General features: G+C 75.3%; 51 protein-coding genes and 1 tRNA gene (2 of these 52 running past the window's edge). 30 read left to right on the top strand and 22 right to left on the bottom strand.

Features of this window, described 5'->3' with window-relative positions; translation table 11 throughout:
- A protein-coding gene (locus ACI79F_RS03860; RefSeq protein ID WP_456544207.1) for a DNA polymerase III subunit gamma and tau crosses the window boundary here: on the top strand, positions 1–1,949 show its 3' portion. It extends 451 nt beyond the left edge of the window; only the last 1,949 of its 2,400 coding nucleotides appear in the window; the start codon falls outside the window, past its left edge; the stop codon is at positions 1,947–1,949.
- A 70-nt stretch (positions 1,950–2,019) separates the two neighbouring features.
- On the opposite strand, the gene ACI79F_RS03855 is transcribed toward ACI79F_RS03860, so the two are convergent.
- A complete protein-coding gene (locus ACI79F_RS03855) occupies positions 2,020–2,859 on the bottom strand; it encodes an N-acetylmuramoyl-L-alanine amidase (protein ID WP_456544208.1) in 840 nt (279 codons plus the stop codon).
- 48 nt (positions 2,860–2,907) lie between these two features.
- Here ACI79F_RS03855 and ACI79F_RS03850 point away from each other — a divergent pair, with 48 nt between their 5' ends.
- The 6 genes from ACI79F_RS03850 to ACI79F_RS03825 all read left to right on the top strand — a co-directional run bounded on the left by ACI79F_RS03850 (position 2,908) and on the right by ACI79F_RS03825 (position 9,647).
- Positions 2,908–3,243 (top strand): YbaB/EbfC family nucleoid-associated protein, encoded by a 336-nt coding sequence (locus tag ACI79F_RS03850; RefSeq protein ID WP_456544209.1) that lies wholly within the window; start codon positions 2,908–2,910, stop codon positions 3,241–3,243.
- A gap of 39 nt (positions 3,244–3,282) precedes the next feature.
- The gene (gene recR, locus ACI79F_RS03845) at positions 3,283–3,882 is read left to right on the top strand and encodes a recombination mediator RecR (protein WP_409331215.1); all 600 of its coding nucleotides are present in this window, start codon (positions 3,283–3,285) and stop codon (positions 3,880–3,882) included.
- A gap of 192 nt (positions 3,883–4,074) precedes the next feature.
- A complete protein-coding gene (locus ACI79F_RS03840) occupies positions 4,075–5,691 on the top strand; it encodes an ABC transporter substrate-binding protein (protein WP_456544210.1) in 1,617 nt (538 codons plus the stop codon).
- Between the two features lie 103 nt (positions 5,692–5,794).
- Positions 5,795–6,901 (top strand): ABC transporter permease, encoded by a 1,107-nt coding sequence (locus tag ACI79F_RS03835; protein ID WP_456544211.1) that lies wholly within the window; start codon positions 5,795–5,797, stop codon positions 6,899–6,901.
- On the top strand, positions 6,901–7,947 hold the full coding sequence (locus tag ACI79F_RS03830; RefSeq protein WP_456544212.1) for an ABC transporter permease: 1,047 nt from the start codon (positions 6,901–6,903) through the stop codon (positions 7,945–7,947). The genes ACI79F_RS03835 and ACI79F_RS03830 overlap by 1 nt, the downstream gene beginning before the upstream one ends.
- Positions 7,944–9,647: an ABC transporter ATP-binding protein gene (locus ACI79F_RS03825; protein ID WP_456544213.1), complete on the top strand. Its 1,704-nt coding sequence runs from the start codon at positions 7,944–7,946 to the stop codon at positions 9,645–9,647. Before ACI79F_RS03830 ends, ACI79F_RS03825 begins: the two co-directional genes overlap by 4 nt.
- A 41-nt stretch (positions 9,648–9,688) precedes the next feature.
- On the opposite strand, the gene ACI79F_RS03820 is transcribed toward ACI79F_RS03825, so the two are convergent.
- Entirely contained in the window at positions 9,689–10,048 is a 360-nt protein-coding gene (locus ACI79F_RS03820; protein WP_456544214.1) for a Rieske (2Fe-2S) protein, read from the bottom strand.
- Between the two features lie 117 nt (positions 10,049–10,165).
- Between ACI79F_RS03820 and ACI79F_RS03815 the strand changes: the two genes are divergently transcribed.
- Positions 10,166–12,190 carry a TPM domain-containing protein gene (locus ACI79F_RS03815; protein WP_456544215.1) on the top strand — a complete coding sequence of 675 codons (2,025 nt, stop codon included), beginning with the start codon at positions 10,166–10,168 and terminating at the stop codon, positions 12,188–12,190.
- A gap of 140 nt (positions 12,191–12,330) precedes the next feature.
- On the opposite strand, the gene ACI79F_RS03810 is transcribed toward ACI79F_RS03815, so the two are convergent.
- The 4 genes from ACI79F_RS03810 to ACI79F_RS03795 form a co-directional block, all read right to left on the bottom strand.
- Positions 12,331–13,203: a TauD/TfdA dioxygenase family protein gene (locus ACI79F_RS03810; protein WP_456544216.1), complete on the bottom strand. Its 873-nt coding sequence runs from the start codon at positions 13,201–13,203 to the stop codon at positions 12,331–12,333.
- A gap of 20 nt (positions 13,204–13,223) precedes the next feature.
- Positions 13,224–14,039 carry an ABC transporter ATP-binding protein gene (locus ACI79F_RS03805; RefSeq protein ID WP_456544217.1) on the bottom strand — a complete coding sequence of 272 codons (816 nt, stop codon included), beginning with the start codon at positions 14,037–14,039 and terminating at the stop codon, positions 13,224–13,226.
- A complete protein-coding gene (locus tag ACI79F_RS03800) occupies positions 14,032–15,090 on the bottom strand; it encodes a taurine ABC transporter substrate-binding protein (RefSeq protein ID WP_456544218.1) in 1,059 nt (352 codons plus the stop codon). The genes ACI79F_RS03805 and ACI79F_RS03800 overlap by 8 nt, the downstream gene beginning before the upstream one ends.
- A gap of 73 nt (positions 15,091–15,163) precedes the next feature.
- Positions 15,164–16,027 carry an ABC transporter permease gene (locus tag ACI79F_RS03795; RefSeq protein WP_456544219.1) on the bottom strand — a complete coding sequence of 288 codons (864 nt, stop codon included), beginning with the start codon at positions 16,025–16,027 and terminating at the stop codon, positions 15,164–15,166.
- A 412-nt stretch (positions 16,028–16,439) separates the two neighbouring features.
- On the opposite strand from ACI79F_RS03795, the gene ACI79F_RS03790 reads away from it, so the two are divergent.
- Entirely contained in the window at positions 16,440–17,201 is a 762-nt protein-coding gene (locus ACI79F_RS03790) for a VOC family protein (protein ID WP_456544220.1), read from the top strand.
- Positions 17,202–17,241: 40 nt separating this feature from the next.
- Here ACI79F_RS03790 and ACI79F_RS03785 read toward each other — a convergent pair whose 3' ends face one another.
- Genes ACI79F_RS03785 through ACI79F_RS03775 form a run of 3 tightly spaced genes read right to left on the bottom strand, consistent with a single transcriptional unit; the run spans position 17,242 to position 19,670 of the window.
- On the bottom strand, positions 17,242–17,667 hold the full coding sequence (locus tag ACI79F_RS03785; RefSeq protein ID WP_456544221.1) for a PPOX class F420-dependent oxidoreductase: 426 nt from the start codon (positions 17,665–17,667) through the stop codon (positions 17,242–17,244).
- Between the two features lie 4 nt (positions 17,668–17,671).
- Positions 17,672–18,640, bottom strand: coding sequence for a pirin family protein (locus tag ACI79F_RS03780; RefSeq protein WP_456544222.1), 969 nt, complete (start codon positions 18,638–18,640; stop codon positions 17,672–17,674).
- 28 nt (positions 18,641–18,668) lie between these two features.
- Positions 18,669–19,670 (bottom strand): pirin family protein, encoded by a 1,002-nt coding sequence (locus tag ACI79F_RS03775; protein ID WP_456544223.1) that lies wholly within the window; start codon positions 19,668–19,670, stop codon positions 18,669–18,671.
- Between the two features lie 165 nt (positions 19,671–19,835).
- On the opposite strand from ACI79F_RS03775, the gene ACI79F_RS03770 reads away from it, so the two are divergent.
- From ACI79F_RS03770 to ACI79F_RS03750, 5 genes are all read left to right on the top strand, one after another.
- A complete protein-coding gene (locus tag ACI79F_RS03770) occupies positions 19,836–20,876 on the top strand; it encodes a methylenetetrahydrofolate reductase C-terminal domain-containing protein (RefSeq protein WP_456544224.1) in 1,041 nt (346 codons plus the stop codon).
- Positions 20,869–21,633 (top strand): class I SAM-dependent methyltransferase, encoded by a 765-nt coding sequence (locus tag ACI79F_RS03765; RefSeq protein ID WP_456544225.1) that lies wholly within the window; start codon positions 20,869–20,871, stop codon positions 21,631–21,633. The genes ACI79F_RS03770 and ACI79F_RS03765 overlap by 8 nt, the downstream gene beginning before the upstream one ends.
- 126 nt (positions 21,634–21,759) lie before the next feature.
- Positions 21,760–23,361, top strand: a complete 1,602-nt coding sequence (locus ACI79F_RS03760) for a circularly permuted type 2 ATP-grasp protein (protein ID WP_456544226.1) — start codon at positions 21,760–21,762, stop codon at positions 23,359–23,361.
- On the top strand, positions 23,355–24,305 hold the full coding sequence (locus tag ACI79F_RS03755) for an alpha-E domain-containing protein (RefSeq protein ID WP_456544227.1): 951 nt from the start codon (positions 23,355–23,357) through the stop codon (positions 24,303–24,305). The genes ACI79F_RS03760 and ACI79F_RS03755 overlap by 7 nt, the downstream gene beginning before the upstream one ends.
- Positions 24,305–25,225 carry a transglutaminase family protein gene (locus tag ACI79F_RS03750; RefSeq protein ID WP_456544228.1) on the top strand — a complete coding sequence of 307 codons (921 nt, stop codon included), beginning with the start codon at positions 24,305–24,307 and terminating at the stop codon, positions 25,223–25,225. Before ACI79F_RS03755 ends, ACI79F_RS03750 begins: the two co-directional genes overlap by 1 nt.
- Positions 25,226–25,284: 59 nt before the next feature.
- Here ACI79F_RS03750 and ACI79F_RS03745 read toward each other — a convergent pair whose 3' ends face one another.
- On the bottom strand, positions 25,285–26,061 hold the full coding sequence (locus tag ACI79F_RS03745) for a hypothetical protein (RefSeq protein WP_456544229.1): 777 nt from the start codon (positions 26,059–26,061) through the stop codon (positions 25,285–25,287).
- Positions 26,062–26,324: 263 nt separating this feature from the next.
- Between ACI79F_RS03745 and ACI79F_RS03740 the strand changes: the two genes are divergently transcribed.
- Positions 26,325–28,136, top strand: a complete 1,812-nt coding sequence (locus ACI79F_RS03740; protein ID WP_456544230.1) for an ABC-F family ATP-binding cassette domain-containing protein — start codon at positions 26,325–26,327, stop codon at positions 28,134–28,136.
- A 15-nt stretch (positions 28,137–28,151) separates the two neighbouring features.
- A complete protein-coding gene (locus ACI79F_RS03735; RefSeq protein WP_456544231.1) occupies positions 28,152–28,607 on the top strand; it encodes an SRPBCC family protein in 456 nt (151 codons plus the stop codon).
- An 84-nt stretch (positions 28,608–28,691) separates the two neighbouring features.
- On the opposite strand, the gene ACI79F_RS03730 is transcribed toward ACI79F_RS03735, so the two are convergent.
- Positions 28,692–29,405: a hypothetical protein gene (locus tag ACI79F_RS03730; protein WP_456544232.1), complete on the bottom strand. Its 714-nt coding sequence runs from the start codon at positions 29,403–29,405 to the stop codon at positions 28,692–28,694.
- Positions 29,406–29,550: 145 nt separating this feature from the next.
- On the opposite strand from ACI79F_RS03730, the gene ACI79F_RS03725 reads away from it, so the two are divergent.
- The 8 genes from ACI79F_RS03725 to mnhG all read left to right on the top strand — a co-directional run bounded on the left by ACI79F_RS03725 (position 29,551) and on the right by mnhG (position 37,818).
- Positions 29,551–30,732, top strand: coding sequence for a sensor histidine kinase (locus ACI79F_RS03725; RefSeq protein WP_456544233.1), 1,182 nt, complete (start codon positions 29,551–29,553; stop codon positions 30,730–30,732).
- Entirely contained in the window at positions 30,729–31,388 is a 660-nt protein-coding gene (locus tag ACI79F_RS03720) for a response regulator (protein WP_456544234.1), read from the top strand. Before ACI79F_RS03725 ends, ACI79F_RS03720 begins: the two co-directional genes overlap by 4 nt.
- Before the next feature lie 72 nt (positions 31,389–31,460).
- Entirely contained in the window at positions 31,461–34,319 is a 2,859-nt protein-coding gene (locus ACI79F_RS03715; RefSeq protein ID WP_456544235.1) for a Na+/H+ antiporter subunit A, read from the top strand.
- On the top strand, positions 34,316–34,819 hold the full coding sequence (locus tag ACI79F_RS03710; RefSeq protein WP_456544236.1) for a Na(+)/H(+) antiporter subunit C: 504 nt from the start codon (positions 34,316–34,318) through the stop codon (positions 34,817–34,819). Before ACI79F_RS03715 ends, ACI79F_RS03710 begins: the two co-directional genes overlap by 4 nt.
- Complete coding sequence (locus ACI79F_RS03705; RefSeq protein ID WP_456544237.1) at positions 34,816–36,498, top strand: Na+/H+ antiporter subunit D; 1,683 nt, start codon at positions 34,816–34,818, stop codon at positions 36,496–36,498. Before ACI79F_RS03710 ends, ACI79F_RS03705 begins: the two co-directional genes overlap by 4 nt.
- Positions 36,495–37,082: a Na+/H+ antiporter subunit E gene (locus ACI79F_RS03700; RefSeq protein WP_456544238.1), complete on the top strand. Its 588-nt coding sequence runs from the start codon at positions 36,495–36,497 to the stop codon at positions 37,080–37,082. Before ACI79F_RS03705 ends, ACI79F_RS03700 begins: the two co-directional genes overlap by 4 nt.
- Positions 37,079–37,408: a monovalent cation/H+ antiporter complex subunit F gene (locus tag ACI79F_RS03695; protein ID WP_456544239.1), complete on the top strand. Its 330-nt coding sequence runs from the start codon at positions 37,079–37,081 to the stop codon at positions 37,406–37,408. Before ACI79F_RS03700 ends, ACI79F_RS03695 begins: the two co-directional genes overlap by 4 nt.
- Complete coding sequence (gene mnhG, locus ACI79F_RS03690) at positions 37,405–37,818, top strand: monovalent cation/H(+) antiporter subunit G (RefSeq protein ID WP_456544240.1); 414 nt, start codon at positions 37,405–37,407, stop codon at positions 37,816–37,818. The genes ACI79F_RS03695 and mnhG overlap by 4 nt, the downstream gene beginning before the upstream one ends.
- A gap of 3 nt (positions 37,819–37,821) precedes the next feature.
- Here the strand turns inward: mnhG and leuA are convergent, their stop codons facing one another.
- From leuA to ACI79F_RS03675, 3 genes are all read right to left on the bottom strand, one after another.
- Positions 37,822–39,555 carry a 2-isopropylmalate synthase gene (gene leuA / locus ACI79F_RS03685; protein ID WP_456544241.1) on the bottom strand — a complete coding sequence of 578 codons (1,734 nt, stop codon included), beginning with the start codon at positions 39,553–39,555 and terminating at the stop codon, positions 37,822–37,824.
- Positions 39,556–39,728: 173 nt separating this feature from the next.
- The gene (locus ACI79F_RS03680; RefSeq protein WP_456544242.1) at positions 39,729–40,355 is read right to left on the bottom strand and encodes a helix-turn-helix domain-containing protein; all 627 of its coding nucleotides are present in this window, start codon (positions 40,353–40,355) and stop codon (positions 39,729–39,731) included.
- Positions 40,356–40,644: 289 nt separating this feature from the next.
- The gene (locus ACI79F_RS03675) at positions 40,645–42,264 is read right to left on the bottom strand and encodes a phospholipase D family protein (RefSeq protein ID WP_456544243.1); all 1,620 of its coding nucleotides are present in this window, start codon (positions 42,262–42,264) and stop codon (positions 40,645–40,647) included.
- Between the two features lie 74 nt (positions 42,265–42,338).
- Here ACI79F_RS03675 and ACI79F_RS03670 point away from each other — a divergent pair, with 74 nt between their 5' ends.
- Positions 42,339–43,604 carry an aspartate kinase gene (locus ACI79F_RS03670; RefSeq protein WP_456544244.1) on the top strand — a complete coding sequence of 422 codons (1,266 nt, stop codon included), beginning with the start codon at positions 42,339–42,341 and terminating at the stop codon, positions 43,602–43,604.
- On the top strand, positions 43,601–44,644 hold the full coding sequence (locus tag ACI79F_RS03665) for an aspartate-semialdehyde dehydrogenase (protein ID WP_456544245.1): 1,044 nt from the start codon (positions 43,601–43,603) through the stop codon (positions 44,642–44,644). Before ACI79F_RS03670 ends, ACI79F_RS03665 begins: the two co-directional genes overlap by 4 nt.
- 6 nt (positions 44,645–44,650) lie before the next feature.
- Here the strand turns inward: ACI79F_RS03665 and ACI79F_RS03660 are convergent, their stop codons facing one another.
- The 5 genes from ACI79F_RS03660 to ACI79F_RS03640 all read right to left on the bottom strand — a co-directional run bounded on the left by ACI79F_RS03660 (position 44,651) and on the right by ACI79F_RS03640 (position 50,004).
- Complete coding sequence (locus ACI79F_RS03660) at positions 44,651–46,459, bottom strand: prolyl oligopeptidase family serine peptidase (RefSeq protein ID WP_456544246.1); 1,809 nt, start codon at positions 46,457–46,459, stop codon at positions 44,651–44,653.
- Positions 46,460–46,463: 4 nt separating this feature from the next.
- Positions 46,464–47,558, bottom strand: coding sequence for a hemolysin family protein (locus ACI79F_RS03655; protein WP_456544247.1), 1,095 nt, complete (start codon positions 47,556–47,558; stop codon positions 46,464–46,466).
- Positions 47,555–48,877 (bottom strand): hemolysin family protein, encoded by a 1,323-nt coding sequence (locus ACI79F_RS03650; protein WP_456544248.1) that lies wholly within the window; start codon positions 48,875–48,877, stop codon positions 47,555–47,557. Before ACI79F_RS03650 ends, ACI79F_RS03655 begins: the two co-directional genes overlap by 4 nt.
- 86 nt (positions 48,878–48,963) lie before the next feature.
- Positions 48,964–49,040, bottom strand: a tRNA-Pro gene (locus ACI79F_RS03645).
- A gap of 52 nt (positions 49,041–49,092) precedes the next feature.
- Positions 49,093–50,004, bottom strand: a complete 912-nt coding sequence (locus tag ACI79F_RS03640; protein WP_456544249.1) for a metallophosphoesterase — start codon at positions 50,002–50,004, stop codon at positions 49,093–49,095.
- 53 nt (positions 50,005–50,057) lie between these two features.
- Here ACI79F_RS03640 and ACI79F_RS03635 point away from each other — a divergent pair, with 53 nt between their 5' ends.
- Complete coding sequence (locus ACI79F_RS03635; protein ID WP_456544250.1) at positions 50,058–50,522, top strand: GatB/YqeY domain-containing protein; 465 nt, start codon at positions 50,058–50,060, stop codon at positions 50,520–50,522.
- Between the two features lie 15 nt (positions 50,523–50,537).
- On the opposite strand, the gene ACI79F_RS03630 is transcribed toward ACI79F_RS03635, so the two are convergent.
- From ACI79F_RS03630 to ACI79F_RS03620, 3 genes are all read right to left on the bottom strand, one after another.
- Entirely contained in the window at positions 50,538–52,943 is a 2,406-nt protein-coding gene (locus tag ACI79F_RS03630) for a transglycosylase domain-containing protein (RefSeq protein WP_456544251.1), read from the bottom strand.
- Between the two features lie 41 nt (positions 52,944–52,984).
- A complete protein-coding gene (locus tag ACI79F_RS03625; RefSeq protein WP_456578875.1) occupies positions 52,985–54,244 on the bottom strand; it encodes an ArsA family ATPase in 1,260 nt (419 codons plus the stop codon).
- Between the two features lie 73 nt (positions 54,245–54,317).
- Entirely contained in the window at positions 54,318–55,310 is a 993-nt protein-coding gene (locus tag ACI79F_RS03620; RefSeq protein ID WP_456544253.1) for an ArsA family ATPase, read from the bottom strand.
- Between the two features lie 71 nt (positions 55,311–55,381).
- Here ACI79F_RS03620 and ACI79F_RS03615 point away from each other — a divergent pair, with 71 nt between their 5' ends.
- The 3 genes in view from ACI79F_RS03615 to ACI79F_RS03605 are tightly spaced (at most 7 nt apart) and all read left to right on the top strand, a layout consistent with a single transcriptional unit that may run on beyond the window.
- The gene (locus ACI79F_RS03615) at positions 55,382–55,555 is read left to right on the top strand and encodes a hypothetical protein (RefSeq protein ID WP_456544254.1); all 174 of its coding nucleotides are present in this window, start codon (positions 55,382–55,384) and stop codon (positions 55,553–55,555) included.
- Between the two features lie 7 nt (positions 55,556–55,562).
- Complete coding sequence (locus tag ACI79F_RS03610; RefSeq protein WP_456544255.1) at positions 55,563–56,036, top strand: RidA family protein; 474 nt, start codon at positions 55,563–55,565, stop codon at positions 56,034–56,036.
- Positions 56,033–56,514, top strand: partial view of an NUDIX hydrolase gene (locus ACI79F_RS03605; protein WP_456544256.1) — the 5' portion only. It continues 319 nt past the right edge of the window; the window shows 482 of its 801 coding nt (coding positions 1–482); the start codon lies at positions 56,033–56,035; its stop codon lies off the right edge, out of view. The genes ACI79F_RS03610 and ACI79F_RS03605 overlap by 4 nt, the downstream gene beginning before the upstream one ends.

The following is a 56,514-nucleotide window of genomic DNA, read 5'->3' as shown; positions in this document are numbered from 1 at the left end:
TCGTCTTCGTCTTCGCCACCACCGAGCCGGACAAGGTGCTGCCCACCATCCGCTCGCGCACCCACCACTACCCGTTCCGGCTGGTGCCGCCGTCCACCCTGCGCGGCCTGCTGGAGCGGACCTGCGCCGCCGAGGGCGTCACGGTCGAGCCCACGGTGTTCCCGCTGGTCGTGCGGGCCGGCGGCGGCTCGGTGCGCGACTCGCTGTCGATCCTCGACCAGCTGCTCGCCGGCGCCGGCCCGGAGGGCGTCACCTACGCGTCGGCGGTCGGCCTGCTCGGGGTGACCGACGACGCGCTGCTCGACGAGACGATCGACGCGCTGGCCGCCTCCGACGCGCCCGGCGTGTTCCGCGCGGTGGACCGCGTGGTCGAGGCCGGCCACGACCCGCGCCGGTTCGCCACCGACCTGCTCGACCGGCTGCGCGACCTGATCGTGCTCGACGCCGTGCCCGAGGCCGGCGGGAACGGGCTGCTGGACTGCCCGCCCGACCGGCTGGACCTGATGAGCTCGCAGGCCCGCGCGCTGGGCTCGGCGACGCTGTCGCGGATGGCCGACACCGTGCACGCCGGCCTCACCGAGATGCGCGGGACGACGGCGCCGCGGCTGCTCCTCGAGCTGGTCTGCGCGCGCATGCTGCTGCCCGCCACCGACGACGCGGCCGCCGCGACCCTGCAGCGCCTCGAGCGGTTGGAGCGGCGGCTGTCGATCGCCGGCGAGCACGCCGGCCGGCCGGCGGCCGAGGCGCCGGCCCCGGTCCGCGACACGCCGGTCCCCGAGGCGCCCGCCCGGCCCGCCGCCGAGGCCCCCGCCCGCCCCGCCGCCGAGGCCCCCGCCCGGCCGGCGGCCGAGGCGCCGACGCGCGAGCAGGCCGGTCCGCGCCGGGAGTTCGTCCGCAAGTCGCAGGTCGGCGCCGCACCGGCGGCCGCGGCCCCCGCCGCCCGGCCCGAGCCCGCCCCGGCGGCGCCGCCCGCCGCGCCCGCCCCGGCCCCCGACCAGCCGCCCCCGGCGGCCTCCGACGAGCCGCCTGCGGCGCAGGAACCGCCTGCCTCCGAGCCGGCGCGCGAGACTCCGGTGGCGCCCGACGCCGCGGCTCCGTCGCCGGCCGACGACGACTGGCCGGAGACCGCCCGCCCGGGCTCCGGCGCGCGGAAGCCGGCGAGCCCGCCCGCGCCCGCCGCCGCACCCGCCCCGCCGGCCGCGCCGCCCGCCGTCCAGCCCGAGGCGCCGCGGCGCCGGGTGGCCACCGACGAGCCCGACATCCCGCTGCCGCCCGAGCCCACCGACGACGAGGACTGGCCGCACCCGGCCGAGCCGGCCGCCGCCCGCGCCGCCGCGGCCCGGGTGGGGGCGCCGCGCGACACCGCCCCACCCCGCGCCGCCGCGGAGTCCGCGCCCGCGCCGCGCGGCGGTGAGCCGACCCCGGTCGTCACGGCGAACCCCGAGCCGGCCGCCGCCGGGGACGCGTCCTCGGGCAGCGACCTGACCACCGCCGACGTCCGTCGGGTGTGGCCGGAGCTCCTCGCCGTCGTCCGCAAGCACAAGCGCACGACCGAGGCGCTGCTGAAGTCGGCGCAGGTGCACGACCTGGCCGGCGGCACGCTGCACCTGGCGATGACCTCGCCGGCGCTGGCCAAGATGCTCGGCGACGAGCTGAACCAGGAGATCGTGCGCACGGCCCTGCACGAGCTCCTCGGCGTGCGCTGGAAGGTGCAGGCGGTCGTCGAGGGCGCCGGCCGCGCGCCGGCCGCCGGCCGGGTCGCCGCCGCGGACCGCGAGGCCGCCCAGGAGGCGCAGCGCGCCGCCGAGGCCGCCGAGGCGCGCGAGCTCATGGCCGAGCGGGAGGCGGAGGCGTCCGACGACCGGGAGCCCGCGCCCGCCGTCGACCCGGAGCAGGCCGCGCTCTCGCTGCTGCGCGCCCAGCTCGGCGCCCGCCCGATCGACGAGTGAAGGACCTGACTCCTCCCCACGACGCGCTCCGCGCGCCGCGGGACCCGGGAGCCAGGCCCGTTCCAGCACGTCACCTGCCGAGGAAGGTCAGCACCCCGGCCGCGAGCCGCTCGGCGATCGCGTGGCGGCCGGCCGCGTCGCTCATCAGCGCGGCGTCGGTGGCGTTGCGCATGTTCCCGCACTCGACGTAGACCGCCGGCGTCGCCGCCAGGTTGAGCGCGGCCAGGTCGCTGCGGTCGTCCAGCCCGCCGGCGCCGATGTAGTCGGCCGGGGGCACGACGGGGGAGAGCGCGTCGCGCAGGGCGACGGCGAGCGCGTCGGTGCGGGCGGCGACCTCCGGGCCGGCCGGGTCCCGCGACGAGGTGATGACGTGGAAGCCGCGGGCCCCGGCCGCCGCGCCGTCCCCGTGGATGCCGACGAACGCCGCCGCGCCCACCCGGCCCGGCAGCGCCCCGCGGGCGTCGACGCACGGCCCGACCCCGGTGTCGTCGGCGCGGGTGAGCACGACCTCGACGCCGCCCGCGGTCAGCAGGTCCCGGGTGCGCAGCGCGACGTCCCAGGTGAAGGCGTGCTCCGGGTAGCCGGCGTCGGTCGAGGTGCCGGTGGTGTTGCACGGCTTGGTGCCGCCCGCCCCGTCGGGCACCGGCGCGCCGACCACGCCGGGCGCGGCGGCGTTGCCGCCGTTGTGGCCCGGGTCGAGCACGACGACCGGCGCCGGGACCGGTGCCGGCGGGACCAGCGACGGGGACGGCGGCGCCTCCGGCCGGTCCGTGCCGGAGGGGATCGGCACGAGCGACGCCGACGCGGTGACCGGCGGCGGAGCGGACGACGCGGCACCGGCGCCCGGGGAGCCGCCGCAGCCGGCCAGCGACAGCGTGAGCAGCACCACCCCGACCCCGCCGCGCCGCACGGTCGCGAGCCTGCCACGGACGTCGTCCCCCGGGCCTACGCTCGACGCATGTTCCCCGGAGGCGCGCCCGACCTGCAGCAGCTGATGCAGCAGGCCCAGCAGATGCAGCAGCAGTTGGTCGCCGCGCAGGAGCAGCTGGCCAGGGAGGAGGTCACCGGCTCGGCCGGGGGCGGCCTGGTCACCGCGACCATGACCGGCGGCGGCGAGCTGACCGCGGTCACGATCTCGCCCGGCGCCGTCGACCCCGACGACCTGGAGACGCTGCAGGACCTCGTCGTCGCCGCCGTCCGCGACGCCGGGCGCGCCGCCAACGAACTGGCCGCCAGCCGGATGGGCCCCCTCGCCGGGGGTCTCGGCGGCGGGCTCGGGCTGCCCGGCGCCTGAGCCGGGCGCCCACCGCACCGAACCGACAGGAGTCCACCCGTGTACGAGGGGGCCGTCCAGGACCTCATCGACGAGCTCGGCCGGCTGCCCGGCGTCGGGCCCAAGAGCGCGCAGCGCATCGCCTTCCACCTGCTGGCGGCCGAGTCCGCCGACGTCGGCCGGCTCGTCGCCGCGCTGCAGCGGGTCCAGGCCGAGGTGCGCTTCTGCGCGACGTGCTTCAACGTCGCCGAGGGCGAGCAGTGCCGCATCTGCCGCGACCCCCGGCGCACCGAGGACGTCATCTGCGTCGTCGAGGAGCCCAAGGACGTCGTCGCGATCGAGCGCACCCGCGAGTTCCGCGGCCGCTACCACGTGCTCGGCGGCGCGATCAGCCCGATCGAGGGCGTCGGGCCCGACGACCTGCGGGTCAAGGAGCTCATGACCCGGCTGATGAACGGCCAGGTCACCGAGCTGATCATCGCCACCGACCCCAACCTGGAGGGCGAGGCGACGGCGGCCTACCTGGCCCGGCTGGTCGCCCCGATGGGGCTCGCGGTCTCGCGGCTGGCCAGCGGCCTGCCGGTGGGCGGGGACCTGGAGTACGCCGACGAGGTCACGCTCGGGCGGGCCTTCGAGGGCCGCCGCCGGATCGACGCCTGACCCGGACCGGTGCGGCGGGGGCGCTTGCTCACGGTCGGGTAACCATCCGCCACACTCCTTCCCAGGGAGTGGGACGAGTGCTACTCCTGGGTAGGTACTGTTTCCGTGGCGTTCGCCGAGGAGTCCGAACGGCGGGCCGCCACATCTGAGAACGAGGTTTGGATGACCCCCCTGGCAAGCAGTGGCCGCCGCATGCGCGCAGCCACGGCAGGCATCGCGGTGACGGCGCTGGCCCTCTCCGCGTGCGGCGGTTCCGATGACGACGGCGGCTCGGGCGGCGGTGGCGGCGGCGGCGACGCGCTGATCATCGGCACGACCGACAAGATCACGACCATCGACCCGGCCGGTTCGTACGACAACGGCTCGTTCGCCGTGATGAACCAGGTGTACCCGTTCCTGCTCAACACCCCGCTGGGCAGCCCCGAGGTCGAGCCGGACATCGCCGAGTCGGCCGAGTTCACCTCGCCGACGCAGTACACGGTCACCCTGAAGCCGGGCCTGACCTTCGCCAACGGCCACGAGCTGACCTCGTCGGACGTCAAGTTCTCGTTCGACCGCCAGGTCGCCATCGCCGACGAGAACGGCCCGTCCTCGCTGCTGGCCAACCTCGCCAGCGTCGACGCGCCGGACGACACCACCGTCGTGTTCAACCTCGAGCAGGCCGACGACCAGACCTTCCCCCAGGTCCTGTCGAGCCCGGTCGGCCCGATCGTCGACGAGGAGGTCTTCTCGGCCGACTCGCTGACCCCCGACGACGAGATCGTCGCGGGCAACGCCTTCGCCGGCCCGTACGTCATCACCAGCTACGAGATCAACGACCTGATCTCCTACGAGGCCAACCCCGACTACCAGGGGCTGCTGGGCGCGCCGAAGACGGACACGGTCAACGTCCGCTACTACGCCGAGTCCTCGAACCTGAAGCTGGACATCGAGGAGGGCGCGGTCGACGTCGCCTTCCGCAGCCTGACGGCGACCGACGTCGAGGACCTGCGCGGCAACGACGACGTCGAGGTCGTGGACGGCCCCGGCGGCGAGATCCGCTACATCGTCTTCAACTTCAACACCCAGCCCTACGGCGCGACGACCCCCGAGGCCGACCCGGCCAAGGCGCTCGCCGTCCGCCAGGCGATGGCCCACCTGATCGACCGGCAGGAGATCGCCGACCAGGTCTACAAGGGCACCTACACCCCGCTGTACTCCTACGTCGCCGACGGCCTGACCGGCGCCACCGAGTCCCTGCGCGGGCTCTACGGCGACGGCCAGGGCGGGCCGGACGCCGACCGCGCCGCCGAGGTGCTCCAGGCCGCCGGCGTGCAGACCCCGGTGCAGCTGTCGCTGCAGTACTCCAACGACCACTACGGCCCGTCCTCGGGTGACGAGTACGCGCTGATCAAGGACCAGCTGGAGTCGACCGGCCTGTTCACCGTCGACCTGCAGACCACGGAGTGGACGCAGTACTCCGAGCAGCGGGTCGCCGACACCTACCCGGCCTACCAGCTGGGCTGGTTCCCGGACTACTCGGACGCCGACAACTACCTGACGCCGTTCTTCCTCACGGAGAACTTCCTCAGCAACCACTACGACAACCAGCAGGTCAACGACCTGATCCTGCAGCAGCTGGCCACGCCCGACGAGGCCCAGCGGACCGCCCTGATCGAGCAGATCCAGGACACGGTCGCCCAGGACCTGTCGACACTGCCCTACCTGCAGGGCGCGCAGATCGCCGTCGTCCGCACGGGCGTGACCGGTGCGTCGGACACCCTCGACGCGTCGTTCAAGTTCCGCTACGGGGCCCTCGAGCGGGCCTGACGGCACCACGGCAGCACCCGGCCCCGGGTGGTCTCCCCGACGGGAGCCACCCGGGGCCTCCCCATGTGCGACCGGAGGCCGCACGCCCGGACGAGCTGGAGACATGACCACCACGAGCACCGAGGTGACCGGCGAGCCGGCCGCCGTCCCCGAGGCCGCACCTCCGCCGCGCCGGCGCCGCACCGGCGGCGGGCTGGGCAGCTACATCGCGGTCCGCTTCCTGCTGATCTTCCCGACCATCTTCATCCTGGTGACGACGGTCTTCTTCCTCATGCGCACGACCGGTGACCCGATCACCGCGGCGCTGGGCGGCCGGCTGGGCCCCGAGGAGCTGGCCCAGCGGGTCGCCGAGGCCGGCTACGACCGGCCGCTCCTCGAGCAGTACTGGGAGTACCTCACCCAGCTCGTGCGCCTGGACTTCGGCACCACGCTGTCGACCAACCAGCCGGTCACCGAGATCCTCGCCGACTTCGGCGCCGCGACCCTCGAGCTCGCCTTCTACGCGCTGATCGTCGCCTTCGTCATCGGCATCCCGCTGGGCCGCTTCGCCGCCTACGCCCGCGACCGCTGGCCCGACGCGGTGCTGCGCGTCTTCGCGATCCTCTGCTACGCCACCCCGGTCTTCTTCGCCGGCATGATCCTCAAGCTGGTCTTCAGCAGCGGGCTGGGCTGGCTGCCGGCCAACGGCCGCGCCTCCACCCGCACCGAGATCCTCATCCAGACCTCGGTCGACAACCCGACCGGCATCTACCTGATCGACGCGATCAAGACCGGCAGCGGCGAGGCGGTGCAGGACGTGCTGGAGCACGCCGTCCTCCCGGCGGTCGCCCTCGGCCTGCTCACCGCCGGAGTCTTCCTGCGGCTGGTCCGCACCAACGTCATCGGCACGCTGAACATGGGCTACGTCGAGGCGGCGCGCTCCCGTGGCGTCAGCGAGCGCCGGCTGCTGCGCAAGCACGCCTACCGGCCGGCGCTCATCCCGATCGTCACCGTCATCGGCCTGCAGGTGGCGCTGCTGCTCGGCGGCGCGGTGCTCACCGAGACCACCTTCGAGTGGCGCGGCCTGGGCTTCCAGCTGTCGGAGTTCCTGCAGGCCCGCGACTTCGTCGCCGTCCAGGGGATGGTGGTGCTGCTGGCGGTCGTCGTGGCGGTCACCAACTTCATCGTGGACGTCATCGCGGCGCTCATCGACCCCCGGGTGAGGTACTGATGGCCACCACCGCCCCCGCCACCCCCGACGTCCCCGCCGCGCCGGTCCGCCGCCGGCGCGGGCTGCCCGTCGTCCGGCAGCTGAAGCAGTCCGTCGGCCTCCAGCGCGGCATGCTCGTCGCCGGCCTGGTCCTCACCGGGCTGTTCCTGCTGACCGCGGCGTTCGCCGACCTGCTCGCGCCCTACGGCTACAACCAGCTGCGCGACGCCGACGGCCCCTTCGGCGCCCAGCAGTCGCCGTCGGGAGAGCACTGGCTCGGCACCACCGTCGGCGGCTACGACGTCCTGTCGCGGACCATCTACGGCACCCGCACCGCCCTGGGCGTGATCGTCGTCGGCATCGTGCTGTCGATCTTCATCGGCGTGCTGCTCGGCCTGGTCTCCGGCTACTTCGGCGGCTGGCTCGACCGCGTCCTGGTCGTCGTCTCCGACGCGGTCTACGCGTTCCCCCCGCTGCTGCTGGCCATCGTCACCGCGATCGTGATCAGCGGCGGTCAGTCCAGCCTGTGGGGCGGCATCATGGCGGCGGCGATCGCCATCACCGTCATCTACATCCCGCAGTACTTCCGCGTCATCCGGGCGGAGACGGTCCGGATCAAGGCGGAGGCCTACGTGGAGTCGGCCAAGGTCATCGGCGCGGGCCACTGGCGGATCATGAGCCGGCACGTGCTGCGCAACGCCACCCGCACGCTGCCGCTGATCCTCACGCTCAACGCGTCCGAGGCGATCCTCACGCTCGCGGGCCTCGGCTTCCTCGGCTTCGGCATCGAGCCGACCTCGGGCGCCGAGTGGGGCTTCGACCTCAACCGGGCGCTGTCCGACGTCACCAGCGGCATCTGGTGGACGTCGATCTTCCCCGGCATCGCGATCGTGTGGGTGGTCCTCGGCCTGACGCTGGTCGGGGAGAGCCTCAACGACCTGGCCGACCCGCGGCTGCGCAGCCGGCGGGCGGCGGAGGCCGGCGAGACCGGTGAGGTCACCGTGGTGCCCGGCGGCACCCTGGGGGCCGGCCCGGGCGGGCTGGCCGGGATCGAGTCGGCGTCATGAGCGAGGAGCGGATGAGCAGCGTCGGGCCCGTCGTCGACATCCAGGACCTCTCGGTCACCTTCGCCACCGACGCCGGCCGGGTGGTCGCCGTCCAGGACGTCTCGCTCCAGGTGGCCCCGGGCGAGGTGCTGGCCATCGTCGGGGAGAGCGGCAGCGGCAAGACCGTGACCGCGCGCAGCATCCTCGGCCTGCTGCCGGAGACCGCGACCACCCGCGGGGCGGTGCTGCTCACCCGCAAGGACGGCAGCAGCAGCGCCGACGTCGTCACCCTCAAGCGGTCCGACCTCGGCGAGGTCCGGGGCCGCGACGCGGCGATGGTCTTCCAGGAGCCGTCGACGGCGCTGAACCCGGTCTACAAGGTCGGCTGGCAGATCGTCGAGGGGCTGCGCGCGCACGGCGGGTACTCCCGCGCCGAGGCCCGCGCGAAGGCGATCGACGTCCTGCGGCGGGTCGGCATCCCCGAGCCCGAGAAGAGGATCGACCACTACCCGCACCAGTTCTCCGGCGGGCAGAAGCAGCGCATCGTCATCGCCCAGGCGCTCGTGCTCGACCCCGGCGTGATCATCGCCGACGAGCCGACCACGGCCCTCGACGTCACCGTCCAGGCCGAGATCCTCGACCTGCTGCGCCGCTGCCGCGACGAGTTCGGCACCGCGATCGTGCTGATCACGCACAACATGGGCGTCGTCGCCGACCTCGCCGACCGGGTGGCGGTCATGTACCAGGGCGAGCTGGTCGAGCAGGCCGACGTCCGCACCCTCTTCGCCGCCCCGCGGGAGGAGTACACGAGGCAGCTGCTCGGCTCCGTGCCCCGGCTCGGGCAGGGCCGGGCCCGCACCCGGGAGCGCGCCACGACCCGGCCCCCGGGCTGGGCGTCGGCCACCCCGGTGGTCGAGGCGCGGGACCTGCGGATCGTCTACCCGGGCCGGCTTCGCAAGCCGGACTTCACCGCCGTCGACGGGGTCAGCTTCACGATCCGGCCCGGCGAGGTGCTCGGGCTGGTCGGCGAGAGCGGCAGCGGCAAGACGACGATCGGTCGGGCCATCGCCGGGCTGACCAGGGTCACCGGCGGCTCGCTGGCGGTGCTCGGCACCGAGATGAACGGCGTCAAGGAGCGGCGGTTCCGCCCCGTGCGGGAGCGGATCGGCTTCGTCTTCCAGGACCCGGCGTCGAGCTTCAACCCGCTGCTGACGATCGCGCAGGCGGTCGCCGAGCCGCTGGTGGTGCACGGCCGGGCCGGGGACGCGCACGAGGCCCGCGGCCGGGTCGACGAGCTGCTGGAGGCGGTGCAGCTGCCGCGGTCCTTCGGCGACCGGTTCCCGCACGAGCTGTCCGGCGGGCAGCGGCAGCGGGCCAGCCTGGCGCGGTCGCTGGCGCTCGGCCCGGAGCTGCTCATCGCCGACGAGCCGACCTCGGCCCTCGACGTCTCGGTGCAGGCGCGGGTGCTGGAGCTGTTCGACGAGCTGCAGCGCGAGCTCGGCTTCGCCTGCCTGTTCATCAGCCACGACCTGGCGGTGGTCGACCTGCTGGCCGACCGGATCGCGGTGCTCCACCGCGGCCGGCTGGTCGAGGAGGGCACCGGCGAGGACGTGCTCGGCGCGCCGCAGCACCCCTACACGCAGCGGCTGCTCGCGTCGCTGCCGGTGCCGGACCCCGACGAGCAGGCCGCCCGCCGCGCCGCCTGGCAGTCCCTGGTCTGAGCGGGGTCGCTGGGGAACGGGATCCGTCCCCAGCGACTCCACTACTCGAGGACGACGTCGTCGCCGCGGCGCAGGGCCCGGCGGACCCGCAGCCTCAGGTGCTTCGCGTAGCCGCGGACGAACTGCGTGTAGCCCGGCGTCGGGCCGTGGTAGCCGAGGAAGCCGCGCGGCCCGGACACCATCTCGCCGGTCCGGACGTCGTAGCGGCTCTGGTGCCACGGGCAGACGAGGCAGCCCTCGGCGTCCACCTCGCCCTCGGACAGGTCGGCCAGCTGGTGCCGGCAGCGGCGGGAGACGGCGAAGTAGGCCCCGCCGCGGTTGCCCACCGCCCAGTCGCCGACGCGGCGCACCGTCCCCGGGGGCAGGTCGGCGGCGGGGATGCGGTCGGGCTGGTCGGCCATGTCGTCTCCAACTCGGTCGTGGGGCACGGGTTCCGTCGCGCACTACCCGGGCGTGCGGCCGCCGACGCTCCCCGGGGAACCGTCCCGGCCCCGTTCCGCCTGGGTAGGGTCGCCGTCGTGGTCGTCCGCCGCCTGTCCGCCGTCCTCGTCGTGACCGGAGCGGTGGTCCTGACCGGGCCGGCCGCGCTCGCCGAGGAGCCCGTCGACGTCGTGGGGCAGGTCGACGACCGGGCCGACGTCCTCAGCGACGGGCAGCAGTCCGACGTCGAGGACGCCGCCGCCCAGCTGGAGACCGACGAGGGCATCGAGCTGCGCGTCGTCTTCGTCGACACCTTCGGCGGCCTGGACCGCCAGGAGTGGGCCGACCAGTCGGCGTCGCTGTCGGGGCTGGACGCCACCGACGTGCTGTTCGCCGTGGCCGTCGACGACCGCGAGTACTCCTACGCGCTCGGAGCGGACGTCGACGTCTCCGTGGCGGAGATCGAGGACTTCTCCGCCTCCGAGGTCGACCCGCAGTTCCGCGACGGCGACTGGGCCGCGGGCGCCGAGGCCTTTGCCGACGGCCTGCGGGACGCCGCCGGCGGGGGCGGCGGGGGCCTGGGGGCCGTGGCCATAGTCGGCAGCCTGCTCGCCCTCGGCGGCGGCGCCTACCTCGTCTCGCGGGTGCGCCGCAGGAAGCCGGCCGCCCCGCCGGTGAAGCGGCTGGAGCGCCCCGACCCGCACGCCGGCGTGCCGACCGAGCAGCTGCAGGCGCAGGCCAGCACCGCGCTGCTCGAGCTCGACGAGGCGGTGAAGACCTCGCAGCTGGACCTCGACTTCGCCCGGCTGCAGTACGGCGAGGACGCCGTCACCGGCTTCGCCGAGGCGCTGGCGCAGTCGCGGCAGGAGCTCTCGCGGGCGTTCACCCTGCGCCAGCAGCTGGACGACGAGATCCCGGAGGACGAGCCGACGACGCGGGCCATGCTCGCCGAGATGCTGCAGCTGACCGCGGCCGCCGACACCCGGCTCGACGCCCAGGCTGAGGCCTTCGACCAGCTCCGCGCGCTCGAGCGGAACGCCCCGCAGGCGCTGGAGGCCCTGGGCCCGCGGATCACCGCGCTGCACGGCCGGCTGCCGGCCGACGCCCAGCGGATGGCCGAGCTGCAGCGCCGCTACGCCCCCGCCGCGATCGCGCCCGTCGAGGACAACCTCGAGCAGGCCCGCGCCCGGCTGGCCGCGGCCGAGCGGGAGGTCACCGAGGCGCGGGCGGCGCTGGACGGCGGCGCGGCCGGCGCGGCGGTCGGGGACATCCGCGCGGCCGAGGACGCCGTCGTCCAGACCGGGCAGCTGCTGGACGCGATCGGCCGGCTGGCGACCGACCTGGAGTCGGCGGTGCAGCGCATCCCGGCCGCCCGGGCGGAGACCGAGCAGGACCTCGCCGAGGCGCGGGCGCTGGTTGCCTCCGGCGACCGCAGCGGGCTGCAGCCGCAGATCGCGCGCGCGGAGGCGGGCATCGCCGCGGCCGAGGCGGCGATGGCCACGACCGGCGGGGCGCTGCCGGACCCGTTCACCGCGCTGCGCCGGCTGGAGGAGGCCGACATCGCCCTGGAGCAGGCGCTCTCGGTGGCCCGGGACGCGCAGACCCGCGCCCGGCGGGCGGCCGCGGCCCTGGACCAGGCCCTGCTGAACGCCCGGTCGGGCATCGCCGCGGCCGGCGACTTCATCGCCACCCGCCGCGGCGCGGTCGGCCCGGAGGCCCGCACGCGGCTGGCCGAGGCGCAGCGGCACCTGGAGGCCGCGACCGGGCTGGCCGCGACCGACCCCGTGTCCGCGCTGCGGGAGGCCCAGCAGGCCGACGCGCTGGCCGCGCAGGCGCTGCAGCGGGCCCAGTCCGACGTGTCGTCGTGGAACTCCGGCTACGGCGGGGGCGGGTACGGCGGGGGCGGCTACGGCGGCGGGTACGGGCCGGGCGGGTTCGCGGGCCCCGGCTACGGGCGCGGGCCGGACATCGGCAGCCTGGTGCTCGGCGGCATCCTCTTCGGGGGCGGCGGTGGCGGCGGGTTCGGCGGCGGCCGCTCGTACGGCGGCGGGCACCGGCGCAGCTCGGGCAGCTTCGGCGGGTCCCGCAGCCGCGGCCGGCGCACCGGCGGCGGCAGCTTCTGACCCCGCGGCCCCGACCCGGCGTCCCTCCTCCCGTGCGCCGTCCTCCCTCGCCCTAGCGCGTCCTCCCTCACGGCAGCGCGTCCTCCCTCACCGTCGGCGGTGAGGGAGGACGCCGCACGATCAGGTCACCTGATCGTCGCTCAGGCGGCGGCGGAGGCGGGGCCGACCGGGACGTCGCCGCGCAGCGTGACGCGGTGCATGATCCGGCGGAAGTCGCCGTAGTCGCGGTTGGCGTAGTGCAGCGTCGAGCGGTTGTCCCACATGGCGACGTCCCCGGCCGACCAGCGGTGCCGCACGACGTGCTCGGGCTTGGTCAGGTGCGCGTAGAAGGCGTCGAGCAGGCCGCGGCTCTCGGCCTCGGACACCCCGGCGACGTGCGAGGTGAAGCCGGGGTTGACGAACAGGCTGCGCCGCCCGGTCTCGGGGTGGACCCGCACCACCGGGTGCTCCACCGGCTCCAGCCGGGTGTACTCGCCGTCCTCCCAGCGGTTCCCGCCGCGCTGGGCCAGGTGGTAGCCCCACTCCCGGTTGCCGTCGTGCACCGCGGTCAGCCGGTCGGCCAGCGCGCGCACCGGCGCGGACAGCGAGGCGTAGGCGGCCTCGGCGTCCGCCCACGAGGTGTCGCCGCCGACCGGCGGCAGCTGCACGGCGCGCAGGATCGAGCCCAGCGGGGGGCGCCGGACGAAGGTGACGTCGGTGTGCCAGGTGTCGGCGAAGCCGTTGTCCGCCGCGTCCAGCGAGTAGATCTCCGGGTGCTCGTCGTCCAGGCCGCGGACGACGGGGTGGGACGGCGTCAGCTCGCCGAGCCGCCGGCCGAGCAGCACCTGGCTGTCCGGGTCCAGCCGCTGGGCCGGGAAGAACAGCACCTTGTGCTCGACCAGCGCGGCGCGGACGGCCGCCAGGGTCTCGTCGGAGGCGGTGGCCAGGTCGACGCCGGGGATGCGGGCGCCGTGGAACGCGCCGAGGCGCTCGACGGTGAGCAGGTCGGTCGGGACGGGGGCGGCGAGGGTCATGGCGATCTCCTTCGATCGGGTCAGCTGGCGACGGAACGGACGGCGGCCCCGATCTCGGCGCGCAGCGCGGCGTAGCCGGGCAGGCCGCGGAGCTCGTCGGGGGAGAGGCCGGAACGGGGCAGGTCCACGGGCACGTCGAGGGCGACGGTGCCGGGGGCCCGGGTGAGGACGACGACGCGGGTGGCGAGGAAGACCGCCTCGTCGACGCTGTGGGTGACGAACACCGACGTCGTGCCGACCTCGGCCGACACCCGCCGCAGGTCCTCCTGCAGCCGCTCGCGGGTGAGCGCGTCCAGGGCGGCGAACGGCTCGTCGAGCAGCAGCAGCGGCGCCGAGCCGGCCAGCGCGCGGGCGATGGCGACCCGCTGCTGCTGACCGCCGGAGACCTCCCAGGTGCGCCGCCGCTCGGTGCCGGCCAGGCCGACCCGGTCGAGCAGCTCGGCCACCCGGGCCGGGCGCCGGTCGCGGGGCACGCCGGCCAGCCGCAGCGCCAGGTCGACGTTGCCGCCCACGGTCCGCCACGGCAGCAGGCGGGACTGCTGGAACACGACGCCGGCCTGCCGGCCGGGTTCGGGGACCTCGCCGCCGACGAGCACGGAGCCGGAGGTGGGCTCCTCGAACCCGGCGATCAGCCGCAGCAGCGTGCTCTTGCCGCAGCCCGAGGGCCCCACCAGCACGAGGAACTCGCCGGCCGGCACCTCCAGCGACACCGGCCCGAGCGCGGGGACGGCCGACGGGCCGTGCCCGTAGGTGTGCGCGACCGCGCGGACGGACAGCGGGGCACCCCCGGCCGGGGCGGGGGCCCTGGCCGGGGAGCCGGTGAGCGCACTACTCACCGGCGACGTCCTCCTCGAGGCCGTCGGTGTAGACGGCGGCCTGCAGGTCCTCCAGTGACGGCGCCTCGGGGATCTGCTGCTGCTCGACGAGGAACTCCGCGGCGTCCTGCAGGTTGGTGGCCAGGTTGCCGGGCGCGTCCGGCGTGCCCAGCCACTCGGAGGTGGTCAGGTCGGCCGGGTCGAGGAACACGCCCTGGGAGAGCTGCTCGGCGGCGTCCTCGGGGCTGATGCCCAGCTGGCGGGCGACCGCCTCGGCCGCGGCGTCGGGGTCCTCGGCGATGAGCCGCAGCGCGCGGGCCTGCACCTGCCGCCAGGCCGAGATCGCCTCCGGGTCCGCCTCGATGAACTCGGTGGCGGCCACCCCGAGGTCCAGGGTCGGCTTGCCGTCGCCGGCCAGCTCCCGGCTGGTCACCAGCGTGGTGCCGGTCTGCTGGATCTCCGACAGCGACGGCAGCCAGGTGTAGGCGGCGTCGATGTCGCCGCGGCTCCACGCCGAGACGATGTCCTGCGGCTGCAGGTCGACCAGCGTCACCTGCGAGGAGTCGACGCCGGCCCGGTCGAGGGCGGCCAGCAGGCTGTAGTGCGCGGTCGAGCTGAACGGCGTCGCCACCGTGTGGCCGACGAGGTCCTCGACCGACTCGATGCCGGTGCCCTCGCGGGCGACCAGCGCCTCGTTGTCGCCGGCGACGTCCAGGATCCAGGTGACCTGGTACGGGATGTCCAGCGGCGAGGAGAGGCCGCGGGCGACCGGGCTGGAGCCGATCGCGGCGATGTCCACGGCCCCGCCGACGAAGGCGGTGTTGATGCTGGCGCCGGAGTCGAACCTGGTCCACTCGACGTCGTACTCGGGCAGCGCCTCCTCCAGCCAGCCCTGGTCCTTGACGATCAGGTCGCCGCTGGGGAAGGCCTGGTAGGCGATGCGGATGATGCCCGCGCCGTCGCCGTCCCCCTCGGCGGAGTTGGCGTCGTCGCCGCACGCGGCCAGGCCGGTGACGAGGGCGGTCAGGGACAGGGCTGCGGCCAGGCGGCGCCGGCCGCGGGGCGTGCTCATGAGGGTTCCTTCTCCGTGGGCGACGTGCCGGTGCCCGGGTGGCACCGGGGGAGCGGGGGGACGGCGGCGCGTCTCAGACGCGGCCGCGCCAGGGCACGAGGCGGCGCTCGATCGCGCGCAGCACCCCGTCGATGGCCAGGCCGGACAGGCCGATGGCGAAGAGCCCGAGGATGACGACGTCGGACTGCAGGTAGGTCTGGGCGTCGCGGATCATCCCGCCGATGCCGGGCATGCCGTTGACCGTCTCGGCCGCGACCAGCGACGAGTACGCGATGCCCACCGCCAGCCGGACGCCGGTGACGATCTCCGGCAGCGCCGAGGGCAGCACGACGGTGGTGGTGACCCGCCGGCCCCGGGCGCCCATGGCCCGCGCCGCCTCGACCAGCGCGGTCGGCGCCCCGACCACGGCGGCGGCGGTGGCGACCGCGACCGGCGGCATCGCCGCGATGGCCAGCAGCCAGATCTTCGGCGACTCGTCGATGCCGAACCAGATGATCAGCAGGCTGAAGTAGGCCAGCGGCGGGAGTGCCCGCACGAACGTCACCCAGGGCTCGATCACGACGCGGACCCACGGCAGCGTGCCCATGAGCAGCCCGACGGCCAGGCCGGCGGCGATGCCCAGCAGCGACCCGAGCGCGATGCGCTGCAGGCTGATGCCGAGGTGCTCGACCAGCAGGTGCCCCTGGTAGCCGACCGTGCCGTCGTGCGTCGTCGACGTGCGGATCAGCGCGTCCCACACCGCCCCGGGCGAGGGGAGCAGCACCGGGCTCCAGATCCGCAGCGCGTGGAGCAGCTGCCACAGGCCGAGAAGGGCCGCGGTGGCCAGGACGCGGACGCCCACGCGGTGCCAGCGGCGGGAACTGCGGCGGCGCCGGGCGGTGGGCGCCGGCTCGGCGGGTGCGGTCTCGGCGGCAGGGGCGGACAGCAGGGCGGACACGGGAGCTCCTGGGGCAGGCGGCGGCCAGAGGGCCGCGCGTCAGGGGAGGCGTCCGCGCAGGAGCGGACGCCCGGGGGCCGGCGTCAGGAGCGGCGACAGAGCGCGCTGGACACGCGCGCGTGGTCGACCGTGCGGCGGGAGGTGAGCGGGCTGCGTGTCATGCGCGCACTCCTCCTCCGGCTGGCGGGACGGCGTCCCGGGGTCGACGACCGGCGGAACGCTAGGCCGCCGCGGGCCATCCCGTCAATCCCGATCGGATTGATATGGTTTTCTGCACGCGCCGGCCCCTGCTCCTGGGAGGGCCGTCCGCGATGGCGCGGCGGCCGAGGGGTCCCGCCTCGTGGCGTGCCGAGCCCTGGGAACTGTCGGACGGCGGTGGCAGCGTGACCTCCCCCACACCGGAGGAGGAGCGATGCCCACTCGCGACACCGCCTGGCCGGCCGGCACGCCGTGCTGGGTCGACTACGGCGCCAAGGACGTGGCCGCGGCCCGGGAGTTCTACGGGTCGGTGTTCGGCTGGTCGTTCACCGGCGGCGACGCCGAGTACGGCGGCTATCTGAACGCCGAGCGCGACGCCCGCCCCGCGGCCGGGATGGGGCCGCTGACCAACGACGTGGACCCGCCCGGCTGGACGGTCTACTTCGCCACCGACGACGCGGCCGCGACCGCCGCCGCGATCCGCGAGGCGGGGGGTGCCGTGGTCGTCGAGCCGATGGAGGTCGGGCCGCTGGGCCGCATGGTTATCGCGGCCGACCCGCAGGGGCACGCCTTCGGGCTGTGGCAGTCGGGCCAGCACACCGGCGTCCGCGTGTTCAACGAGCACGGGTCGCTGACCTGGGAGGAGGCCGCGGTCGACGACCTGCCGGCGGCGCAGGCCTTCTACTCGCGGGTGTTCGGGTTCCGCTTCGACGAGATCCCCGACATGGGCGGCTACGCGACCTTCGCCACCGGGGAGCGGCCGCTGGGTGGCCTCGGGCCGGCGCAGCCCGGCCTGCCGACCGGCTGGTCGGTGTGCTTCGCGGTGGACTCCACCGACCGGGCGGTGGCGGCGGTCGAGGCCCGCGGCGGCAAGGTGCTGCACCCCGCGGAGGACACCGAGTTCGGCCGGTTCGCCGTGGTCGCCGACCCGTGGGGCGCGGCGTTCTCCGTGATGGAGGTCGAGCCGGAGGCGTGAGGACGACGGGGCCGGCGCCGGGGGCGGCGCCGGCCCGCGGTCACCTCAGCTGGCCGTAGGCGTGCTCGGGGCGGAAGCGGACGACGAGCCGGCGGTCGCGGACCATCGCGGCGCGGTAGTCGTCCCAGTCGTCGTGCTCGCCGCTGACGCCGCGGTAGTAGGCGACGAGCTCCTCGACCGTGGCGTCGTCCGGCGCCTCGGCGACCGGGGTGAGCTCGGCGGTGCCCTCCACGGCCACCCAGCCCCAGAAGTCGTCGGAGGACACGTGCAGGGTGACCCGCGGGTCGCGCTCGAGGTTGCGGGTCTTGGCCCGGTCGGCGGTCACCGACACCCGGAACAGCTGCTGGTCGGCGTCGTAGGCGTAGCCGACGTTGGACAGCTGGGGGCGGCCGTCGCGCTTGACGGTGGCCAGCACGCCCCACTTCCGGCCGGCGACGAACTCGAGCAGGCGGGGATCGGCCGTCATGCCCTCAGCCTTCCCGGCCACGGGCCTTGAGCGCGACCGGTGGCAGGCCGGGAGCGGGCAGCCGGTCGCCGTCGTAGCCGACCACGGCGCCGAAGCGCTCGTGCTCGGCGTTCCACTGCTCGGCGAAGGCGGCGATCTCCTCGCCCGAGCGGCCGACGAAGTTCCACCACATGACCAGCCGCTCCTCGAACGGCTCGCCACCCAGCAGCAGCAGCTTTACGGGCTCGGCGGTGCGGATCCGGACCGTGCGCCGGCCGGTGCCGAGGTACAGCAGCTGGCCGTGCCCGAGCGGCGCGCCCTCGACGTCCGCCCCGCCGGAGGCGCCGAGCAGGGCGTGCTCGAACCCCGGCTCCAGCGGCAGCTCCACGTCGGCGCCGGCGGCCAGGTCGAGGTCCACGCCCAGCAGCGGCGTGTGCGCGGTGCCGGGCGAGATGGCTCCGCCGAGGGAGCCCATCAGCACGGTCGCCGTCAGCCCGTCGGAGGTGAACCCGGGCAGGGTGGCGTGGTGCTCGAACGCCGGCGCGACGTCCCGGGCGGCGTCGGGCAGCGCCACCCACAGCTGCGCCCCGTGCAGGTAGCGGGGGTGGTGGACCGGCGACTGCTCCGAGTGCGCGATCCCGTGCCCGGCGGTCATCAGCGCGAGCTCGCCGGGGCCGAACTCGACGTCGCTGCCCAGGGAGTCGCGGTGGTGCACCCGCCCCTGCAGCAGCCAGGAGACGGTCTGCAGGCCGGTGTGCGGGTGCGGTGCGACGTGCATGCCCGGGCCGGCGGCGACGTCGTCCGGGCCGTAGTGGTCGACGAACGCCCAGGCGCCGACCAGCCGCCGGCCCAGGGTCGGCAGCAGCCGCCGGACCCGGGTGCTCCGGCCGAGCTGGACCTCCTTGCCGGGCAGGAGGTCCAGCACCGGCCGGGTGGCGGTGTCCGCCGTGCCACCCAGCACGCGCGCAGGGGGACGGGTGTCCAGGTTGCTCATGGCGGGCCTTCCGCGGGCAGAGGCGCCGTCAGGCTTCCGGCGTCTGCCCAGTCTCGCCCCGGACGCCGCCGTGCGGAACATGCTGCGCGGGGATCGAGCCGAGCCGACCGGCCTGGAAGTCGGTGAACGCGTCCATGACCTCCTGCCGGGTGTTCATCACGAACGGCCCGTACATGGCGATCGGCTCGCGGATGGGCAGGCCGCCGAGGACGACGACGTCCAGCGCCGGGGTCCGCGACTCCTGCTGTCGTGCGCCGCTGATCGTGATCGTGTCGCCGGGGCCGAAGACGGCGAGCTGGCCGGTGCGGACCGGCTGCCCGTCGGGGCCGACCGCGCCGGCGCCGGAGAGCACGTAGACCAGGGCGTTGAAGTCCGGCCGCCAGGGCAGGTCGAGCGTCGCCCCGGGAGCGATCGTGGCGTGCACCATGGCCATCGGGCTGTAGGTGGACCCGGGGCCCTGGTGGCCGGCGACGTCCCCGGCGATGACGCGCAGGAAGGCGCCGGCGTCCGGGCTGGCCAGGAGCACCGCCTCCTGGGCCCGCAGGTCCTGGTAGCGCGGCTCCACCCACTTCTGCGCCCGCGGCAGGTTCACCCACAGCTGCAGGCCGTGGAACAGCCCGCCGCTGACGACGAGGGCCTCCGGCGGCTTCTCGATGTGCAGGACGCCGCCGCCCGCGGTCATCCACTGGGTGTCGCCGTTGCTGATCGTGCCGCCGCCGCCGTGGGAGTCGGCGTGCTCGAAGGTACCGTCGATGATGTAGGTGACGGTCTCGAAGCCGCGGTGCGGGTGCCACGACGTGCCCTTGGGCTCGCCCGGGGCGTACTCGACCTCGCCCATCTGGTCCATGTGGATGAACGGGTCCAGGTCGCGCAGGTCCACGCCGGCGAAGGCGCGGCGGACCGGGAAGCCCTCGCCCTCGAACCCGGACGGCGCGGTGGTCACCGAGCGGACCCGGCGGCGGACCGTCCCGGGGGCGGGCGCGGGGACGCGGGGCAGGACGGTGGTGTCCTCGACGGTGATGGCGGGCATCGCGGCCTCCTTGAGTTGAGAGCTCAACTACCTGTGGCCACCCTAGCGTGCCGGGGCCCCGAGTTGTTCCCGCCGGCCCCTCGACGAGATCTGCACGGTGGACGGCGTCAGGCGCTGATGCCGTCCACTGTGCAGATCTCGCCCGGGATGGCCAGGGTGGACGGCGTGCCGTCGTCGCCGCTCGCCGACCTGCCGCCCCGCGAGGGCTGCCCCAAGCGCATGGTGTTCGGCCCGTGCGGCGGGGTCCGCGACGACGAGGGCTGCGAGGTGGCCGAGCACCGCTGCGTCTTCGTCGGCGCGCCCGCGGTGGCCTGGCCGGAGCCGCCGCCGGCCGCCCCGCCGCCGCGGCCGGGCAGCCTGCTCGACCGCGCCCGCACGCGGCCGGTGGTGCTCACCGACCTGTCCGTCGTCCCGTACGACCCGGACTCCCTGCGTCGGGTGGTGGGCGTGGTCGGCCCGGTCTCCGACGGCCTGCTCGTCGGCGAGCACGCCAACCGGCCGGACTTCCCGCCCGCGGTGGTCGCCGCCGAGGTGCACGCCGCCGGCGGCCGGCTCTGGACCACGCTGGCCTGCCGCGACCGCAACCGCGTCGTGCTGGAGCAGGAGGTGGCGGGCCTGGCCGCGCTCGGGGTGGACGGCGTCCTGTGCGTCACCGGCGACGCCCGCGGCCCCGGCGTCCGCCCGGGCGCGACGCAGGTGTTCGACCTCGACGGCCCCCGGCTGGCCGCGCTCGCCACGGCCGCGGGCCTGCCGGTCGCCGTCCCCGAGTCGCCGGCCGCCCCGCCGGTGGACCTGCGCCCGGCGCGGGTCGCGCAGAAGCAGCGGGCCGGCGCGCAGCTGTGCGTGCTCAACCACGTCCGCACCCCGGCCGAGGTCGCCCGGTTCGTCGCCGCGGCGCGGGCCGCGGGCGCCACGCTGCCGTTCGTGGCCGCGGTCGCCGTCTACACCGACGAGCGGTCGGCCCGGGTGCTGCAGCGCTTCCCGGGGCTGCACCTGGACGACGCCGTGGTCGAGGAGGTCCTGGCCGCGCCGGACCCGCGCGAGGCCGGCGTCGCCGCCGCGGTCGCCGAGGCGCGGGCGCTGCTGGCGATCGACGAGGTCGCGGGCGTGAACCTGTCCGGCCTGGCGTCGGCGGACGGGGAGGACGCCGGGGCGCGGGTCAAGGCCGAGGTCGCGGAACGGATCAGGGAGGAACACGGTGGCTGAGCTCGAGACCGAGGCGATGGAGGCCGAGTTCGGCACGGTCGCCGGCTGGACGGAGCAGGCGGTGCGGGCCCTCGGGCCCGACTCCGCGATCCCGGCCGGCTGCCGCGGCAGCGGCAGCGAGGGCGCGCTGCGCTGGCTCGCCGACGGACTGGACCTGCGGGCGGGCGCCCGCGTGCTCGACGACGGCGCCGGCGTCGGCGGGCCGGCCGGCTGGCTGGCCGCCGACCGGGGCGTGCGGGCGGTCTGCGCCGAGCCGATGGCCGAGGCCGCCGGGGCCGCGCGGCGCCTGTTCGGCCTGCCGTCGGTGGTCGCGACCGCGCAGGACCTGCCCCTCGCCCGCGGCTCCTTCGACGCCGCCTGGTGCCTCGGCGTGCTGTGCACGACGCCGGACAAGGCCGCCGCGCTCGCCGAGCTGCGCCGGGTGCTGGCCGACGGCGGCCGGCTCGGGCTGCTCGTGTTCGTCGCCGTCCGGCCGCTGCCGCCGCCGCTGCCGGAGGGCAACGTCTTCCCGTCGGAGGACGAGCTCACCGGCCTGCTCGCCCGCGCCGGGTTCCGGCTCGACGCGACCGGCCGCGCCGACCTCGCCGACAGCCCGCCGGAGTGGTCGGACCGCGCGGACGCCGTCGACGCCGAGATCGAGCGCCGGCACGGCGGCGACCCGCGCTGGGCGGAGGCGCAGGAGCAGTCCCGCCGGGTGGGCCGGCTGCTGTCCGACGGCGCGCTCGTCCCCTGGCTGGGCCTCGCCACCGCGGTCTGACGCAACGAGATCTGCACACTCGTCACCATCAGCGCTTGATGCCGTCGAGTGTGCAGATCTCGTCGAGGGAACGGGCGTCCTCGTCTCGAAACGCGGCGGACACACGGCCGAACTACGGTCCCGGCCATGGCGGACCTCTTCGACGGTTATCCGCTCGGGCAGCAGTGGGACGAGATGTTCGGCACGCCCGGCGCCCCGCGGCCGGCCTACGCCGGGCTGTTCACCTCGCTGCAGCCGATGGCCGGCGAGGAGCTCTCCGCCCGCGCCGACCTGCTCTCCCAGACCTACCGGGACGCCGGGGTCACCTTCGCCCACGCCGGCGAGGAGCAGCCGTTCCCGCTCGACATCGTGCCGCGGGTCATCGGCGCGGAGGAGTGGGACGTCATCGAGCGCGGCGTCGCCCAGCGGGTGCACGCGCTCGAGGCGTTCCTCGCCGACGTCTACGGTGCCGGCCAGGTCCTCGCCGACCGGGTCGTGCCGCGCAGCGTCGTCACCTCCAGCGCGCACTTCCACCGCCAGGCCCACGGGCTGGTGCCGCCCAACGGCGTACGCGTGCACGTGTCGGGCATCGACCTGGTCCGCGACGAGGCCGGCGACTTCCGGGTGCTGGAGGACAACCTGCGCTCGCCGTCGGGCGTCAGCTACGTCATCACCAACCGGGCGGCGATGAGCCAGGTGCTGCCCGAGCTGTTCGCCGACCACCGGATCCAGCCGGTCGACGACTACCCGACCCGCCTGCTCGCCGCGCTCAAGGCCTCGGCGCCGGCGAACGTGGCCGACCCGACCGTCGTCGTCCTCACCCCCGGCGTCTACAACTCCGCCTACTTCGAGCACGCGCTGCTGGCCCGCCAGATGGGCGTCGAGCTGGTCGAGGGCCGCGACCTGGTGTGCGCCGGCAACCAGGTGAGCATGCGGACGACGGACGGCCAGCGCCGCGTCGACGTGATCTACCGCCGGATCGACGACGAGTACCTCGACCCCGTGCACTTCCGCCCGGACTCGGTGATCGGCTGCGCCGGCGTCCTCAACGCCGCCCGCGCCGGCCGGGTCACGATCGCCAACGCGGTCGGCAACGGCGTGGCCGACGACAAGCTGCTCTACACCTGGGTGCCGGACCTGATCCGCTACTACCTCGGCGAGGAGCCGGTGCTGGCCAACGCCGAGACCCACCGGCTCGACGACGAGGACACCACCCGCTGGGTGCTCGACCGGCTCGACCAGCTGGTGCTCAAGCCGGTCGACGGCTCCGGCGGCAAGGGCATCGTCATCGGCCCGCGCGCCGACGAGCGCACGCTCGCCGACCTCGCCGTCAAGGTGCGCGCCCGGCCGCGGGACTGGATCGCGCAGAAGCCGATCGGCCTGTCCACCTGCCCGACGCTGATCGGCGGCCGGATCGCCCCGCGACACGTGGACCTGCGCCCGTTCGCGATCAACGACGGCGACCGGGTGTGGGTGCTCCCGGGCGGCCTGACCCGGGTCGCCCTGCCCGAGGGCGAGCTGGTCGTCAACTCCAGCCAGGGCGGCGGCTCCAAGGACACCTGGGTGCTCAGCCGCCCCCGCCCGGCGAGCGAGCCCGAGGAGGTGCCGGACCTGACCCGCATCGAGTTCACCGCCGCCGACCTGCCCGACGAGCCGCCCGCGCAGGACCCGGGCCCGCTCAACGACACCGTCGTCGGCCAGTCCCAGCAGCAACAGCAGGCTGCGGACGGGGGGACGGCGCCGTGCTGAGCCGGATCGCCGAGTCGCTGTTCTGGATCGGCCGCTACGTGGAGCGCGCCGACGACACCGCCCGCATCCTCGACGTGCACACCCAGCGGCTGGTCGAGGACCCGTGGATCGACGAGCGCCGCGCCTGCGCGAACCTGCTGGCGCTGATGGGCTCCCCGTGCCCGGCGGAGGAGGCCGACACCGAGCGGGTGCTCGCCACGCTGGCCTTCGAGCGGGACAGCCCCAGCTCGATCGTCGGCGCCCTGTCGGCCGCGCGGGAGAACGCCCGCGGCGCCCGCGAGGTGCTCTCCGGGGAGATCTGGGAGTCGCTGAACGTCACGCACAACGCCCTGCCGCAGCAGCGCACCATGGCCCGCCGGTACGGGCCGCACTCGCTGTTCCGGTTCGTCCGGGAGCGGTCGGCGATGGTGTTCGGGCTGGCCGACTCGACGATGAGCCGCGACGAGAGCTGGCTGTTCCTCGTGCTCGGCCGCTCGCTGGAGCGGGTGGACATGACCGCCCGGATCATCAGCACCCGGGTGCTGGCCGGGGACGCCGCGCCGTCCTGGACGCTGGTGCTCCGCTCGACCGGCGCCTACGAGCCCTACCTGCGCACCTACCGCGGGGTGGTCGACTCCAGCCGCGCCGCGGAGTTCCTGCTGCTGGACCGGCTGTTCCCGCGGTCGGTGTTCGCCGCGCTGGACCAGGCGGAGAGCTGCCTGGCCGAGCTCGAGCGCAGCACCGTCCGGGACGCGACCCGGATCGGCGTGGCCGGCGAGGCGCACCGGATCGTCGGCCGGGCCCGGACGCTGCTGGAGTACATGAGCACCCCGGAGCTGCTGTCCCGGCTGCCCGCGCGGCTGGAGGAGCTGCAGCGCACCTGCTCGGCGGCCAGCGCCGCGGTCAGCGCACGGTTCTTCACCGAGCAGGCCCCGCAGGTGTGGGTGCCCGAGGGGGTCGCCTGATGGAGCAGTTCCAGGCCCAGCTGGGGCAGTGGCAGACGCAGGGTCCGCAGGGGCAGGCGCAGGGCGGCCGGCCGTCGTCCCGCTGGCGGCTGCAGGTGGTGCACCGGACCCGGTTCTCCTACGCCGGCCGGGTGCGCTCGTCGTACAACGAGGCGCGGCTGACGCCGGAGAACAGCGGCCGGCAGACGACGCTGCGCTCCCGGGTCGAGATCGAGCCGGCGGCCACGGCCTCCACCTACCGGGACTACTGGGGCTCCACGGTCACCGCCTTCGACCTGCACTCCCCGCACGAGGAGCTCGTCGTCACCGGCACGTCGATCGTCGAGGCCGGGCCGGAGCCGGGCGCTCCCGCGCACGTCGGCTGGGCGGCGCTGCGCGGCCCCGAGGTGCGCGAGCAGTACGGCGAGCTGCTCGGTCCCACCGCCCTGACCGCGGTGGACGACGAGGTGGTCGAGGAGGTCCGCGCCGCGGTGGGGGAGCTGCCGCCGCACGAGACCGCGGCGGCGGTCTGCCGCCTGGTGCGCGGGCACATGGAGTACCTGTCGGGCGCCACCCACGTGAAGACGACGGCGATGCAGGCCTGGCGCCGACGCCAGGGCGTCTGCCAGGACATCTCGCACGTCACCGTCGGGCTGCTGCGCGCGCTCGGGCTGCCGGCGCGCTACGTCTCCGGCTACCTGCACCCCACGCCGGACGCCGCCGTCGGGCAGACGGTCACCGGCGAGAGCCACGCCTGGGTCGAGTGGTGGGACGGCGGCTGGTGCGGCTTCGACCCGACGAACTCCGTGGCCGTCGGCCCGCGGCACGTGACCCTCGGCCGCGGCCGGGACTACGGCGACGTCGCGCCGTTCCGCGGCATCTTCTCCGGCGCGGGCAGCCAGGGGCACACGGTGACCGTGGAGGTCACCCGCCTCGCCTGAAGGAGGACCCCCTCGCCCCCCACCGCTCGCGAGCTCGCGGCGGGACCCTGCGAGCGGTCCTAGGCGTAGTCCTTGAGCAGGCGGGCGACGCCGGTCGGGGCGTCGTCGGTGTCCTCGTCGGGGAGCACCTCGACGCGGTCGGCCAGCCGGGGGCGCCAGGCCGGCGGGGCGGCGTCGAGCCAGGCGGCGCCGGCGTCGGTCAGCCGGCCGTCGCTGCGCAGCGGGGCCCAGCCGCGCAGCACCCGCAGCGCCTCGGCGGCGGTGACTAGGACGGTGCCGACCCCGCGGCGGCGCAGCGCCGGCTCGACGCTGACGGCGTCGACGATCCCCGAGCGGTTGTACCAGCGGACCTCGCCGATCCGGTCGGCCATCCGCACGCCGGCGGCGGCCACCTCCCGCGGCGTCACCACGACGCCCGGGCGGAAGGCGCCGCCGGTGAAGGCCAGCAGCGAGGACGCCGGGATGTTGCTGGTGGCGTGGTGCAGCTCGACGAACCACAGCGGCGGGCACAGCTCGGCGAGGGTCTCGGAGGCGTCGATCCGCACGACGGCGCCGTCGGTCGTGCGGTACCGGACGTCGACCAGCCAGCCGGCCGGCCGGCGGCCGCGGGACTCCAGCGCGGTCAGGTCGACCGGCGTGCCGTCGGCGAACCGCTCGGAGTTGACCGCGACCAGCGAGTGCTCGCGCGAGGCCGGGCCGTGCTCGGCCACCCGGGCCCACCAGACCGACGCGGGCGGTGCCGCCGGCGTCTCCACCGCCACCAGGTGCGGGCGGGCCGGCCGCGCCGGCAGGGCGAGGTGGAGCGCGTCCTCGGCGTGGGCGACGGCGGTGGTCATGGCGTCCTCCTGGTGCTGGGCCCGCCGGGGCGGGGGTGTGCGTCTCCCTGGCGGGGACCGGCCGCGCGGCCGGTGACCGGGAGCCTCTGCGAGGGCGCTTGTGCGCTCCTTGCAGACGACTGGTGGGCCGGTCCGGCCGGCGTCCCCGACCCTCCGGCGCCGGGTGTCCCGGGAGCCAGGGGCAGCGGTCCCGGACCGGCCGGGACCGGGCTCCGCGGGCGTGCGGATACTGGGGCGGTCATGGATCCCGATCGCAGCCGCCGATGAGCGCGCCCCTGAACCTGGTCAACCTCGAGCGGGTGTCCAAGGCGCACGGCACGACCGTGCTGCTGGACGACGTCTCCCTCGGCATCGCCGCGGGCGAGCGGATCGGCGTCGTCGGCCGCAACGGCGGCGGGAAGACGACGCTGCTCGAGGTCCTCACCGGGGTCGAGCAGCCCGACTCCGGCCGGGTCACCCGCCGCGGCGACCTGGCGATGGGCGTCCTCGACCAGTCCGGCACCCTCCCGCCGGGGACGACGGTCCGCGACGTCGTCCTCCCCGCGTCGCGGTTCGCCTCCGAGCACGAGTGGGCCGCCGACCCGGCCGTGCGCAGCGTGCTGGCCGGCCTGGAGCTCGACCGCCTCGGCCTGGACTCCCCGGTGGAGACCATGTCCGGCGGCGAGCGGCGCCGGGTGGCGCTGGCCGCCCAGCTGATCCGCCCGCTGGACCTGCTCGTGCTCGACGAGCCGACCAACCACCTCGACGTCGAGGGCGTGGCCTGGCTGGCCGACTACGTCAAGCGGCGCAGCGGCGGGCTGCTCGTGGTCACCCACGACCGCTGGTTCCTCGACGCGGTCTGCACGACCACGTGGGAGGTCGCCGACGGGGACGTGCACGCCTACGAGGGCGGCTACTCGGCCTACACGCTGGCCCGCGCCGAGCGGGCGCGGATCGCGGCGGTCACCGAGGAGCGCCGGCTGAACCTGGTCCGCAAGGAGCTGGCCTGGCTGCGCCGGGGGCCGCCGGCCCGCACCAGCAAGCCGCGGTTCCGGATCGAGGCGGCCGAGGCGCTCATCGCCGACGAGCCGCCGCCGCGCGAGAGCATGGAGCTCAAGGGCTTCGCCGCCCGCCGGCTCGGGAAGACGGTCTTCGACGTCGAGGACGTCGACCACGCCGTGCACACCCCGGCCGGCCCGCGGGAGCTGTTCCGCGACCTCACCTGGCACGTCGGCCCCGGCGACCGGATCGGCGTGGTCGGGGTCAACGGCGCGGGCAAGACGACGCTGCTGCGGCTGCTGCTCGGCGAGATCGAACCCGACCGCGGGCGGGTGGTGCAGGGGCAGACCGTCGCGGCCGCCTACCTCTCCCAGCACGTCGCCGAGCTCGACCCGCGGCTGCGGGTGCTCGAGGCGGTGCAGGAGGTCTCGCGCATCGCGCGGGTGGGCAACACCGAGATCTCGGCGTCCTCGCTGGCCGAGCGCTTCGGCTTCGCCGCGTCCCGCCAGTGGACGCCGGTGGGCGACCTCTCCGGCGGCGAGCGGCGGCGGCTGCAGCTGCTGCGGCTGCTGATGGGCGAGCCCAACGTGCTGGTCCTCGACGAGCCGACCAACGACCTGGACATCGACACCCTCACCGCGCTGGAGGACCTGCTCGACGGGTTCGCCGGCACCGTGCTGGTGGTCAGCCACGACCGCTACTTCGTCGACCGCGTCTGCGACTCGGTGGTGGCGCTGATGGGTGACGGCACCATCGCCGCCCTGCCCGGCGGGGTGGAGGAGTACCTGGCCCGCCGTGCGGCGGGCGAGGCGGCGCTGTCGGGCGGGCACGCCGGCACCGGCGTCCCCGCGCCGTCGGCCCCCGCGGCGGGCCCCTCCGCGGCCGAGGCCCGGGCGGCGAAGAAGGAGGCCGCCCGGCTGGAGCGGCGGTTGGCCAAGCTGGAGGCCGACGAGCAGCGGCTGCACGAGCAGCTCGCCGCCGCGGCCACCGACCACGCGCGGGTGACGGAGCTCGACGGGCAGCTGCGGGCCCTGCTGGCGGAGAAGGACCAGGTCGAGACCGACTGGCTGGCCGCCGCCGAGGTGGCCGAGGGCTGAGGGGAGCGCGGCGACATGCGGGACGTGGAGGTCCGCCGGCACGTACGGGCGCCGGTCGAGCGGGTCTGGGCGGTGGCCACCGACCTCGCGGGTGCCCCGCAGGTCCTGTCGGGCGTCGACGCGGTGGAGGTGCTCACGCCCGGCCCGTTCGGCGTCGGCACCCGCTGGCGGGAGACCCGGACGATGATGGGCCGGTCGGCGACCGAGGAGATGGCCGTGACCGCGGTCGAGCCGCAGCGGGCCTACACGGTGGAGGCGGCGAGCTCCGGCGTCCGCTACGTGTCCACCTTCGCCTTCGCGCCGGCCGCCGACGGCGGCACCGACGTGCGGATGACCTTCGGGGGCACGCCGTCCTCCGCCGTGGTGCGGGTGCTGGCGGCGGTCACCGGGCCGCTCGTGCGCCGGTCGGTGACCCGGGCGCTCGACCGCGACCTCGCCGACCTCGCCGCCGCCGCCGAGCGCGGGGCCTGAACCGGCCCCGTGCCCCGCCTCCCGGAGGAGACGGGGCACGGGGGCGACGGACACGGGCGCGGTGGCGGTCAGCGGACGGCCGGGTCAGGCGGCGACCGCGGCCTCGGCGCGGCGGCGCTGGATCATCCGCAGGCCCACCACGGCGGTCGGGATCGCGCCGACCAGCGCGAAGCCGGCGTAGGGCAGCGGGGCGAAGACCAGCGCGGCCGAGGCGACGGTGCACGCGACCGGCGCGGCGAGCAGCCACCAGGAGATCACCCCGGCGCGGGCCAGGCCGGCGACGGCCACGATCGGCCCGAGGATCCCGAACAGCGTGACGATGCCGACCACGGCGACGCCCGGGTTGGCCTGCACGACGCCGAACAGCTCCTCGGCCCGGTCGGCGGGCAGCTCGCGGCCGATGGCGGCGGTCCAGTAGTCGTAGAGGACGAAGCCGGCCACGGTCACCAGGCCCAGCGCGGACATCAGCGCGCCCACGATCGTGGGGATCCGGCCCCGGCGGCCCCGGACGAGGGCCGGCGCGGCCAGCCAGGCCAGGCCGAGCACGAGGTTGCCGTAGTGCAGCAGCACCGCCGACAGCGTCGTCTGCCCCTCGTCGCGGGCCAGCGAGGCGATGTAGTCGGCGTCGGACGGGGAGTCCCACGGCGGGGAGGTGGCCAGGCCCGCGACGTAGAGCAGGGAGCCGGCGATCAGGGCGCCGCCGGCGAGCGGGAGCATCAGCGAGCCGGCGCTGCGCCCGGCCGGGGCGGGGGCGGCCGGGACGGTCGAGGGGGCGGGGGGCATCAGGTTCGTCGTCATGGCGAGAACGCTAGGAACCGGGCTCTGACCTGCGCGTCCGTCGCGACGAACCGATCCGGTTCCGCCGCACGGCGGATGGCGGACGGCGCGCCGTCCGTCCTGAGGGGGATGCCCGGGCCGCCGCGGGGCCCCTAGCGTGCTCGCCATGCCTCGCTGGTCAGCCACGCACCCCGGCCTCGCCCGCCTGCTGTGGCCCGGCGTCGGCCTGCTGCTGGCCGTGCTGTCGGTCGTCGAGACGGCGATCGACGAGACGTTCTCCTTCCCGCTGGTCACCTGCCTGCCCGGCGTCGCCGTCGGCGCGGTGGTGGCGGTCTGCGCGTCCTGGCCGGCGACGGCCGCGGTGGTGGGCGCGCTGTGCGTGCTCGGCAACTACGGGCTGGGCACCCCCGGCCCCGGCGGTGCCCAGCTGGTGGGCATGGCGCTGCTGGTGGGCCACGCGGCCGCCGTGCTGCCGCTGCGGCGCGGCCTGCGCGCGGCGGCCCTGGCCACGGCGGTCGTCATCGGGGCGGGCGTGGCGTTCGGCCCCTCGACGTGGGAGGCCATGTTCTACCTGCTGGTCACCGGGGTGGCCTGGGGCGTCGGGGTGCTGGTCCGGCAGTCGCGGGAGCGCTCGCGGGAGCTGCAGGTGCTGGCCGCCCGGCTGGCCGCGCAGCAGGAGGCGGTGGCGTCGGCGGCGGCCGTCGCCGAGCGGGCCCGGATCGCCCGCGAGGTGCACGACTCGGTGGCGCACTCGGTGAGCGTGATGGTGCTGCAGATGGGCGGCCTGCGGCGGCTGCTGCCGGACCGGCCCGACGCGCAGGAGGTGCTGCGCGGCCTGGAGCGGCTCGGCCGGGAGTCGGTCGACGAGATGCGGCGGGTGGTCGGCATCCTCCGCGAGGAGGCGGACGGCGACCCGGCCCCGCAGCCCTCGCTGTCCCGGCTCGAGGCCGTCCTGGACGGGCTGCGCGGCACCGGGATGCCGGTCGAGCTGGTGGTCACCGGCGAGCCGGCGGAGCTGCCCCAGCTGGTCGACGTCTCGGCCGTGCGGGTCGTGCAGGAGGCGCTGTCCAACGTGGTGCGGCACGCCGGCGCGGCCGCGACCCGGGTCGAGGTCGCCTGGGCCGCCGACCGGGTGACCGTCACCGTCACCGACGACGGCCGGCCCCGCCTGCCCCGCCCGCCGGCCGGCACGGCGCCCGGCGGGCACGGCCAGCTGCACATGCGGGAGCGGGTCACCGTCGCCGGCGGCACGCTCACCGTCGGCCCGGTCCGCGGCGGCGGCTACCGCGTCCGGGCCTCCTTCCCGGTCCCCGCGACGGCGCCGGCCGCGGCGGAGGTGTCGGCGTGACGATCCGGGTGGTCCTGGTCGACGACCAGTCGATGATCCGCACCGGCCTGCGGATGGTGCTCGCCGCCGAGCCCGACATCGAGGTGGTGGGGGAGGCCGCGGACGGCGCCGAGGGCGTCGCGGTGGTCACCCGGCTGCAGCCCGACGTCGTCCTGCTCGACGTGCGGATGCCCGGGATGGACGGGCTGGAGGCCGCCCGGCGGATGGTCGCCGCCCGGCTGCCCACACGGGTGGTCGTGCTGACCACCTTCGACGAGGACGAGTACGTGGCCGCCGCGCTGCGCGCCGGCGTCAGCGGCTTCCTGCTCAAGGTGGCCCCGCCGGAGGACCTGGTCGCCGCCGTCCGCACCGTCGCCGCGGGGCAGGGGCTGCTGGACCCGGCCGTGACGCTGCGGGTCATCGAGTCCTTCGCCGCCGCCCCGGCGGCCGACCCCGGCGCGGCCGGGCGGCTGGCCGAGCTGACCGAGCGGGAGACCGACGTCCTCTCGCTGGTGGCCGCGGGCCTGTCCAACGCGGAGATCGCCGCCCGGCTCTACCTCGGCGAGGCGACGGTCAAGACGCACGTGAGCCGGCTGCTGCTCAAGCTCGGGCTGCGCGACCGGGTGCAGGCGGTGGCCTTCGCCTACGAGAGCGGCCTGGTACGCCCCGGCAGGTAAGCTGGGCCTTACCGCCGGCCGTCAGACCGACGTTCTGTGGTCCCCGAGCCGCCATCGACTCCCGGGAGACCCGTGCTCGCACTGCTGCTCCTCCACCTGCTCGCCGCGCTGCTCGCGCCCGCGCTCGTCCGGTGGTGGGGCAGGCAGGCCTTCCTGGCGCTCGCGCTGGTCCCCGCCGCCACGTTCGTGTGGGTGCTGGTGCAGCTGTCGGCGGTGGTCGACGGCCGGGAGGTCCGCGAGACCGTCGAGTGGATCCCGGCCCTGGACCTGGAGATCGCGCTGCGGCTGGACGCGCTCGCGCTGCTGTTCGCCGCGCTGGTCACCGGCGTCGGCGCCCTGGTCCTGCTCTACTGCGCCCGCTACTTCGGCCCGGACGACGAGGGCACCGGCCGGTTCGCCGGCACGCTGACCGCCTTCGCCGGCTCGATGCTCGGCCTCGTCCTCGCCGACGACCTGCTCCTGCTGTACGTCTTCTGGGAGCTGACCACCGTCTTCTCGTTCCTGCTGATCGGCGGCTCCGGGCGGCGGCTGGCCGCGCGCCGGGCGGCCACCCAGGCGCTGGTGCTCACCACCGCGGGCGGGCTGGCGATGCTGGTCGGGCTGATCGTGGTGGGCCAGGCCAGCGGCTCGTTCCTGCTCTCGGAGGTCGTCGCCGACCCCGGCAGCGGGACGGCGATGACGGTCGGCACGGTGCTGGTGCTCGTCGGCGCGGTCACCAAGTCGGCGATGGTGCCCTTCCACTTCTGGCTGCCGGCCGCGATGGAGGCCCCGACCCCGGTCAGCGCCTACCTGCACGCCGCGGCGATGGTGAAGGCCGGCATCTACCTCACCGCCCGGCTGGCGCCCGGCTTCGCCGACGTGCCGGGCTGGCGCCCGATCGTCCTGGGCCTGGGCCTGGCCACCATGCTCGTCGGCGGCTACCGCGCCCTGCGGCAGAACGACCTCAAGCTGCTGCTGGCCTTCGGCACGGTGAGCCAGCTCGGGTTCCTGCTGGTGCTGGTCGGCGGCGGCAGCCGGGAGCTGGCCGCGGCCGGCCTGACCATGACCGCGGCGCACGCCCTGTTCAAGTCCACGCTGTTCCTCACCGTCGGCGTCGTCGACCACTCGACCGGCACCCGCGACCTGCGGAAGCTCTCCGGCCTCGGCCGGCGGCTGCCGGTGCTCGCCGGCGCGGCGGTCCTCGCCGGGGCCTCGATGGCCGGGCTGCCGCCGATGCTCGGGTTCGTCGGCAAGGAGGCCGCGTTCACCGCGCTGTGGGAGGGCGGGCTCCCGTCGCGCACCGCCGCGGCGTTCGAGCTCACCGGCCTGGTGGTCGGCTCGGTCCTGACCGCCGGCTACACCTTCCGGTTCCTGTGGGGGGCGCTGGCCCGCAAGCGCGGCGTCGCCGACACCGGGGTCGCGCACGCGCCGGGCCCGCTGTTCCTCACCGCGCCCGTCGTGCTCTCCCTCGCCGGGCTGCTGGCCGGGCCGCTCAGCCCGCTGCTGGCGTCGCTGGTCACCGAGTACGCCGACACGCTGCCGCTGCTCGCGCCCGAGTACGAGGAGCTCGCCCTGTGGCACGGCCTGCAGCCGGCGCTGGCCCTGTCGGCGGTCACCGTGCTCGGCGGTGCCGCGCTGTTCGCCGCCCGCGACGTCATCACGCGGTTCCAGCGCCGGTTCGCGGTGGGCGCCTCGGCCGACGAGGGCTACTGGAACGTCATCCAGGGCCTGGACCGGCTCGCGGTGCTGGTCACCGGCACCACCCAGCGCGGCTCGCTGCCGGCCTACCTGGGCACCATCCTCGTCGCCGTCCTCGCGCTGCCCGGCACGATCCTGCTCACCCGGGCGCCGTGGCCGGGGGAGTGGCGGGCCTGGGACACCCCGGTGCAGGCGATGGTCGGCGTCGTCGTCGTCACCGCGGCGGTGCTGAGCCTGCGCATCCGGCAGCGGCTGTCGGCGGTCCTGGTCGTCGGGGTCACCGGGTACGGCACCGCCGTCCTCTTCGTGCTGCAGGGCGCGCCCGACCTGGCGCTGACCCAGTTCCTGGTGGAGACGCTGACCCTCGTCGTCTTCGTCCTCGTGCTGCGCAAGCTGCCCAAGGACATCGGCGAGCGGCACCGGCCGCGGGAGCGGGCGGTCCGGGGCGTCGTCGCCGTCGCCGTCGGCGCCTTCATGGCGGTGGTCGGCGCCGTCGCGCTGAGCTCCCGGACGGCGACGCCGGTGTCGGTCGACTACCCGGACGCCGCCTACGACTTCGGCGGCGGGCAGAACATCGTCAACGTCACGCTGGTCGACATCCGCGCGTGGGACACCCTCGGCGAGATCTCGCTGCTGGTCGTGGCCGCCACCGGGGTGGCCAGCCTGGTCTTCCTGCGCCGGCGGACCGGCGGCGTGGACCGCGCCGAGCGGGCCGAGCTGTCCGAGGACGGCCGGCGCCCGCGCTGGCTGGCCGCCGGCGCCACCCTCGACCCCGCCCGGCGCTCGGTGGTGCTCGAGGTGATCACCCGCGTCCTGTTCCACACCATCCTGGTCTTCTCCGTCTACCTGCTGTTCTCCGGCCACAACGAGCCCGGCGGCGGGTTCGCCGGCGGCCTGGTCGCCGGGCTGGCGCTGGTCCTGCGCTACCTCGCCGGCGGCCGCTACGAGCTCGGCGAGGCCGCCCCGGTCGCGCCCGGCGCGCTGCTGGGCACCGGGCTGCTGTTCGCCGGCGGCACCGGAGTGGGCGGGCTGCTGTTCGGCGGCGAGGTGCTGCAGACGGCGATCCTCGAGGCCACCCTGCCCGTGCTCGGCGACGTCAAGCTCGTGACCTCGCTGTTCTTCGACATGGGCGTGTACCTGATCGTCGTCGGCCTGGTGCTCGACGTGCTGCGCAGCCTCGGCGCCGAGCTGGACCGCCAGGACGACGAGGACGACCCGATCGAGCTCAACGAGGGAGAGGTGGTCGCGCGATGACCCCCACCGTCGTGCTGCCGGTGGTCATCGGCGGCCTCTACGCCGCCGGCGTGTACCTGCTGCTGGACCGCAGCCTCACCCGGGTGCTGCTCGGCTTCCTGCTGCTGGGCAACGCCACCAACCTGCTGCTGCTGTCCGCCGGCGGCCCGGCCGGACTGGCACCGATCCTCGGCGTCTCCGAGCCCGAGGACATGAACGACCCGCTGCCGCAGGCGCTGATCCTCACCGCGATCGTGATCACCTTCGGCGTTTCGGCGTTCGTGCTGGCGATGATCCACCGCTCGTGGCGGCTGGTCCGCCAGGAGGTCGTGGGCACCGACGAGGAGGACCGGCGGGTCGCCACCCGCACCGGCACCGACGCCGACGAGCTCGACCCCGACGACCTCGCGCCGGGCGACCGCATCGCCGGGCACGCCGACAGCCTGAGCAGGCGGGGCGACGGCCCCGGGGAGGACGACGTGCCGGCCGACGACGTCGACCTGCCGGCCGGTGCGCGGTGACCAGCGTCCTGGTCCCGCTGCCGGTCCTGCTGCCGCTGCTCGGCGCGGCCGGCGCGCTGCTGCTGGCCCACCACCCGCGGTCCCAGCGCACGCTCAGCATCGCCGTGCTGGCCGTCGTCCTGGCGGTCTCGGTGGTCCTGCTGCTGACCGCCGACGCCGACGGCCCGCTCGCGGTCGCCGTCGGCGGCTGGCCGGTGCCGCTGGGCATCGTGCTGGTGGTCGACCGGCTGTCGGCGCTGATGCTCGTCGTGGCCTCGACGGTGGCGCTGGGGGTGCTCGTCTTCGCCGTCGGCCAGGGGTCGGCCGACCGGGACGAGGAGACGCCGCTGTCGATCTTCCACCCGACGTTCCTGGTGCTGGTGGCCGGCGTGAGCAACGCCTTCCTGGCCGGTGACCTGTTCAACCTCTACGTCGGCTTCGAGATCCTGCTGATGGCCAGCTACGTGCTGCTGACCCTCGGCGGCACCGCGCCGCGCATCCGCGGCGGGATCACCTACGTGATCGTCAGCCTGACCAGCTCGCTGGTCTTCCTCGCGGCGATCGGGCTGGTGTACGCGGCGACCGGCACGGTGAACATGGCCGACCTGGCGGTCCGGCTTGCCGACCTGCCCGAGGGCACCCAGCTGCTGCTGCAGTCGCTGCTGCTCATCGCGTTCGGGATCAAGGCCGCCGTGTTCCCGCTGTCGGCGTGGCTGCCCGACAGCTACCCGACCGCCCCGGCGCCGGTCACCGCCGTCTTCGCCGGGCTGCTCACCAAGGTCGGCGTCTACGCGATCATCCGCACCCAGACGCTGCTGTTCCCCGGCGGCGCGCTCGACGACCTGCTCCTGTGGGCCGCCCTGGCCACGATGGTGATCGGCATCCTGGGCGCCGTCGCGCAGACCGACCTGCGCCGGCTGCTGTCGTTCACGCTGGTCAGCCACATCGGCTACATGGTGTTCGGCATCGCGCTGGGGACGACGGCCGGGCTGGCCGGCGCGATCTTCTACGTCGCCCACCACATCGCCATCCAGACCACGCTGTTCCTGGTCGCCGGCCTGATCGAGCGCCAGGGCGGGACGACGTCGATCGACCGCCTCGGCGGCCTGGCCCGGCGCTCCCCGCTGCTGGCGGTGCTGTTCTTCGTGCCGGCGATGAACCTCGCCGGCATCCCGCCGCTGTCGGGGTTCATCGGCAAGCTCGGGCTGCTGCAGGCCGGCGTCGCCGACGGCAGCGGCCTGGCGTACGTGCTCGTCGCCGGTGGCGTCGTGACCAGCCTGCTGACCCTGGTGGCGATCGCCCGCGTCTGGACCCGCGCCTTCTGGCGGCCGCCGACGCAGGCGCCCGCCCAGGACACCGCCGCCGCGGCCGCCGCCGACGCGGGCCCCGGGGACGGCGCCGGCCCGGCGGGCGGCGTCGGGGAGCTCACCGCCCGGCAGGCCGCGTGGCGGCGGCACACCGCCGTGGCGACGGCCGCCGACCCGGACGTCGCCCCGGCCGCCGGCGCGGTCCGGGCGCTGCGGCCGCTGCCCCGGGCGATGGTGGCGGCCACGGCCGCCCTCGTGGCGGTCACCGTCGCGCTCACCGGTATCGCCGGCTACCTCTACGGCCTGGCCGACCGCGCCGCCGGCGACCTGGTCGAGCGCGCGCCCTACATCGAGTCGGTGTTCGACGCCCCGGCCGCGGAGGGCGCGACGTGACCGGCTCCGCGGACGGGACCGCCGCCCGGCTCCGGCACCAGCTGCCGCTGCTGGCGTGGCTGGTGCTCGTGTGGATCCTGCTGTGGGGCACCTGGTCCTGGGCGAACCTGCTCTCCGGCGCCGTGGTCGCGCTGCTGGTGACGGTGCTGCTGCCGCTGCCGGGCGTGACCGGCCGGACGCGGGTGCGCCCGCTGCCGCTGCTGCGGTTCGCCGGCCACTTCCTCGTGGACCTGGTGGTCTCCGGCGCCCAGGTGGCCTGGCTGGCGCTGTCGCCGGGCGGCCGGCGGTGCTCGGCGATCATCCGGGTGCAGCTGCGCACCGACTCCGACCTGCTGCTCACCATGGTCGCCGAGTCGCTGTCGCTGGTGCCCGGCTCGATCGTCCTCGACCTCGACCGGGAGGACCGCACGATCACCCTGCACCTGCTGCACGTCCGCGACCGCGAGCACGTGGAGCGGGAGCGGACCGACGTCCTGGTCGTCGAGGACCGCCTGGTCCGGGCGTTCGGGTCGGCCGAGGACGTCGCGGCGCTGGACCGTGACCCGGCCGCCCGCGGGCGGTCGGTGGAGGGGGTGCGGCCGTGACCGTCGTCGGCCTGGTGCTGTACACGCTCATCGGGGGCGGCGCGCTGCTCGCGCTGGTCCGGCTGGCGCTGGGGCCCTCGCTGCTGGACCGGGTGGTGGCCACCGACACGCTGCTGGTGATCATCTCCGCGGGCCTGGCGGTGTACGCGGCGCTGGAGCGGTCGCCGACCGTGGTGCCGGTGCTCGTCGTCGTCTCGCTGCTGGCGTTCGTCGGGTCGGTGTCGATCGCCCGGTACGTGGGCGGGATGCTGCGCGGCTCGGCCACCGGCGACGGGCGCGACCTCGGGCTGCCGGTCGCCGCCGAGGAACGGGAGGGGCGCCGGTGAGCGCCGCCGTCGACGTCGTCGCCTTCGCCAGCCTGGTGGCCGGCGCGTTCCTCTGCCTGACCGCCGGGCTGGGCCTGCTCCGCTTCCCCGACGTGCTCACCCGGATGCACGCCGGGACCAAGCCACAGGTGCTCGGCGTGCTGCTGGTGATGGTGGGCGCGGCGATCCGGCTGCAGGGCTGGTCGGCGGCCTGGATGCTGCTGCTGGTCGCCGCCTTCCAGCTGCTGACCGCGCCGGTGAGCGCGCACATGATCAGCCGGGTCGCCTACCGGCGCCGGCACGTGCGGCGGGACCTGCTGCTGGTCGACGAGTTCGCCCCGGCGGCGCCCGGCGAGAACCTGTACCGCGGCGACGAGCCCGGGGACGCGCCCCCGGAGGCGGCGGACCCGCCGCCGCCCCCGGGGCGCTGAGCCTCAGCGCTGCGCGCGGTTGACCGCGGAGACGACCGCCCGCAGCGACGCGCTGACGATGTTGGGGTCGACGCCGACGCCCCACAGCACCCGGTCGCCGACGGCGCACTCGACGTAGGCCGCCGCCCGGGCGTCCCCGCCGGCGGACATGGCGTGCTCGGCGTAGTCGAGCACGCGGACGTCGACGTCCAGGACCCGCAGCGCGTCGACGAACGCGGCGATCGGGCCGTTGCCACGGCCCTCGATGGTCACCGGGACGCCGTCGTCGACCAGCTCGACGACCATCTCGTCGAGCTGCTCACCGTGCGCGGTGTGCCGGTGCCCGGCCAGGGAGAAGCGGCCCCACGGCGCCGCCGGGTCGGGCAGGTACTCGCTGCTGAACGCCGCCCACATCTGCTGGGCGGTCACCTCGCCGCCCTCGTCGTCGGTGTGCCGCTGGATGACCCCGCTGAACTCGATCTGCAGCCGGCGGGGCAGGTCCAGCTGGTGCTCGGTCTTCATGATGTAGGCGACGCCGCCCTTGCCGGACTGGCTGTTCACCCGGATGACGGCTTCGTAGCTGCGGCCGACGTCCTTGGGGTCGATCGGCAGGTACGGGACCGCCCAGGGCATCTCCTGCACCGGCTTGCCGGCGGCCGCGGCGTCGGCCTCCAGGGCCTTGAAGCCCTTGTTGATGGCGTCCTGGTGGGAGCCGGAGAACGCGGTGTAGACCAGGTCGCCGCCGTAGGGGTGCCGCTCGTGCACGCCGATCTGGTTGCAGTACTCGACGGTGCGGCGGATCTCGTCGATGTCGGTGAAGTCGATCTGCGGGTCGATGCCCTGGCTGAACAGGTTCAGGCCCAGGGTGACCAGGCAGACGTTGCCGGTGCGCTCGCCGTTGCCGAACAGGCAGCCCTCGATGCGGTCGGCGCCGGCGCGGTAGCCCAGCTCGGCGGCGGCCACGGCGGTGCCGCGGTCGTTGTGCGGGTGCAGGCTCAGGACGACGGCGTCGCGCCGGCCCAGGTTGCGGTGCATCCACTCGATCTGGTCGGCGTAGACCGTCGGCTCGGCCATCTCGACGGTGGCCGGCAGGTTGAGGATCGTCGGCCGGTCGACGGTGGGCTCCCACACGTCGGTGACGGCGTTGCAGACCTCGACGGCGAACTCGAGCTCGGTGCCGGTGAACGACTCGGGCGAGTACTCGAAGCGGATCTCGGTGTCGCGCATCTGCTCGGCCAGCTTGCGCACCAGCTGCGCCCCGTGGACGGCGATGTCGACGATCCCGGCGCGGTCGGAGTTGAACACCACCCGCCGCTGCAGGGTGCTCGTGGAGTTGTAGAGGTGCACGATCGCCTGCTTGGCGCCCTGCAGCGACTCGTAGGTGCGCTCGATCAGCTCGTCGCGCGACTGGGTCAGGACCTGGATCGTGACGTCGTCGGGTACCAGGTCGTCCTCGATCAGCTGGCGGACGAAGTCGAAGTCCGTCTGGCTGGCCGCGGGGAAGCCGACCTCGATCTCCTTGTAGCCCATCCGGACCAGCAGCTCGAACATGCGTCGCTTGCGGTCGGGGGTCATCGGGTCGATCAGGGCCTGGTTGCCGTCGCGCAGGTCGACGGCGCACCAGCGCGGGGCCACGGTCGTGGTCCGCTCCGGCCAGGTGCGGTCGGGCAGCTCGATCGGGGTGAACGGCGCGTAGCGGCCGAACGCCATGGGGGAGGGCCGCTGCGGGTTCCGGGCGTGCGGGTGGTTCTCGTGCATGGTGGGTGCTCCTCGGGCGCGGGCTGGACTCAGCTCCGATGGGCGGTCAGCGGGCGCCGGGAACGCACTCGGTCACGGCAGGACACCGCGGCGAGGGGGCCGACCTAGGAGAGGGCCTCGCCGCGGCGGGTAAGCAGGAGGCTGCCGCGCACGACGACCACGGTAGCAGCGGGTCAGCCGACGTCGCACCCACACACGCAGTCGTCGGTGTGGACCGCCCGCCCGCTCGCCACCCCGGTGTCGCAGTCGCGGGGGCAGGTGCACACCGGGTCCTGCAGCGGCGGCAGCTCGCCCGCGGCCCGCCGGCGCTCCCACTCCTCGTGCACCCGGCGCCGCACCTCGGCCCGCCGCGCGGCGCGCCGCTCGGCGGGCGAGTCGCCCGGCTCTGGGACCAGGTGGTCGTCGGGCGTGCCGTGCCAGGCCCGCTGTGAGTCACGCCGGCGGCGGTCGCGCTGGGCGGTGTATGCGGTGACGGGCCGGTCCCTCCGGTGCTCACCCCAGTACCGCTCGTCCGTGAGCGCGGTGTCGAGGTGCGCGGGGAAGCGCCGCCCGGCGCCGTCGCGCGCGGTGCCCGGCGCCATGCCCGCGACCTCGCGACCGTCGGCGTCGAGGAGTGCGAGGCGCATGCCTGCGAGCGCCGCGGCGGCGACCAGGACGCGGACGTCGAGGTCCCTGACCCCGCTCTCCACGGCGGCCACCCCGGACTTCGAGAGGCCGAGCTCCTGGGCGAGTTGCCGCTGGGAGAGGTCCGCGACCCGGCGGATGCGGCGCAGGATCCCCGGGAGCTCCCACTCGGTCACCGGACCAGGCTGAGGACGGGGCCGGGGATCGACCAGCGGATCCGACCGGCTGTGGAGAGCGCGCTCCGTCCACAACCGGATCCGGCGAGGACGAGGGCCATGTGTCCCCCCGAGATCCTCCGTCACTGCCCACGTCCGGTGGGCACTGTCAGAAGGCCGGCGCCTGTGTCTCCTCGGGAGTGCTCCGCCTGTGCCCACGGGGGGTGGGCACAGGCGGAGCACCCGGGAGGACGTGGTGGGGGTGCGGGCGGCGGGCGTCGCCCGGCAGGCGCCGGTGCCGGCGATGGGGTCAGAACTGCTTGCGGAGGCGGAGCCTCAGCGGGCGGCCGTCGGGGTCGTCGAGGAGGCGGTAGACCGGCGTCGCCCACAGCCGCGTGGTCAGGGAGAGCCGCTCGGCCGAGTGCCGGCGCAATCGGCCGCGCGGGCGGGGACCGACGCGGCCGCCCGCGTGCCAGGCGTCCAGGGTCTCGGCCGCGGCCTCCAGGGTCGCGACGAACGCGGCGGGGTCGAGCAGGTCGGCGTCCTCGGACCCGTCCGGGGCGCGGTCGGTGTGCTCCCGCCCCAGCCGCAGCCGCAGGTCGCGGGCGAAGACGCGGGCGCCGTCGCCGGTGCCGGCCGGGTCCCGCGGCTCGCGCTCGTCCCGGGTGGTGTCGAGGACGGCGCTGGACAACTCGCTGTCGTGCGTCCAGGACCGCCGGTTGAAGTTGTCGCTGCCCACGCTGACCCACACGTCGTCGACCACGCAGACCTTGGCGTGCACGTAGACCGGCGTCCCCGCGTGGTTCTCCACGTCGAACACGTGCACCCGGTCGGGCCCGGCCGCCCGGCACAGCTCCAGCGCCTGCCAGCGGCCCACGTACTGCGGCCGCCGGGCGAAGGCGCCGTCCTGGTCGGGCACTCGGGGCACGACGACCACCAGGTGCAGGTCGGGGTTCGCCCGCAGCGCGTCGGCGAACAGCTGGGCCACCTCGGCCGACCACATGTACTGGTCCTCGAGGTAGATCAGCCGCCGCGCCCGCTTAATCGCCTTGCTGTAGCCGCGGGCCACCGACCGCTCGCCCTGCGGCGCGAACCGGTACGGCGGCCGGATCGCCGGATAGGTCCGCAGGTTCTGCACCAGGTGCGGCCCGCACGGCGGGGGTGGCGGCAGCTGCGGCGGCAGCGGGTCGCCGTGGGTCTGGTTGCGGTGCAGCTTGTCGAACAGCCACGCGATCGGGTGGTCGGTGTCGGTGTCGTTCGGGTCGTCCCACCGCTCGCGGAAGACGGTGTCGAGCACGTGCACGGCCGGGCCGCGCACCTCCAGCTGCACGTCGTGCCACGGCGGGGTCGGCCCGTAGGCCGCCGCCATCGCCAGCGGCTGCGGGTCCCCGTGGTGCTCGGCGTCGTCCCGCCGGGCGTGGCACAGGTCGATCCCCCCGACGAAGGCCACGTCGCGGGTGGCGTCCTGGTCGTGCCGCAGCACCACGAGCTTCTGGTGGTGCGAGCCGAACCGGCGCACCCGCTGGTCGAGCAGCACCTCGCCGCCGCCGTGCTCGACCTCGTCGTCCAGCGCCCGGTTCTCCTCCTTGCTGAACGAGGCCCGGTCCATGTGCGAGCGCCACACCAGCCCGCGCACCGTCACCCCGCGGCGCACCGCCTCGGTGAGCAGCTGCGCCACCGTCGGGCCGCCGGGCCGCAGCTGCTCGTCGGGGTCACCGCGCCAGTCGGTGAAGAAGAGGTGGTCGCCCTCGTCCAGCGCCTCGACGCACTCGACGAGCCGGTCGAAGTAGGCCGCCCCGTGCACCAGCGGCACGCACAGGTTGCCCGCCGTCCAGCCGGGCACGTCGGTCGCCGGGTTGCCGCGCTCCTGCGCGCTGAGCAGCCAACGCTCCGGGTCCTCGCCGTCCAGCCGGTCCGCGGAGTCGCTCACCGGGTGATCACAACGCGCCCTCCGCGGGGACGCAACCACGGGCCGGGCCGCGGACGTCGGTAGCCTCTTGAGTCGTGGCCCTCGTCGTCCAGAAGTACGGCGGCTCCTCCGTCGCCTCCGCCGCGCACATGAAGCGCGTCGCCGAGCGGATCGTGGCCGCCAAGAAGGACGGCAACGACGTCGTCGTGGTGGTCTCCGCGATGGGTGACACCACCGACGAGCTGCTGGACCAGGCGGCCCAGATCACCGACGACCCGCCCGGTCGCGAGCTCGACATGCTGCTGACCGCCGGCGAGCGCATCTCCATGGCGCTGCTGGCCATTGCGATCAGCACGCACGGGTACGAGGCGCGGTCGTTCACCGGCTCGCAGGCCGGCGTCATCACCACCTCCAGCCACGGCAAGGCGCGGATCATCGACGTCACGCCGGGCCGGCTGCGGTCCGCGCTGGACGAGGGCTCGATCGTCATCGTCGCCGGCTTCCAGGGCGTCAGCCAGGACACCAAGGACGTCACCACGCTCGGCCGCGGCGGGTCGGACACCACCGCGGTCGCCGTCGCCGCCGCGCTCGAGGCCGACGTCTGCGAGATCTACACCGACGTCGACGGCGTCTTCACCGCCGACCCGCGGATCGTCCCCAACGCCAAGCGGCTCGACACCGTCACCTACGAGGAGATGCTGGAGCTGGCCGCCTCGGGCGCCAAGGTCCTCATGCTCCGCTGCGTCGAGTACGCCCGCCGCTACGGCATCCCCGTGCACGTGCGCAGCTCCTACTCACAGCTCCCCGGCACGATCGTGACCGGCTCGATGGAGGACCTCTCGGTGGAACAGGCGATCATCACCGGCGTCGCGCACGACCGCAGCGAGGGCAAGATCACCGTCTACGGCGTGCCCGACCGGCCGGGCGAGGCCGCGCAGATCTTCCGCGTGCTCGCCGACGCCGAGATCAACATCGACATGATCGTGCAGAACGTGTCGGCCGAGACCAGCAAGCTCGCCGACATCTCCTTCACGCTGCCCAAGAGCGACGGCCCGGCCGCCATCGCCGCCCTGGAGAAGGTCAAGCACACGGTCGGCTACACCGACGTCCGCTTCGACCAGCACATCGGCAAGGTCAGCCTGGTCGGCGCAGGCATGCGCTCGCACCCCGGCGTCTCCGCCCGCTTCTTCGGGGCGCTGGCCGACGCCGGCGTCAACCTCGAGCTGATCAGCACCTCGGAGATCCGCATCTCCGTGGTCTGCCGGGACACCGACGTGGACCTCGCCGTCCGCGCGGTGCACGACGCGTTCGACCTCGGCGCCGAGACCGAGGCCGTCGTCTACGGAGGGACCGGACGATGAGCATGCGCCCCCTGCACATCGGCGTCGTCGGCGCGACCGGCCAGGTCGGCGCTGCGATGCGGTCGATCCTCGCCGAGCGGGACCTGCCCATCGCGTCGATCCGCTTCTTCGCCTCCGCCCGCTCCGCCGGCACGACCCTGCCGTGGGGCGACGGGGAGATCACGGTCGAGGACGCCGCCACGGCCGACCCCACCGGCCTGGACGTCGCGCTGTTCTCCGCCGGCGCCACCACCTCGCGCGCGCAGGTCCCCCGCTTCGCCGAGGCCGGCGTCATCGTGATCGACAACAGCTCCGCGTTCCGCAAGGACCCGGACATCCCGCTGGTCTGCAGCGAGGTCAACCCCGGCGACATCGCCCAGGCGCACGGCCGGATCATCGCCAACCCGAACTGCACCACCATGGCCGCGATGCCGGTGCTCAAGCCGCTGCACGACGAGGCCGGCCTCGTGCGCATCGTCGCCAGCACCTACCAGGCGGTCTCCGGCTCCGGCATCGCCGGCGTGCAGGAGCTGCACTCGCAGGTCAAGGCGGTCGTCGACAAGGCCGACGAGCTCGCCTACGACGGCGGGGCGGTCACCTTCCCCGAGCCGCAGAAGTACGTGCGCCCGATCGCCTTCAACGTGCTGCCCATGGCCGGCACGGTCGTCGACGACGGCAGCTGGGAGACCGACGAGGAGCAGAAGCTCCGCAACGAGAGCCGCAAGATCCTCGGCATCCCCGACCTGCGCGTCTCGGGCACCTGCGTCCGGGTGCCGGTCTTCACCGGGCACTCCCTGTCGCTCAACGTCGAGTTCGAGCGGCCGCTGAGCGTGGAGCGGGCGACCGAGCTGCTCCGCACCGCCCCCGGCGTCGAGCTCTCCGACGTCCCCAACCCGCTGCAGGCGGCCGGCCGCGACCCCAGCTACGTGGGCCGCATCCGGCAGGACCCGGGCGTCGACGGCGGCCGCGGCCTGGCGCTGTTCGTCAGCAACGACAACCTGCGCAAGGGCGCCGCCCTCAACACCGTGCAGATCGCGGAGCTCATCGCCGCCCAGGGCTGACGGCCGTCACGGCTGCACGTGGCGCAGCGCGAAGTCCAGCGCCAGCTCGACCTGCCGGATCGTCTCCTCGATGACCAGCGACCCGTGCCCGGCGTCGAACCGGTACACCTCGTGCGGCCGGCCCAGCCGCTCCAGCTCGCCGAGGTAGTTGTCGATCTGCCGGATCGGGCAGCGGGGGTCGTTCGCGCCGGCGACCACCAGCACCGGCGCGCGCACCGCCTCGACGTAGGTGATCGGCGACGATCGGACGTAGCGGTCGGGCACCTCCTCCGGTGAGCCGCCGAACAGCGCCCGGTCGTAGGCGCGCAGGCCCTCCATCTCGTCCTCGTAGGCGGCCAGGTAGTCGGCCACCGGCACCTCGGCGATGCCGGCCGCCCACCGCTCCGGCTGCGTGCCGAGGCCCAGCAGGGTCAGGAAGCCGCCCCAGGAGCCGCCCGTGAGCAGCGAGCGGGCCGGGTCGACCAGCCCCTCGGCGACCAGCGCGTCCTGGACGGCGGCGACGTCCTCGAGCTCGGTGAGCCCCGGCCGGCCGGTCAGCGCGTCCCGCCAGGCGCTGCCGTAGCCGGTGGACCCGCGGTAGTTCACGTGCACGACCGCGTAGCCCGCGTCGACGTAGGCCGCCCGCCGCGCGCGGTAGGAGTCGTCGTCGGCGGCCTCCGGCCCGCCGTGCACCAGGAACGCGGTCGCGAACGGCGGCTCCCCGGCCGGGCGGACCAGCAGCGCGTGGACGTCGCCCCCGGGCCCCGGCACCCAGCGGTCCTCCACCGGGTAGGCGGCCGGCGGCGCCTCGCCGGGCGCGGCGAGCACGACCGGCCCGTCGGCCCGCCGGATCACCGGCGGCAGCTCCGCCGAGGACCAGGCCAGCTCCACGGTGCCGTCCGGCCGGGCCGTGGCGCCGCGGACGACGCCGCGCGGGGTGTCCAGCCGCTCCAGCGTCCCGGTGGCCAGGTCGTAGCGGTACAGCTCGCTGCGGGCGGCGTGGTCGTGGCCGACCAGCAGCGCGGACCCGTCGGGGTACCAGCCGGCGGTCACGTCCCCGGGCAGGTCGAGCACGATCTCGGTCTCGGTGTCGGTGCCGACGTCCCAGACCAGCAGCTCCTCGCGGCCGCGCCGCTCGTGCCCGACCAGCAGCCGCCGGTCGCCGGCCAGCGGCGCGAACTCCAGGGCGTGCAGGCCGCGGCCCTCGCCGTCCCACTTCTCCGCGACGACCGCCGGCTCCTCGAGTGTGGTGTCGCCGGTCCGCAGCACGCGCAGCGCCGGGTAGCGCGGGTCGCCGTGCTCGGAGTGCGAGACGACCAGCAGGTCCTCGTCGAAGGTCAGCGCGTCCACCGAGGCCGGGTCGGGGTGCCGGTAGACCACCCGGGCCGGACCGCCGGCCGGGGCCAGCCACAGCTCGCTGCCGTCGTCGGTGGAGCGGCCCACGGCCACCAGGGTGTCGCCGATCTCCAGGCCGGCCGGGTAGGCCGGGCCGACGTCCGGCAGGGCCACCCGGTCCTCGCCGCCGGCGAACGGCTGCACCATCCAGACGCCGAACTCGTCGCCGTCGGTGTCGGCGAACCACCAGATCGTCTCGCCGTCGGGGGAGAGGGTGCCGATCAGCGTGCCGTTGGGCCGGTCGGTGACCTGCCGGTGGGCGTCGGTGGTGCGGTCCCAGGCGTACTGCTCGACGACCCCGCCGGCGTCGGAGGAGTACAGGCAGCGGTGCGGCGCCTCCAGCGCCCAGTCGGGCAGGCTCACCCGCGGGGCCCGGAACCGGGCCTGCCAGCGGGCGGTGACCTCCGGGGACAGGGGGGACGACGTCGGCGCTGCGCTCACCGGGTCATCTTCCCCCGGCGCCGGCCCCCGCCTCCGCTCCGGTCCGGGGTGCGGCGCCCGCCGCGAGGTCGGCCGCGGCGTCGCGCACGTCGCCGATCAGCAGCTCCAGGACGTCCTCCAGGGCCACGATGCCGGCCGGGTCGTCGAGCGGGCCCACGACGCCCAGGTGGGCCCCCTGGGTCCGCATCTCGGCCAGGACGTCGGGCAGCCCGCTCCCGGCGGCCAGCGGCACCAGCGGGACGACGTCCTCGGCGGGCACCGGCCGGTCCCGCGCCTCGCCCGCGACGCCCAGCGCGTCCTTGACGTGGACGAACCCCACCAGGGCGCCGTCGTCCCCGCGGACCGGGTAGCGGCTGAACCCGTGCTCGCCGACGACGGCCTCCAGCTGCCGCGGCGACGTCGTCCGCGGCACGGTGACCACGGTCGCCATCGGCATGAGCACGTCCTCCACCGTGTGCTGCTCGAAGGTCAGCGCGCCGGTGGCCAGCTCGCCGACCTCCCGGCCGAGGCGGCCCTCCCGCCGGGACTGGGTGATCATCGAGCGGATCTCGGCCTCGTCGAAGCTGGCCGCCACCTCGTCCCGGGGCGTCACCCCGAACAGCCGCACGAAGCCGTTCGCCGTCGTGTTGAAGAACCAGATGACCGGCGTGAGCAGCCTCGCGAAGGCGGCCAGCGACGGGCCGAGGACCAGCGCCGCGGTGTCCGGCCCGGCGATGGTGATGTTCTTGGGCACCATCTCGCCCAGCACCATGTGCAGCACGGTCACCAGCGACAGCGCGATGACCAGGGCGATCGGGTGCAGCAGCGCCTCCGGGACGCCGAGGGCGTGCAGCGGCTCCTCGATGAGGTGGGCGACGGCGGGCTCGCCGACCGCGCCCAGACCGAGCGAGCACAGCGTGATCCCCAGCTGCGCGGCCGCCATCATCTTCGAGACGTTGCGCAACGCGGCCAGCGTCTTGACCGCGCGCGCCGAGCCCGCCTCGGCGCGGGGCTCGATCTGGTCGGCGCGGACGGAGACCAGCGCGAACTCCGCGGCCACGAAGAAGGCGTTGCCCAGGAGCAGCGCGACCAGGACCAGCAGGGCGACGGCGTCGCTCATGCCGCCGCCTCCTCGGCCTCGGCGGGCTCCGGCAGCCGCTCGGCGCGCACCCGGGCGACCCGCCGCCCGTCCAGCGTCTCCACGGTCAGGCAGGCGCCGGGCAGCTCCACCCGGTCGCCGACCTCGGGCAGCCGCTGCAGCCGCTCGGTGAGGAAGCCGGCCAGCGTCTCGTAGCGGCCCTCCGGGACGGCGATCCCCGTCCGGTCCAGCACCTCGTCGGGCCGAAGCAGGCCCGACAGCAGCCAGTGGTCCTCGTCGAGGCGCCGCATGGTGCGCAGCGGCCGGTCGGTCTCGTCGGTGATCTCCCCGACCAGTTCCTCCACGATGTCCTCCAGGGTCACCAGTCCGTGGGTGGCGCCCCACTCGTCGACCACCAGCGCGACCTGCAGGCCCTGCTCACGCAGCAGGTCCAGCAGCCGCTCCAGCTGCAGGGACGACGGCACGGCGAGCAGCGGCGCGGCGAGCTCCTCGGCGGTCCGCCGGTCGCGCTCGGCCTCGGGGACGCCGACCGCGTGCTTCACGTGCACGATGCCGGTCACCTCGTCGAGGTCGGCGCCGTAGACGGGGAAGCGGGAGTTGCCCGACTCGGTCGCCGCACGGATGACGTCGTTCGCGGTGGCGCGCGAGCTGACGGTCCACAACCGCGTCCGCGGCGTCATGACGTCCGTCGCGTACTTCTGCCGCAGACCCAGGGAGCGGGTGAGCAGCCGGGCGGCGACGGGGGAGAGGTCGCCCTCCGCGGCGGAGCGGCGGGCGACCGCGGCGAGCTCCTCGGCGCCCCGGGCGGAGTCGAGCTCCTCGCGCGGCTCGAAGCCCAGCCGGCGCACGATGGCGTTGGCCAGCCGCTGCAGCCCGTTGACGATCCAGCCGGTCGCCGTCGTGAAGGCGCGCATCCCGGGCGCCACGAGGGCGGCCACCCGCAGCGGGTTGGCGATCGCCAGGTTCTTCGGCCCCAGCTCGCCGAGCCACATCTGCAGCGCGGTGGCCAGCGCGATCGCCACCCCGTAGGACACGCCGTGCAGCGCCCCCTCGGGCACGCCGACGGCCTCGAGCGGGCCGCGCAGCAGCTGCCCGAGGGCGGGCTCGGCCAGGAACCCGACCACCAGCGTGGTGATCGTGATGCCCAGCTGCGCGGCCGACAGCTGCGTCGACAGCCCGCGCAGCGCCGCGACGACGCCGCGGGCGCCGCGGTCGCCGGCCTCCGCGGCCTCCTCCGCCCGGCCGCGGTCGACCGTGGTGAGGGAGAACTCGGCGGCGACGAAGAAGCCGGTGAACGCGGTCAGCAGCACCGCGGCGAGGAGGAGCAGCCACTCGGTCATCGGGCTCCCCGGTGCCCGCCACGACCGCGTGCCAACCGGAAGCGGGCGGAAACGAGTCAGGGGCCGCCTTCCGGCGGCCCCTGATCTGGTCGGGGTGACAGGATTTGAACCTGCGGCCTCGTCGTCCCGAACGACGCGCGCTACCAAGCTGCGCCACACCCCGAGGCGTGCGGCGACCACTCTACCGTCCCGCCGGAGCGGACCCGGCAGCGGGCTCAGGCGGGCCGTGCGGTGAGCGTCAGCAGCGTCGCCTCCGGCGGGCAGGCGAAGCGCACCGGGGCGTACGGGCTGGTGCCCAGCCCCGCCGAGACGTGCAGCCACGTGCCGTTCGGGTGCCCGGGAGCGGGCTGCGTCCAGCGGTGCAGCCAGCGCACCCGCTCCCGGTCCAGGCCGCAGTTGGTGACCAGCGCGCCGAAGCCGGGCACCCGCAGCTGCCCGCCGTGGGTGTGGCCGCACAGGAGCAGGTCGTAGCCGTCGGCGGCGAACCGGTCGAGCACCCGCGGCTCCGGGGCGTGCACCAGGCCGATGCGCAGGTCCGCCGTGGGGTCGGCCGGCCCGGCGACGGCGTCGTAGCGGTCCCGCTTCAGGTGCGGGTCGTCGACGCCGGCGAGCACGACCCGCCGGCCGTCGACGGTGAGCTCGCCGCGGCGGTTGGTCAGGTCCAGCCAGCCGCGGCCGGTGAACCCGTCGCGCAGCTCCCGCCAGGGCAGCGGGTCGCCCAGCACCCGCTTGTGCTTCTTCTTGAAGTACTTGAGCGGGTTCTTCGGCTTGGGCGCGTAGTAGTCGTTGGACGAGGTCACGAAGGCGCCGGGGACGTCGAGCAGCCCGTCCAGCGCGCGCAGCGTCGGCGGGACGGCGTCCTGCCCGGCGAGGTTGTCCCCGGTGTCGACCACCAGGTGCGGCCGCAGCCCGGCGAGCCCGGCCAGCCACTCCTGCTTGGAGCGCTGGCCGGCGGTCATGTGCACGTCGGAGACGTGCAGCAGCCGCAGCGGCGCCGACCCCGGGGCCAGGACCGGGACGTCGAAGCGGCGCAGCGTCCAGCGGGTCCGCTCGTAGAGGCCGGCGTAGCCGAGGGTGGCCGCCCCCGAGGCGAGCGCCACGGCGGGCGCAGCGGTGTACCAGCGCATGTCCAGCCAGGGTACGGGGCCCGGGCGGGGAGGGGCCGTGTCAGGCTGGGCACGTGCCCGACCCCGCAGACGACCTGAAGAGCCGGCTCCGCGCCGACCTGACCGCCGCCATGAAGTCCCGCGACGAGTTGCGCACCGCGACGCTGCGGATGGTCCTCGCCGCGGTCAGCGCCGAGGAGGTCGCCGGCAAGGAGGCCCGCGAGCTGTCCGGCGACGAGGTGCAGGCCGTGGTCCGCCGCGAGGCCAAGAAACGGCGCGAGGCCGCCGAGGCCTTCGCCGGCGCCGGCCGCGCCGCCCAGGCCGAGCGGGAGCGCGCCGAGGAGGGGGTGCTCGCCGGCTACCTGCCGGCGCAGCTCGAGGACGCCGACCTCGCGGCGCTGGTCGCCGACGTCATCACCACGACCGGCGCGACCGGCATGAAGGACATGGGCCGGGTCATGGGCGCCGCGACCGCCGCGGTGGCCGGCCGGGCCGAGGGCTCCCGGGTGGCCGCGGAGGTCCGCCGCCAGCTCGGCTGAGCCGGCGGCCGCGGCCTAGCCGTTCCCGCCGCCGCCGCCGCCACCGCCGGGGCCGCCGTTCCCGCCGCCGCCGCCACCGTCGCCGCCTCCGGGACCGCCGTTCCCGCCGCCTCCGCCGCCGAGGTCGCCCGCGTCACCCCGCCCGTCGCCGGGCTGGGCGCCGCCGTCCTGGGGCTCCGTCGGGGCCGGGGCCGGCTCGACGTAGGCCGAGCCGTTGCTCACCTGGATGACGACGATCTGGTCCTCGATCGCGCGGGCACCGGCGGGCGGGTCGGTGCCGACGACGGTGCCCTGCGGCTGGTCGCTGTCGACCTCCTCCACGTCGAAGCGCAGGCCGGCCGAGGTCAGCGCCGACTGGCAGCCGCTCACGGTGGAGCAGCCGGGCACCTGCCGGGTGTTGCCGTTCTGCACCACCGGGTCGGCGGCGGGGAAGGGCACCATCGGCTGGCCGCTGAGGATGGGCTGCATCGCGTCGTGCCAGATCGTGGCGCCCTTGCCGCCACCGAAGCCGCCGACGTTCTGGTTCCGCTTCGGGTTGAGCACCATCACGCTGGCCGTGTACTGGGGCGTGTAGCCGACGAAGGCCACCGAGAAGTTGCTCTGCGACGTCCCGGTCTTGCCGGCGATCTGGTGGCCGGGGACGAACGCCCGGGAGCCCGTCTGGCCGCTGTGGCCGGGCTCGACGTCCTTGCGCAGCATCTGGTTCATCGTGGTCGCCACGCCCGGCGGGATGGCCTGCGCGGTGCAGTTGTCGGCGGTCACCAGCGGCTCGCCGTCCTCGCCGGTCAGCGGCCGGCCCTCGCGGTCGAGCACCTCGACGACCGGCGTCGGGTCGCACTGGGTGCCGTTGGCGGCGAGCGTCGAGTACGCGCTGGCCAGGTCGAGCGGGCTGGTCGGCTCGGCGCCGAGGGTGAACGAGCCGCGGTTCTCGTCGATGATCTGGTCGCCGGAGTCGACGGTGAAGTTCATGCCCATGCGCTCGGCGATCCGGACCGGGGCCTCGACGCTGCCGAGGGCGTCCTCCAACGCGAGGAAGTAGGTGTTGGAGGACATGTAGAGCGCCCGCTCCATGTCCAGCGTCGCCGGGTAGTTGCCGGCGTTGCCCACCGAGTAGGGGCGCGAGCCGTTGCGGTACACCCGCGACGTGTACGGGTCGCCGGTGGTGATCGTGTAGTACTGCGAGTACCCCTGCTCGAGCGCGGCGGCCGCGGTGAACACCTTGTAGGTCGAGCCCGAGCCCTGGCTGTACGCGGTGTTGAGCACCACCGACTCGCACTCGGGCCCGTCGCAGCCGAAGCGCCGGTTCACGCTCATCGCCAGCACCTTGCCGGTGCCCGGCTCGACGGCGGTGTACATGCCGGCCAGCTCGTCGCCCATGGGCAGCGTGTTGAGCACGGCCTGGTCGCCGGCGGCCTGCATGTCCGGGCGCAGCGTGGTCTGGATGGTCAGCCCGCCGTTGTCCAGCAGGTCCTGGCTGATGCCCAGGGTGTTGGTCAGGTACTGCTCGAGGTAGGCGCAGAAGAACCCGCCGATCGCGGCGTCGATGCAGCCGTTGGGCGGCGCCTGGCCGGGCACGACCTGGACCGGGGTGCCGGCGATCGCGTCGTGGTCGGCCTGGGAGATGCTGTCCTGGGCGAGCATCCGGCCGAGCACCTGGTCGCGGCGGACCTGCGCGTTCTCCGGGTTGTTGATCGGGTCGTCCTTCGTCGGGCTCTGCACCAGGCCCGCGAGCATCGCCGCCTGCGGCAGCGTGAGGTCGATCGCGTTGACGCTGAAGTACGTCTGGGCGGCGGCCTGGATGCCGTAGGCGCCGTTCCCGAAGTACACGATGTTCAGGTAGCGGGTGAGGATCTCGTCCTTGGAGTAGGTCTCCTCCAGGGCCAGCGCCAGCCGCGCCTCGCGCAGCTTGCGGGACACGCCGGCGGTGCCGTCCTGCTCCTGGGCGGCCGCGATCTCCTCGGCGCTGGTCGCCGTCTCGATCAGGGTCTGCTTGACCAGCTGCTGGGTGATCGTCGAGCCACCCTCCTGCACCTCGCCGGCGGCGACGTTGGTCACCAGCGCGCGCAGCGTGCCCTGCACGTCCAGGCCGTTGTGCTCGTAGAAGCGCGAGTCCTCGATGTCGACCAGCGCCTGCTTCATCACCGGGGCGATCTGGTCGCTGGTGACCACGGTCCGGTTGTGCTCGTAGAACATGGTGATCAGCGACCCGTCGGCGGCCAGCACCCGGCTGTTGCCGGCGGGCGTCGCGTCGGTCAGCTCCACCGGGAGCGCGTCGAGCAGGGACGCGGAGTTGCGCGCCACCAGGCCGGTGCCGCCCACGAAGGGCAGCATCATGCCGGCGACGAGGGCGCCGGCCAGGACGATGGACCCCGCGAGCTTCGCCAGGACGACGGAGCGCTTGGGGGCGGCAGAAGTCGACATCGCCGACGAATGTACGGTGCCGCGCCGCGCCGACGCCCGGATCAGCCGCGGCGCGCGGGCAGCACCCGTGTGCGGGGCACGCCGGTCGGCGTGTCGCCGTCCGGACCGGTCAGCTCGCCGGCCATGACCCGCAGCCCGTCGAGGTCGTGCACGTCGCCGGCGGCGGCCGGGACGGTGCGGACGGCGACCTCCGGGTGGGCGCTGGTGAACCGGTCGGCCAGCCGCTGCTCGCGGGCGGCGAGCTGCATCCGCTCGGCGTGCACCCGCAGCGCGCCGGCGGCCAGCCCGGCGCCGTCCCCGCCGGCCTCGGCGACCTCCTCGGCGGCGGCCTCGGCGCGCGTGGCGCTCAGCACGGTGCTCGCCGGCGGGTGGGTGCGGTTGAGCACCAGCCCGGCCAGCGGCATGCCCTCGGCCGACAGCCGGTCGACGAAGTAGGACGCCTCGCGCAGCGCGTCGGGCTCCGGCGTCGCGACGACGACGAAGTAGGTGCCCGGCCGGCGCAGCAGCTCGTAGGTGGCGGTCGCCCGCTCGCGGAACCCGCCGAACATGGTGTCCAGGGCGGCGACGAACGCGGAGATGTCGCGCAGCAGCTGCCCGCCGAGGATCTTGCTGATGATCCGGCTGAACACCATGAACCCGGCGCCGACCAGCCGGATGCCGGCCCGGCCCCCGGCCCGGGCGGGCGCGGTGAGCAGCCGGATCATCGTGCCGTCGAGGAAGCGGCCCATCCGGTTGGGGGCGTCGAGGAAGTCCAGCGCCGACCGCGACGGCGGGGTGTCGACGACGATCAGGTCCCACTTGTCGGTGGCCCGCAGCTGCCCCAGCTTCTCCATCGCCATGTACTCCTGCGTCCCGGCGAAGGAGGACGACAGCGACTGGTAGAAGGGGTTGGCCAGGATCTGCTCGGCCCGCTCGGGCGTCGAGTGCGCGGCGACGACGTCGTCGAACGTCCGCTTCATGTCCAGCATCATCGCGTGCAGCTCGCCGTCGGCCCCCGGGACGTCGACCCGCCGCGGCTCGTTGTCCAGCTCCGCCAGCCCGAGGGACTGGGCCAGCCGCCGCGCGGGGTCGATGGTGAGGACGACGACGGTCCGGCCGGCCTCGGCCGCGGCCAGCGCCAGCGCCGCCGACGTCGTGGTCTTGCCGACGCCGCCGGCGCCGCAGCACACGAGGATCCGGGTCTCGCGGTCCTCGATCAGCGCGGCGAGGTCCATCGGCAGCGCCGGTCGCACGGGCGGCGCGAGCCGGCCGGCCGGGCGCTTCGCCGGCTCGGCGGCCTCCGCCGGCTCGGCGCTCACCATGTCCTCGGTTCGCTCACGCGGGGCGCTCCGCTCCTCGCTCGTCCCTCGCTGCGGTGCCCACGCCCCTGCCCGCTCACGCGGCCACCCCCGCGGCGAGGTGCTCCTCGAGCCGCTCGGCGAGCTCGTAGAGGCAGGACAGGTCGATCGGGCCGGTGAGCAGGGGCAGCTCCACCGTGGGGCGGCCCAGCGCGGCGACCTGGCCGCGCAGCGCGTCCTGCGCCGCCCAGCGGCGGGCGTGCTCGACGGCCTCGGCGGCCAGCGCGTCGGCCAGCGCCGGTCCGTCGGGCAGGTGCGCGGCGGCCAGCGCGGGGGCGAGGTCGGCGCCGGTGAGCCGGCCCGCCGCGGCCGCGGCCAGGTCCGCCTCGGGGAGCACCGGCTCGGTCGCCATGTTCACGATCACCGAGCCGACCGGCAGCCCGGCGGCGGTGAGGTCGGCGATCGCGTCGGCGGTCTCCTGGACCGGCATGTCCTCCAGCAGGGTCACCAAGTGCACGGCGGTCTGCGGCGACTTCAGCACCGCCATGACGCCGTCGCTCTGGGTCTTGATCGGGCCGGAGCGGGCCAGCCCGGCCATCTCGCCGGTGACCCCGAGGAAGCGGGTGATCCGGCCGGTGGGCGGCGCGTCGACGACGACGGCGTCGTACACGCGGTGGCCGTCGCGGCGGCGGGTGACGGCCTCCTTGATCTTGCCGGTGAGCAGCACGTCCCGCAGGCCCGGCGCGATCGTCGTCGCGAAGTCGATGGCGCCCATCTTGCGCAGCGCCCGGCCGGCGCGGCGGAGGTTGTAGAACATCTCGAGGTACTCGAGGAGAGCCTCCTCGACGTCGATCGCCAGCGCCTTCACCTCGCCGCCGCCGCGGGCCACGGCCACCCGGCGCTCCTCGTAGGGCAGCGGCGGGGTGTCGAACAGCTGGGCGATGCCCTGCCGGCCCTCGGTCTCGACGAGCAGCACCTCCCGGCCGTCGGCGGCCAGCGCGAGGGCGAGGGCGGCGGCCACCGTCGTCTTGCCGGTCCCGCCCTTGCCGGACACCACGTGGCAGCGCACGGGGAAGGGATCGGTGCTCACCGGACAGAGCCTAGGAGCAGGTCGGCTCCGGGGCCCGTGCGGGCCGTCGGGCTGCGCTAGCGTCGCTCCCCATGAGCGAAGCGGTCCGGCAGCGGTGGGAGTACGCCACCATCCCCCTGCTGATCCACAACACCAAGGCGATCCTCGACTCGTGGGGGGTCGACGGCTGGGAGCTGGTGACCGTCCTGCCGGGCCCCGGCGGCGCCGAGCAGCTGGTCGCCTACCTCAAGCGCCCGGTGAGCTGAGCCCACCATGACCGCACCCTCGACCCAGAGCTGGACCGCGCGCCTGACCGAGCTCGGCATCCGGCTGCCCCCGGTGGCCGCGCCGGTCGCCTCGTACGTGCCGGCCGTCCGCGCCGGTCAGCTCGTCTTCACCTCGGGGCAGCTGCCGTTCGTCGACGGCGGGCTGCGGCGCACCGGCAAGGTCGGCGGCTCCGTCGACGTCGAGGACGCCGCCCACGACGCCAAGGTCTGCGCGCTCAACGCCCTCGCCGCCGTCGACGAGCTGGTCGGCCTCGACTCGATCGCGCGGATCGTCCGGGTGGTCGGCTACGTGGCCAGCGCGGAGGGCTTCACCGGTCAGCCGCGCGTGGTGAACGGCGCCAGCGAGCTGCTGGGCAAGGTGTTCGGCCCGGCCGGGCAGCACGCCCGCAGCGCCGTCGGCGTCGCCGAGCTGCCCCTCGGGGCGCCGGTCGAGGTCGAGCTCACCGTCGAGCTGCGATGACCGCACCGGCGACGCCCCGGCAGGCCGCCACGGTGCTGCTGGTGCGGGACGGCACGGACGGGCTCGAGGTCTACCTGCTGCGCCGCACGCGGGGGATGCCCTTCGCCGGCGGGATGACCGCGTACCCGGGCGGGGGCGTCGACCCGCGGGACGGCGACGTCGAGGTGGCCTGGGCCGGGCCGTCGCCGGCCGAGTGGGGCGCCGCCCTGGGCTGCGACGAGCGGCTGGCGCGCGAGCTGGTCTGCGCCGCGGTGCGGGAGACGTTCGAGGAGGCCGGCGTCCTGCTGGCCGGGGCCACGGGCGGCGACGCCGTCGTCCCGGACGTCTCCGGGGACGACTGGGAGGAGCAGCGGCAGGCGCTGCTGCGCCGCGAGCTCTCCCTGGCGGAGCTGCTCAGCTCGCGCGGGCTCGTGCTCCGCTCGGACCTGCTCCGGCCCTACGCGCACTGGATCGCCCCGCCCACCGAGCCGCGGCGCTA

It is taken from the genome of Blastococcus sp. SYSU D00868 (genome assembly GCF_054050575.1).
This window is presented reverse-complemented; position numbering and strand designations above follow the sequence as displayed.

Coding starts and splice junctions, on each gene's coding strand:
- ACI79F_RS03745 (WP_456544229.1), bottom strand. CDS start 26,061: ATGACCACCGCCGTCGCCCACGCCGAGGACGCGCTCCACCTCGCCCTG.
- ACI79F_RS03785 (WP_456544221.1), bottom strand. CDS start 17,667: ATGACGGCCGATCCCCGCCTGCTCGAGTTCGTCGCCGGCCGGAAGTGG.
- ACI79F_RS03850 (WP_456544209.1), top strand. CDS start 2,908: ATGTTCCCCGGAGGCGCGCCCGACCTGCAGCAGCTGATGCAGCAGGCC.
- ACI79F_RS03735 (WP_456544231.1), top strand. CDS start 28,152: ATGCGGGACGTGGAGGTCCGCCGGCACGTACGGGCGCCGGTCGAGCGG.
- ACI79F_RS03740 (WP_456544230.1), top strand. CDS start 26,325: ATGAGCGCGCCCCTGAACCTGGTCAACCTCGAGCGGGTGTCCAAGGCG.
- leuA (WP_456544241.1), bottom strand. CDS start 39,555: ATGCACGAGAACCACCCGCACGCCCGGAACCCGCAGCGGCCCTCCCCC.
- ACI79F_RS03665 (WP_456544245.1), top strand. CDS start 43,601: ATGAGCATGCGCCCCCTGCACATCGGCGTCGTCGGCGCGACCGGCCAG.
- ACI79F_RS03790 (WP_456544220.1), top strand. CDS start 16,440: ATGCCCACTCGCGACACCGCCTGGCCGGCCGGCACGCCGTGCTGGGTC.
- ACI79F_RS03825 (WP_456544213.1), top strand. CDS start 7,944: ATGAGCGAGGAGCGGATGAGCAGCGTCGGGCCCGTCGTCGACATCCAG.
- ACI79F_RS03655 (WP_456544247.1), bottom strand. CDS start 47,558: ATGAGCGACGCCGTCGCCCTGCTGGTCCTGGTCGCGCTGCTCCTGGGC.
- ACI79F_RS03760 (WP_456544226.1), top strand. CDS start 21,760: ATGGCGGACCTCTTCGACGGTTATCCGCTCGGGCAGCAGTGGGACGAG.
- ACI79F_RS03810 (WP_456544216.1), bottom strand. CDS start 13,203: ATGACCCTCGCCGCCCCCGTCCCGACCGACCTGCTCACCGTCGAGCGC.
- ACI79F_RS03780 (WP_456544222.1), bottom strand. CDS start 18,640: ATGAGCAACCTGGACACCCGTCCCCCTGCGCGCGTGCTGGGTGGCACG.
- ACI79F_RS03725 (WP_456544233.1), top strand. CDS start 29,551: ATGCCTCGCTGGTCAGCCACGCACCCCGGCCTCGCCCGCCTGCTGTGG.
- ACI79F_RS03800 (WP_456544218.1), bottom strand. CDS start 15,090: ATGAGCACGCCCCGCGGCCGGCGCCGCCTGGCCGCAGCCCTGTCCCTG.
- ACI79F_RS03625 (WP_456578875.1), bottom strand. CDS start 54,244: ATGGTGAGCGCCGAGCCGGCGGAGGCCGCCGAGCCGGCGAAGCGCCCG.
- ACI79F_RS03650 (WP_456544248.1), bottom strand. CDS start 48,877: ATGACCGAGTGGCTGCTCCTCCTCGCCGCGGTGCTGCTGACCGCGTTC.
- ACI79F_RS03750 (WP_456544228.1), top strand. CDS start 24,305: ATGGAGCAGTTCCAGGCCCAGCTGGGGCAGTGGCAGACGCAGGGTCCG.
- ACI79F_RS03775 (WP_456544223.1), bottom strand. CDS start 19,670: ATGCCCGCCATCACCGTCGAGGACACCACCGTCCTGCCCCGCGTCCCC.
- ACI79F_RS03710 (WP_456544236.1), top strand. CDS start 34,316: ATGACCCCCACCGTCGTGCTGCCGGTGGTCATCGGCGGCCTCTACGCC.
- ACI79F_RS03630 (WP_456544251.1), bottom strand. CDS start 52,943: ATGTCGACTTCTGCCGCCCCCAAGCGCTCCGTCGTCCTGGCGAAGCTC.
- ACI79F_RS03615 (WP_456544254.1), top strand. CDS start 55,382: ATGAGCGAAGCGGTCCGGCAGCGGTGGGAGTACGCCACCATCCCCCTG.
- ACI79F_RS03730 (WP_456544232.1), bottom strand. CDS start 29,405: ATGACGACGAACCTGATGCCCCCCGCCCCCTCGACCGTCCCGGCCGCC.
- ACI79F_RS03840 (WP_456544210.1), top strand. CDS start 4,075: ATGCGCGCAGCCACGGCAGGCATCGCGGTGACGGCGCTGGCCCTCTCC.
- ACI79F_RS03640 (WP_456544249.1), bottom strand. CDS start 50,004: ATGCGCTGGTACACCGCTGCGCCCGCCGTGGCGCTCGCCTCGGGGGCG.
- ACI79F_RS03830 (WP_456544212.1), top strand. CDS start 6,901: ATGGCCACCACCGCCCCCGCCACCCCCGACGTCCCCGCCGCGCCGGTC.
- ACI79F_RS03610 (WP_456544255.1), top strand. CDS start 55,563: ATGACCGCACCCTCGACCCAGAGCTGGACCGCGCGCCTGACCGAGCTC.
- ACI79F_RS03820 (WP_456544214.1), bottom strand. CDS start 10,048: ATGGCCGACCAGCCCGACCGCATCCCCGCCGCCGACCTGCCCCCGGGG.
- ACI79F_RS03835 (WP_456544211.1), top strand. CDS start 5,795: ATGACCACCACGAGCACCGAGGTGACCGGCGAGCCGGCCGCCGTCCCC.